The sequence below is a fragment of the uncultured Abiotrophia sp. genome (assembly GCF_938010525.1).
Classification (GTDB): domain Bacteria; phylum Bacillota; class Bacilli; order Lactobacillales; family Aerococcaceae; genus Abiotrophia.
Genome location: NZ_CALLVK010000004.1, coordinates 1 through 57,671 on the forward strand (window position 1 = coordinate 1; position 57,671 = coordinate 57,671).

At 48.1% G+C, this 57,671-nt stretch carries 56 protein-coding genes and 1 tRNA gene (1 of these 57 running past the window's edge); 47 read left to right on the forward strand and 10 right to left on the reverse strand.

Features of this window, described 5'->3' with window-relative positions; all coding sequences use genetic code 11:
* From Q0339_RS00345 to Q0339_RS00400, 12 genes are all read left to right on the forward strand, one after another.
* The coding region (locus tag Q0339_RS00345; RefSeq protein ID WP_298076788.1) for a DUF1542 domain-containing protein at window positions 1-1,274 on the forward strand (1,274 nt) is incomplete at its 5' end.
* A 196-nt stretch (window positions 1,275-1,470) separates the two neighbouring features.
* A complete protein-coding gene (locus tag Q0339_RS00350; RefSeq protein ID WP_298076789.1) occupies window positions 1,471-2,106 on the forward strand; it encodes a hypothetical protein in 636 nt (211 codons plus the stop codon).
* Window positions 2,107-2,182: 76 nt separating this feature from the next.
* Complete coding sequence (locus Q0339_RS00355; RefSeq protein WP_298076790.1) at window positions 2,183-2,848, forward strand: CpXC domain-containing protein; 666 nt, start codon at window positions 2,183-2,185, stop codon at window positions 2,846-2,848.
* A 74-nt stretch (window positions 2,849-2,922) separates the two neighbouring features.
* Window positions 2,923-3,558: a PepSY domain-containing protein gene (locus tag Q0339_RS00360; protein WP_298076791.1), complete on the forward strand. Its 636-nt coding sequence runs from the start codon at window positions 2,923-2,925 to the stop codon at window positions 3,556-3,558.
* A gap of 106 nt (window positions 3,559-3,664) precedes the next feature.
* Window positions 3,665-3,817: a hypothetical protein gene (locus Q0339_RS00365; protein WP_298076792.1), complete on the forward strand. Its 153-nt coding sequence runs from the start codon at window positions 3,665-3,667 to the stop codon at window positions 3,815-3,817.
* A gap of 169 nt (window positions 3,818-3,986) precedes the next feature.
* On the forward strand, window positions 3,987-5,723 hold the full coding sequence (locus Q0339_RS00370; protein ID WP_298076793.1) for a glycoside hydrolase family 13 protein: 1,737 nt from the start codon (window positions 3,987-3,989) through the stop codon (window positions 5,721-5,723).
* Complete coding sequence (locus Q0339_RS00375; protein WP_298076794.1) at window positions 5,723-7,018, forward strand: alpha-amylase family glycosyl hydrolase; 1,296 nt, start codon at window positions 5,723-5,725, stop codon at window positions 7,016-7,018. Before Q0339_RS00370 ends, Q0339_RS00375 begins: the two co-directional genes overlap by 1 nt.
* 234 nt (window positions 7,019-7,252) lie before the next feature.
* Window positions 7,253-8,503, forward strand: coding sequence for an extracellular solute-binding protein (locus Q0339_RS00380; protein ID WP_298076796.1), 1,251 nt, complete (start codon window positions 7,253-7,255; stop codon window positions 8,501-8,503).
* Between the two features lie 104 nt (window positions 8,504-8,607).
* Window positions 8,608-9,915: a sugar ABC transporter permease gene (locus Q0339_RS00385; RefSeq protein ID WP_298076797.1), complete on the forward strand. Its 1,308-nt coding sequence runs from the start codon at window positions 8,608-8,610 to the stop codon at window positions 9,913-9,915.
* A gap of 2 nt (window positions 9,916-9,917) precedes the next feature.
* On the forward strand, window positions 9,918-10,769 hold the full coding sequence (locus Q0339_RS00390) for a sugar ABC transporter permease (protein ID WP_298076798.1): 852 nt from the start codon (window positions 9,918-9,920) through the stop codon (window positions 10,767-10,769).
* A 147-nt stretch (window positions 10,770-10,916) separates the two neighbouring features.
* Window positions 10,917-11,780 carry a hypothetical protein gene (locus Q0339_RS00395; RefSeq protein ID WP_298076799.1) on the forward strand — a complete coding sequence of 288 codons (864 nt, stop codon included), beginning with the start codon at window positions 10,917-10,919 and terminating at the stop codon, window positions 11,778-11,780.
* On the forward strand, window positions 11,781-12,254 hold the full coding sequence (locus tag Q0339_RS00400; RefSeq protein WP_298076800.1) for a YaiI/YqxD family protein: 474 nt from the start codon (window positions 11,781-11,783) through the stop codon (window positions 12,252-12,254).
* Window positions 12,255-12,323: 69 nt separating this feature from the next.
* Here Q0339_RS00400 and Q0339_RS00405 read toward each other — a convergent pair whose 3' ends face one another.
* Window positions 12,324-13,109, reverse strand: coding sequence for a DeoR/GlpR family DNA-binding transcription regulator (locus tag Q0339_RS00405; RefSeq protein ID WP_298076801.1), 786 nt, complete (start codon window positions 13,107-13,109; stop codon window positions 12,324-12,326).
* A 184-nt stretch (window positions 13,110-13,293) separates the two neighbouring features.
* Between Q0339_RS00405 and ulaG the strand changes: the two genes are divergently transcribed.
* From ulaG to Q0339_RS00510, 21 genes are all read left to right on the forward strand, one after another.
* Window positions 13,294-14,364 (forward strand): L-ascorbate 6-phosphate lactonase, encoded by a 1,071-nt coding sequence (gene ulaG / locus Q0339_RS00410; protein ID WP_070756120.1) that lies wholly within the window; start codon window positions 13,294-13,296, stop codon window positions 14,362-14,364.
* Between the two features lie 24 nt (window positions 14,365-14,388).
* Entirely contained in the window at window positions 14,389-14,838 is a 450-nt protein-coding gene (locus Q0339_RS00415) for a PTS sugar transporter subunit IIA (RefSeq protein WP_298076802.1), read from the forward strand.
* A 1-nt stretch (window position 14,839) separates the two neighbouring features.
* Window positions 14,840-16,324, forward strand: a complete 1,485-nt coding sequence (locus Q0339_RS00420; RefSeq protein WP_298076803.1) for a PTS ascorbate transporter subunit IIC — start codon at window positions 14,840-14,842, stop codon at window positions 16,322-16,324.
* A gap of 92 nt (window positions 16,325-16,416) precedes the next feature.
* Window positions 16,417-16,704 (forward strand): PTS sugar transporter subunit IIB, encoded by a 288-nt coding sequence (locus Q0339_RS00425; RefSeq protein ID WP_023391861.1) that lies wholly within the window; start codon window positions 16,417-16,419, stop codon window positions 16,702-16,704.
* A gap of 11 nt (window positions 16,705-16,715) precedes the next feature.
* On the forward strand, window positions 16,716-17,354 hold the full coding sequence (locus tag Q0339_RS00430) for a 3-keto-L-gulonate-6-phosphate decarboxylase UlaD (protein WP_298076804.1): 639 nt from the start codon (window positions 16,716-16,718) through the stop codon (window positions 17,352-17,354).
* A 3-nt stretch (window positions 17,355-17,357) separates the two neighbouring features.
* A complete protein-coding gene (locus Q0339_RS00435; protein WP_298076805.1) occupies window positions 17,358-18,209 on the forward strand; it encodes an L-ribulose-5-phosphate 3-epimerase in 852 nt (283 codons plus the stop codon).
* Entirely contained in the window at window positions 18,209-18,922 is a 714-nt protein-coding gene (locus tag Q0339_RS00440; RefSeq protein ID WP_298076807.1) for an L-ribulose-5-phosphate 4-epimerase, read from the forward strand. Before Q0339_RS00435 ends, Q0339_RS00440 begins: the two co-directional genes overlap by 1 nt.
* Before the next feature lie 110 nt (window positions 18,923-19,032).
* Window positions 19,033-19,692 (forward strand): hypothetical protein, encoded by a 660-nt coding sequence (locus Q0339_RS00445; RefSeq protein ID WP_298076809.1) that lies wholly within the window; start codon window positions 19,033-19,035, stop codon window positions 19,690-19,692.
* 126 nt (window positions 19,693-19,818) lie between these two features.
* On the forward strand, window positions 19,819-20,481 hold the full coding sequence (locus Q0339_RS00450) for a hypothetical protein (RefSeq protein ID WP_298076810.1): 663 nt from the start codon (window positions 19,819-19,821) through the stop codon (window positions 20,479-20,481).
* A gap of 109 nt (window positions 20,482-20,590) precedes the next feature.
* Window positions 20,591-20,662 (forward strand) — tRNA-Arg (locus tag Q0339_RS00455).
* Window positions 20,663-20,804: 142 nt separating this feature from the next.
* Window positions 20,805-21,248, forward strand: a complete 444-nt coding sequence (locus Q0339_RS00460) for an HIT family protein (RefSeq protein ID WP_023391867.1) — start codon at window positions 20,805-20,807, stop codon at window positions 21,246-21,248.
* Window positions 21,248-21,598 carry a hypothetical protein gene (locus tag Q0339_RS00465; RefSeq protein ID WP_298076811.1) on the forward strand — a complete coding sequence of 117 codons (351 nt, stop codon included), beginning with the start codon at window positions 21,248-21,250 and terminating at the stop codon, window positions 21,596-21,598. The genes Q0339_RS00460 and Q0339_RS00465 overlap by 1 nt, the downstream gene beginning before the upstream one ends.
* Before the next feature lie 100 nt (window positions 21,599-21,698).
* Window positions 21,699-22,673, forward strand: coding sequence for a peptidylprolyl isomerase (locus tag Q0339_RS00470; protein ID WP_298076812.1), 975 nt, complete (start codon window positions 21,699-21,701; stop codon window positions 22,671-22,673).
* Window positions 22,674-22,756: 83 nt separating this feature from the next.
* Entirely contained in the window at window positions 22,757-23,302 is a 546-nt protein-coding gene (locus tag Q0339_RS00475; RefSeq protein WP_298076813.1) for a Gx transporter family protein, read from the forward strand.
* 218 nt (window positions 23,303-23,520) lie between these two features.
* Window positions 23,521-24,579: a competence type IV pilus ATPase ComGA gene (comGA, locus tag Q0339_RS00480; RefSeq protein WP_298076814.1), complete on the forward strand. Its 1,059-nt coding sequence runs from the start codon at window positions 23,521-23,523 to the stop codon at window positions 24,577-24,579.
* A complete protein-coding gene (gene comGB, locus Q0339_RS00485; protein WP_298076815.1) occupies window positions 24,533-25,612 on the forward strand; it encodes a competence type IV pilus assembly protein ComGB in 1,080 nt (359 codons plus the stop codon). Before comGA ends, comGB begins: the two co-directional genes overlap by 47 nt.
* Before the next feature lie 30 nt (window positions 25,613-25,642).
* Window positions 25,643-25,981, forward strand: a complete 339-nt coding sequence (gene comGC / locus Q0339_RS00490) for a competence type IV pilus major pilin ComGC (protein ID WP_268445766.1) — start codon at window positions 25,643-25,645, stop codon at window positions 25,979-25,981.
* Complete coding sequence (gene comGD, locus Q0339_RS00495) at window positions 25,978-26,424, forward strand: competence type IV pilus minor pilin ComGD (protein ID WP_298076816.1); 447 nt, start codon at window positions 25,978-25,980, stop codon at window positions 26,422-26,424. Before comGC ends, comGD begins: the two co-directional genes overlap by 4 nt.
* On the forward strand, window positions 26,411-26,743 hold the full coding sequence (locus tag Q0339_RS00500; RefSeq protein WP_298076817.1) for a hypothetical protein: 333 nt from the start codon (window positions 26,411-26,413) through the stop codon (window positions 26,741-26,743). The genes comGD and Q0339_RS00500 overlap by 14 nt, the downstream gene beginning before the upstream one ends.
* Window positions 26,724-27,170 carry a competence type IV pilus minor pilin ComGF gene (comGF, locus tag Q0339_RS00505; RefSeq protein WP_298076818.1) on the forward strand — a complete coding sequence of 149 codons (447 nt, stop codon included), beginning with the start codon at window positions 26,724-26,726 and terminating at the stop codon, window positions 27,168-27,170. The genes Q0339_RS00500 and comGF overlap by 20 nt, the downstream gene beginning before the upstream one ends.
* Window positions 27,109-27,891 carry a hypothetical protein gene (locus Q0339_RS00510; RefSeq protein WP_298076819.1) on the forward strand — a complete coding sequence of 261 codons (783 nt, stop codon included), beginning with the start codon at window positions 27,109-27,111 and terminating at the stop codon, window positions 27,889-27,891. Before comGF ends, Q0339_RS00510 begins: the two co-directional genes overlap by 62 nt.
* A gap of 269 nt (window positions 27,892-28,160) precedes the next feature.
* Here Q0339_RS00510 and Q0339_RS00515 read toward each other — a convergent pair whose 3' ends face one another.
* Both Q0339_RS00515 and Q0339_RS00520 read right to left on the reverse strand, forming a co-directional pair.
* Window positions 28,161-28,541 (reverse strand): VOC family protein, encoded by a 381-nt coding sequence (locus Q0339_RS00515; protein ID WP_070756148.1) that lies wholly within the window; start codon window positions 28,539-28,541, stop codon window positions 28,161-28,163.
* A 31-nt stretch (window positions 28,542-28,572) separates the two neighbouring features.
* On the reverse strand, window positions 28,573-28,980 hold the full coding sequence (locus Q0339_RS00520; RefSeq protein ID WP_298076820.1) for a cytidine deaminase: 408 nt from the start codon (window positions 28,978-28,980) through the stop codon (window positions 28,573-28,575).
* 282 nt (window positions 28,981-29,262) lie between these two features.
* Here Q0339_RS00520 and Q0339_RS00525 point away from each other — a divergent pair, with 282 nt between their 5' ends.
* The 13 genes from Q0339_RS00525 to trpB all read left to right on the forward strand — a co-directional run bounded on the left by Q0339_RS00525 (window position 29,263) and on the right by trpB (window position 51,629).
* Window positions 29,263-30,849: a PTS sugar transporter subunit IIA gene (locus Q0339_RS00525; protein ID WP_298076821.1), complete on the forward strand. Its 1,587-nt coding sequence runs from the start codon at window positions 29,263-29,265 to the stop codon at window positions 30,847-30,849.
* Window positions 30,833-31,270 (forward strand): PTS sugar transporter subunit IIA, encoded by a 438-nt coding sequence (locus Q0339_RS00530; protein WP_291431850.1) that lies wholly within the window; start codon window positions 30,833-30,835, stop codon window positions 31,268-31,270. The genes Q0339_RS00525 and Q0339_RS00530 overlap by 17 nt, the downstream gene beginning before the upstream one ends.
* Window positions 31,267-31,548 (forward strand): PTS sugar transporter subunit IIB, encoded by a 282-nt coding sequence (locus tag Q0339_RS00535; RefSeq protein WP_298076823.1) that lies wholly within the window; start codon window positions 31,267-31,269, stop codon window positions 31,546-31,548. Before Q0339_RS00530 ends, Q0339_RS00535 begins: the two co-directional genes overlap by 4 nt.
* A gap of 2 nt (window positions 31,549-31,550) precedes the next feature.
* A complete protein-coding gene (locus tag Q0339_RS00540) occupies window positions 31,551-32,801 on the forward strand; it encodes a PTS ascorbate transporter subunit IIC (RefSeq protein WP_298076824.1) in 1,251 nt (416 codons plus the stop codon).
* A gap of 3 nt (window positions 32,802-32,804) precedes the next feature.
* Window positions 32,805-33,542, forward strand: coding sequence for an SIS domain-containing protein (locus tag Q0339_RS00545; protein WP_298076825.1), 738 nt, complete (start codon window positions 32,805-32,807; stop codon window positions 33,540-33,542).
* 298 nt (window positions 33,543-33,840) lie between these two features.
* Window positions 33,841-35,130: an ectonucleotide pyrophosphatase/phosphodiesterase gene (locus tag Q0339_RS00550; protein ID WP_298076826.1), complete on the forward strand. Its 1,290-nt coding sequence runs from the start codon at window positions 33,841-33,843 to the stop codon at window positions 35,128-35,130.
* Window positions 35,131-35,220: 90 nt separating this feature from the next.
* Complete coding sequence (glgB, locus tag Q0339_RS00555; RefSeq protein WP_298076827.1) at window positions 35,221-37,122, forward strand: 1,4-alpha-glucan branching protein GlgB; 1,902 nt, start codon at window positions 35,221-35,223, stop codon at window positions 37,120-37,122.
* Between the two features lie 73 nt (window positions 37,123-37,195).
* Window positions 37,196-38,347, forward strand: coding sequence for a glucose-1-phosphate adenylyltransferase (locus Q0339_RS00560; RefSeq protein ID WP_298076828.1), 1,152 nt, complete (start codon window positions 37,196-37,198; stop codon window positions 38,345-38,347).
* The gene (gene glgD, locus Q0339_RS00565; RefSeq protein ID WP_298076829.1) at window positions 38,331-39,482 is read left to right on the forward strand and encodes a glucose-1-phosphate adenylyltransferase subunit GlgD; all 1,152 of its coding nucleotides are present in this window, start codon (window positions 38,331-38,333) and stop codon (window positions 39,480-39,482) included. Before Q0339_RS00560 ends, glgD begins: the two co-directional genes overlap by 17 nt.
* Before the next feature lie 10 nt (window positions 39,483-39,492).
* Window positions 39,493-40,926, forward strand: a complete 1,434-nt coding sequence (glgA, locus tag Q0339_RS00570; protein ID WP_298076830.1) for a glycogen synthase GlgA — start codon at window positions 39,493-39,495, stop codon at window positions 40,924-40,926.
* Window positions 40,927-41,005: 79 nt separating this feature from the next.
* Window positions 41,006-43,429, forward strand: coding sequence for a glycogen/starch/alpha-glucan phosphorylase (locus Q0339_RS00575; protein WP_298076831.1), 2,424 nt, complete (start codon window positions 41,006-41,008; stop codon window positions 43,427-43,429).
* A 373-nt stretch (window positions 43,430-43,802) separates the two neighbouring features.
* Window positions 43,803-50,054 carry a CshA/CshB family fibrillar adhesin-related protein gene (locus Q0339_RS00580; RefSeq protein WP_298076832.1) on the forward strand — a complete coding sequence of 2,084 codons (6,252 nt, stop codon included), beginning with the start codon at window positions 43,803-43,805 and terminating at the stop codon, window positions 50,052-50,054.
* A 363-nt stretch (window positions 50,055-50,417) separates the two neighbouring features.
* Window positions 50,418-51,629 (forward strand): tryptophan synthase subunit beta, encoded by a 1,212-nt coding sequence (trpB, locus tag Q0339_RS00585; RefSeq protein WP_298076833.1) that lies wholly within the window; start codon window positions 50,418-50,420, stop codon window positions 51,627-51,629.
* A gap of 50 nt (window positions 51,630-51,679) precedes the next feature.
* Here the strand turns inward: trpB and Q0339_RS00590 are convergent, their stop codons facing one another.
* The 5 genes from Q0339_RS00590 to Q0339_RS00610 all read right to left on the reverse strand — a co-directional run bounded on the left by Q0339_RS00590 (window position 51,680) and on the right by Q0339_RS00610 (window position 56,480).
* Window positions 51,680-51,868 carry a hypothetical protein gene (locus Q0339_RS00590; protein ID WP_298076834.1) on the reverse strand — a complete coding sequence of 63 codons (189 nt, stop codon included), beginning with the start codon at window positions 51,866-51,868 and terminating at the stop codon, window positions 51,680-51,682.
* A gap of 12 nt (window positions 51,869-51,880) precedes the next feature.
* Window positions 51,881-53,926: an FtsX-like permease family protein gene (locus tag Q0339_RS00595; protein WP_298076835.1), complete on the reverse strand. Its 2,046-nt coding sequence runs from the start codon at window positions 53,924-53,926 to the stop codon at window positions 51,881-51,883.
* 1 nt (window position 53,927) lies between these two features.
* A complete protein-coding gene (locus Q0339_RS00600) occupies window positions 53,928-54,686 on the reverse strand; it encodes an ABC transporter ATP-binding protein (RefSeq protein WP_023391891.1) in 759 nt (252 codons plus the stop codon).
* 125 nt (window positions 54,687-54,811) lie between these two features.
* A complete protein-coding gene (locus Q0339_RS00605) occupies window positions 54,812-55,804 on the reverse strand; it encodes a sensor histidine kinase (RefSeq protein ID WP_298076836.1) in 993 nt (330 codons plus the stop codon).
* Window positions 55,794-56,480 (reverse strand): response regulator transcription factor, encoded by a 687-nt coding sequence (locus Q0339_RS00610; protein ID WP_298076837.1) that lies wholly within the window; start codon window positions 56,478-56,480, stop codon window positions 55,794-55,796. Before Q0339_RS00610 ends, Q0339_RS00605 begins: the two co-directional genes overlap by 11 nt.
* Window positions 56,481-56,729: 249 nt before the next feature.
* Between Q0339_RS00610 and Q0339_RS00615 the strand changes: the two genes are divergently transcribed.
* Window positions 56,730-56,930: a cold-shock protein gene (locus tag Q0339_RS00615; RefSeq protein WP_298076838.1), complete on the forward strand. Its 201-nt coding sequence runs from the start codon at window positions 56,730-56,732 to the stop codon at window positions 56,928-56,930.
* A gap of 51 nt (window positions 56,931-56,981) precedes the next feature.
* Here Q0339_RS00615 and crcB read toward each other — a convergent pair whose 3' ends face one another.
* Both crcB and Q0339_RS00625 read right to left on the reverse strand, forming a co-directional pair.
* Entirely contained in the window at window positions 56,982-57,344 is a 363-nt protein-coding gene (crcB, locus tag Q0339_RS00620; protein WP_298076839.1) for a fluoride efflux transporter CrcB, read from the reverse strand.
* Between the two features lie 92 nt (window positions 57,345-57,436).
* Window positions 57,437-57,671 carry the 3' end of a hypothetical protein gene (locus Q0339_RS00625; protein ID WP_298076840.1) on the reverse strand. 695 nt of this gene lie beyond the right edge of the window, so only the last 235 of its 930 coding nucleotides appear in the window; its start codon lies beyond the right edge, outside the window; it ends in the stop codon at window positions 57,437-57,439.

Sequence of the window (57,671 nt, forward strand, 5' to 3'; positions counted from 1 at the left end):
ACTTAACGCAAGAAGAGAAGGACGCAGCCAAGGCTAAGTTAGCTGATGCAGCTAACAAGGCAAAGGCAGCGATCGATGCGGCAACCACTAATGCTGAAGTAGATGCAGCGGTAGCAGCAGGTACTAAGTCTATAGCGGCCCAAAGCCCAACAGCGGATGCTAAGACAGCAGCCAAGGCAGCCATCGACCAAGCAGTGGCAGACAAGGCCAAGGAAATCGATGCGCGTACTGACTTAACGCAAGAAGAGAAGGACGCAGCTAAGGCTAAGTTAGCTGATACAGCTAACAAGGCTAAATCAGCGATCGATGCAGCAACCACCAATGCAGAAGTAGACGCAGCGGTAGCAGCGGGCACTAAGTCTATTGCCGACCAAAGTCCAACAGCCGATGCTAAGAATGCAGCTAAGGCAGCCATCGATCAAGCAGTTGCAGACAAGGCTAAGGAAATTGACGCTCGTACCGACTTAACGCAAGAAGAGAAGGACGCAGCCAAGGCTAAGTTAGCTGATGCAGCTAAGCAAGCTAAGGCAGCGATCGATGCAGCAACCACTAATGCAGAAGTAGACGCAGCGGTAGCAGCGGGCACTAAGTCCATTGCGGACCAAAGCCCAAGCGCGGATGCTAAGACGGCAGCCAAGGCAGCCATCGACCAAGCAGTCGCAGACAAGGCTAAGGAAATCGACGCTCGTACCGACTTGACGCAAGAAGAGAAGGACGCAGCTAAGGCTAAGTTGGCTGATACAGCTAAGCAAGCTAAGGCAGCGATCGATGCGGCGACAACCAAAGCTGATGTGGATGCAATTGTTAAGCAGGCCCAAGCTAACCTCAAAGATTTCAGCCCAAGTTCTGACAGTAAGTCGGATAGTAAGCTAGCAATCGATCAGGCAAGCCAGGCTAAGATTGACGCCCTCAAGGCTCGTAAGGATCTGAATGACGCGGACAAGGCTAAGGCTATTGCTCAAGTCCAAGACCTAGCTCAAAAAGCTAAGGACGCGATTGACCAAGCAAGCAGTCAAGACCAAGTCAAAGCCATCCTAGACCAAGCACTAACAGACCTTGCTGCGCTTAACCCAGCGCCAAGTCAAGTGCCATGTCCGGATTGCGAAACGCAAGCGCCATGTCCAGATTGCGATGCTAAGAAACAAGGTCTCTTACCAGCGACCGGGGAAACCAGCAACCAGACCTTCTTCTCTGCAGCAGCACTTGCTGTATTAGCAGGTCTAGGTCTAGTCGCAACCGGTAAACGCAAGGATGAAGAAGAGCAAGTGAGCTAAACTCATCAAGGCTAAGAACCCTAAAAAAACTGTCCTAGTGACAGCATGACAAGAGCTTGGGATTTAATCCCAAGCTCTTGTTTTTGTCATTCATTAAAAATTCATAGTTTATTCTTGCTAAACTCCTTCCGTTTGGCGGATTTTATGATAGAATAAGAGAGTAAAGTAGTAGCATTGTCGAAAAGGGGGAAGTACGATGCGGAAGAAGCAATCATTAGCGCGTCGTGGCTGGACTATGTTAGGCCTGCTAGCTCTATTCCTATTGGGAATGGGGCAGCCAGTCTATGCCAAACCAGACTGGTCCGAGAGTGCTCCCTATATCCATTTCGTCAATTACCACTATGTGGGCAATGGGGTAGAGGGTGGCGCCCGGGATGTCATTATGGAATATTCGCCGGATGCCAACGGGATTTTCCAAATCTCTGTCCTGGAAGGGACCAGCTCTAACTGTTATATCTACCAAATTAGACAGGACGGTCTCTACGAGCTTGCGCACTTTGACACCTATAGTGATGTGGAAGACAAGCGGACCACAGATGCCGCCAAAGACGACAAGCAGGCTTTGATTTTGCCAGCGGATTTGACGGTGGGCAAGGTCTACTATACCGGCTATGATAAGTCGGTTAAGAACACAGTGGTGGCTAATCCCATGACCTATGTCATCAATGGCAAACGCTACGAGAACACCGTTAAGGTATCGCGTGAATTGCCAAATGGTACTATCTATCTCTACTATGCACCAAAAGCAGGCCTCATTGCAGTCGAAGATCAGGCAGGCAACCCTGAGTTTGTTCTGACTGAAACCTACGGCAATGTCGCCAACACCCGTTAAGTCAACTTCAAGATTCAGTTGCTCGCAACTGAATCTTTTGGTATATATAGGAAGTAAAAATTAAAGGAGTGACCTTATGACCCGACACCATACCTATCCCATGATTTGTCCTAATTGTAACCATACACAAGATTTTCTCGCCTATGACAGCATCAATGTTAGTGCCAACCCTGAACTCAAGCCTCTGGTCATGTCGACTGATCTCTTGAGTTTCCACTGCGAGAACTGTGGCTATGACACCTTCGTCAACTATGGCTATCTCTACCATGACCCTAAGCATGTCTTCATGGTCTACTATGAACCTCAGCCTGAAAAGCATGTCCAGATTGCCCATGACTTGCGGACCATTTATTTCCGCGAGGAAGGCTATGTCCAACGCAAGGCAGGCTATCGCTTCCGCATTGTGCCGGAATTGCGTGATTTGTGGGAGAAGATTTTTATTTTCGAGGCAGGCCTGGATGACCGGGTAATCGAGCTCTTGAAATACTACCTTCAGGCCACCTTCCTGGAGCAGTATCCGACTGCCCAAGTGGAGCGAGTGCAGTTTTATGTGGATGGGGAGACAGGCCAGAAGCAATTCATTCTTATGCATGAGGATGACATTGTAGCCTTTATTGCCTTTGATCGGGATCATTACGATTTGATCTTAGAGCGCTGGGGTGACCGCATGACCCAGCATGAGTCCAACCTACAACTCATGGTCAATGCCGAATGGGTTGAGAAGTTAGTTTCAGAAGAATAATAGGTTTATAGGTTGACGTTCTACAATTGTCGTGTTATTATAAAGACAAGATAAAAGTATAGGAGGTCTTTACTATGACATTGAAGAAAAAATTAGCAAGTGCTTTCGTAGTCCTCTCCCTAACTGCTAGCTTAGCACCGACTGTATTGGCTCAATCCTCAAGCTCTAGCTCAGATTCTAGCTCAACAGCAGCCAATGCTAGCAGCAATGAGACCACTAAGCAAAATGCAACGACTTATGAGCAAGTCACTAAGACCGCAGAAGAATTCATCAAATCCTACCGTGAGGCACATCCTAAGCAAGATTTAACCACTGTTGAATTGAAGTATGATGATGACTTGAAGTTCTATGTGGTAGAATTCGAAGCAGTCGATGACGAAAATGAATACGAACTCAAGATTAATGCTGGCACAGGCGCAGAAGTTGCCAAGTCTGAACAAAGCTTGATTAAGGCTAAACAAGGGGGCGTAGAACGTCGCGAGGAAGGTCTGAACTTAGAGAAGAAGAAGGACTTCAAGGACATTAAGGCAGCTGCCGAAGCAGCAGTTGATATCAAGGGCTTCAATTTTGATCATTGGGAATTAGACCGCGAAGGGGCTGCGACTGTATGGAGTCTGACTTACAAGAAAGGTGACATCGATGTTGAAGTCAAAGTAGATGCTCAATCTGGTCAAGTGGTAGGTATCGATGACGATCGCTTGGATGATTAGACGCTGTCATCCAGAAGCTGCAGGGACTTAGTCCCTGCTTTTTTCTTTTAGAGGACTTGTTTGGGGCAGGCATTTATGGTAGATTTTCCATAAAGGAGTGAAGGCCATGAAGCAACAAGATGATTTACATAAGGAGAGCCTTCCTATCCAAGCTGCCTTGGATGAGGCTGACCGAATGGCCGCCCAAACGGACATTCGATTAGACCATGAGCAAGTCTTTGCTGAGATTCTTGCGAGAATTGACGCCGACAAGGCTTAAGCCATGTTAAACGCCCTAGAAAGGGCGTTTTTATATTGGGCAAAAGAGTTATGCTAGCAGTCGAAAATCCTCCCTTAGAACCAGCTCGACTTGATACCGGTAACCGCTTTCCTTGTTCTTGTAATCGAACCTCAATTCTGCTAGCATGAGAGTGACAAGGAGTGACTTTATGGAATTAAGCAGTATTTATCATCGTCCTGAGTCGGAGTTTGCCTATCTCTACGACCAGGAAAACATTCACCTGCGTTTGCGCAGTAAAAGAGGCGACCTAAGTAAGGTGAGAGTGGTCTTTCAAGATCCCTTCATGACCGATCAGGAAGAGGCCCAAATGACTCGCGTGGCTCAGACTTCGATCTTTGATTTCTGGCAGGTCCAAGTGACGGTGCCATATCGCCGTATCATGTATTACTTTGTCTTGGAGGACAGTCAGGGTCAGACCATGGTTTACGGCGATGATGGTTTCCATGAATCGGAGTCTGATCAGGATATCAACTTTGATTCTTTCTTCCGCTTGGCTTACCTGCATGAGAGCGAGCGGGCCAAGGTGCCGGAATGGGTCAAGTCTACTGTCTGGTATCAGATTTTCCCGGAACGCTTCAAGAATGGCCGGCCTGAACTCAGTCCAGAGCAGACCCAGCCTTGGGATGCCAAGATTAGGCCGACCTCCACGGATTTCTTCGGCGGTGACTTAGAGGGGATTATTCAGGAGCTGGATTATCTGGCAGACTTGGGCATCACGGGCCTCTATCTCTGTCCTATTTTCGAGGCGCCGACCAACCACAAGTATGACACCATCGACTATCTCAGCGTGGACCCGCATTTTGGCGATAAGGAAACCTTCAAACGTTTAGTGGAAGGCTGCCATGCTCGTGGCATTCGGGTCATGTTAGACGCCGTCTTCAACCATATCGGGGCCCATTCCAAGCAATGGCAGGATGTCAGAGAGCGGGGGGCGGATTCTCCTTACACAGACTGGTTCCACATCCACAAGTATCCAGTTGTGGACCCATTGACGCCAGGGGAGGTCCACCGGGAACAGGGTTTGAGCTATGAGATGTTCGCCTTTGAAGGCCGCATGCCTAAGCTCAACACCCAGAACCCAGAAGTTCAGCGTTACCTCTTAGACATTGCCAGCTACTGGATTCGCGAGTTTGACATTGACGGTTGGCGTCTAGACGTGGCCAATGAAATTGACCATGACTTCTGGCGGGCCTTTGCCCAGCAAGTTCGAAGCATCAAGCCGGACCTCTATATTCTGGGCGAAATCTGGCACAACTCCCAACCTTGGTTGGCGGGCGACCAATTTGATGCGGTCATGAACTACTTGGGCACCACCCAGACCACCCGTTATTTCTTAGAACATCGCGGTTCTGCCCAGAAATTAGTAGATGCCGTTTTGAGCCAGCAAATGCTCTACCGTCGTCAACACAATGAAGTCATGTTCAATCTCTTGGATTCCCACGATACCTGGCGGATTCTCAGTCTAGCCAAGGGTAACAAGGACCAGGTCAAGGCGGCCCTGGCCTTCAACTTTTTGCAGTTGGGCAGTCCCTGCCTCTACTACGGCACCGAATATGGCTTGGATGGCGACCACGATCCTGGCTGTCGCAAGGTCATGCCATGGGATCCGGCTCAGCAGGACCAAGACATGCATGCTTTTGTTAAGGCTCTGATTGCCTTACGTCACCGCTACAATGACTGGATTATTCAAGGACAAATTGACTATGAGGCCCTGGACAATGGGGTCAAGATTAGCCTGACCCACCAGGGCTCACGCTTGGTGGCCTACTTCAACCATGAAGGAAGTGTAAAATTCGACCAGCCGACTAAGCTCTGTCTGGCTAATGGTTACCAAGACAAGTGTTTGGGACCGGATGGTCTCATCATCTATGAGGAGGAAGTATAATGGCACATGATACAGCTTATGATTTACGTCGCAGCGTCATTTACTGCGTCTATGTTCGCAACTTCAGCCAGGAAGGGACTTTTGCGGGGGTCATTCCCCAACTGGACCGGCTTAAGGCCCTGGGCGTGGACTATATTTGGCTAATGCCCATTCATCCGCTAGGGGTGGATAAACGCAAGGGCCGTCTGGGTTCGCCTTATGCCATTCAAGACTATCGGGCGGTCAACCCCGAGTACGGGACTCTGACTGACTTCGCGGCCCTCTGCCATGCCATCCATGAGCGGGGCATGAAGGTTATGATTGACGTGGTCTATAACCATACGTCACCTGACTCTGTCTTGGTCAAGACTCATCCCGAATGGTTCTACTATAAGCCTGATGGCAAACGTGGTAACCGGGTAGGGGAGTGGACGGACATTGTGGACTTAGACTACCAAAACCGTGGACTCTGGGACTACCAAATTGAAAGTCTCCAATACTGGGCCCATTACGTGGACGGCTACCGTTGTGATGTAGCTTCCATGGTGCCTGTTGACTTTTGGCGGGAAGCCCGTAAGGCCGTGGCCCAGGTCAAGGACGATTTCCTTTGGTTGGCAGAGTCCGTTCATGCGGAATTCGTTAAGTCTCTGCGCCAGGAAGGGGTAGAGGCGGCTAGCGACAGCCAACTCTATGAGGCCTTTGACCTGACCTATGATTATGACATTTGGACAGCCTATGAACGCTATGTCCGCGGGGAAATCCCTCTGGACTGGTATCTGGAGCGTCTGTCCCTACAGGATATGATTTATCCTGACAACTATGTCAAGCTGAGTAATCTGGAGAACCATGACCAGCCACGCTTTGCTAGCGTCATGCCACAAGGTGCTTCCTTGCGTCACTGGTTGACCTTTAGCTTGATGCAGCGGGGGACCAGTCTGATCCATAATGGTCAGGAAATTGGCGCCAGCCATCTGCCTAATCTCTTCGACCGGGATCCTATTGACTGGCAAGGAGGGCAGGAAGACTTAAGCGACTGTCTAAGCCGTCTGATTGAGATTAAGAAGTCGGCCCTGCCAGTCCAAGGGGCTTATGACTTGGTGGGGGACAGGGACTTAGACCTGGTGAAAATCTCCTACAAGCAGGCGGGCTCCCAAGACCTAGCCTTGTTGGCGCTGGTCTCCCTCAAGGGCAAGTCAGGCGACCTAGCGGTTGATCTGCCAGACGGGGACTATGTCAATGCCTTGACTGCAAAATCTGTGACCGTCAAGGATGGCAAGTTGACCGTGGCCGAGGACCCGATTGTGATTATCTTATAATAGAAAAGAGTCAAGTGAGAATGGCCTCGCTTGGCTCTTTATTTAGTAGGATTAAGGCATCAAATTAGCCATAAACTAGGAGCCTTTACAAGCTAAGACTGGTCATATTTTCATGATATAAGATGTTATCGGTAACACGGAAATTTAACTTGAAAGCCGTTTCGTTTTATTGCATAATAAACTTGTAACGTTTGACGAAAGCGTCAACATACTATCTTTAAGGAGGATTTCGTAATGAAATTTAACTGGAAAAAAATTGCAATCGGGACTATGTCTGCAGCTATGGCTTTAGCAGCATTCCCATTCGGCGCAGTAAAAGTTGCAACTGCCCAAGAAGCTAAATTGGTGATCTCTGGTGGGGGCTTAACTGACTACCTCAAAGCAAACATCAAAGACTTCGAAGAGAAAAACAACGTGAAGGTTGAAATCTCTGACAACACTGACATGTTCGGTATGTTAGATGCTTTAGCTTTAGACGGCCCTGCTGGGAACGGTGCAGACGTTTATATCGCACCTAACGACCGTGTAGGTGCTTTAGCAAAAGCTGGTCACTTATCAGAAGTGAAATTATTAGACGACGCTAAGTACGATGACAAAGACAAACAAGGTGTATCAATCGACGGTAAAGTATACGGTGCGCCATCTGTTATCGAAACCATCATCATGTACTACAACAAAGACTTATTGAAAGAAGCGCCAAAATCTTTCGATGAATTAATGTCTTTATCTAAAGACGACAAGTACAAGTTCGCAGGTGAAGAAGGTAAGAACGTTGCCTTCCTCGCTCAATTGACTAACTTCTACTTCAGCTACGGTATCTTAGCTGGTTACGGCGGTTATGTATTCGGCCAAAACGGTACAGATCCTAAAGACATCGGTTTGAACAACGACAAGTCTGTTGAAGCCATCAACTACATCAGCGACTGGTACAAGAATGTATGGCCAAAAGGCATGTTAGACGTTAAGTCTTCTTACGACTTCATGAAACAATCCTTCATCGATGGTAAGACTGCTGCTATCATCACTGGTCCTTGGGAAGCTAAAGCCTTCAAAGATGCTAAAGTTAACTTAGGTGCTGCTAAATTACCTTCATTACCTGGCGGTAACGAGTACAAACCATTTGCCGGCGGTAAAGCATGGGTTATCTCTGAATACTCAGAAAACAAAGAATTGGCACAAAAATTCTTAGACTGGGCATCTTCTGAAGAACAACAAAACAAATTGTACAAAGGCTTCGGCGAAGTTCCTGCTAACCACGTAGCACGTGAAGCAGCAGCTAAAGACGATAACGAAATCACTAAAGCGGTAATCGATACCTTCGCTAACGCAGTTCCAATGCCAAACATCCCACAAATGGCTGAAGTATGGGCAGGTGCTGAAAACTTAATCTTCGACGCAGCTTCAGGTAACAAGTCTGCTAAAGAAGCAGCTGACGCAGCGGTAGAATTGATCAAACAAGCGATCGAACAAAAACACGGCGAATAAGCTGATAACTAACCACTCAAGCTGAATGATCTGGTAGCCTTCGGCTACCAGGTCTTTTTGCAAGAGAAGCGCAACTATTAGTATATTGAAATGGAGGTATTATTATGGCAGACACGGTTGCACCGCGTCAAGATGAGCGTAAAGCCATGAGCCTGTCTCTGATTCCAGGTCTGGGACAATTCTATAATGGCCAAACCCTCAAAGGGATTATCTTCCTGGCTTTGACTGCACTCTTTATCTTTGAAATGTTTACCTTCGGTTATGGCGCCCTCGTGGGCTTTGTGACCTTGGGTTCCGTTCCTAAGCAAGACCACTCCCTCTTCCTCTTAATTCGTGGGAGCTTGCAAATCATCATTACCATTATCTTCTTGGCCTTCTATGGGGCTAACATCTTAGACGTACGTTCCATCGCTCGCAAGATCAACAAGGGCGAGAAAATCTCTAAGACCTTGAAGGAAATGCTCCACAACATCTATGCGGATGGTTTCCCTTATCTCTTAATTATTCCATCTTATATCTTTATGGCCTTTGCCATTGTCTTCCCAGTATTGGTGACGGTATGTACAGCCTTCATTAACTATGACTTCAAACACACGCCACCTGCTAAACTCTTAGACTGGGTAGGGATTGAGAACTTCTGGAACATCTTCAACCTCTCAACCTTCCGTGATGCCTTCATGGCGGTCTTCACTTGGACCTTGGTATGGACCATCTGTGCGACCACCTTACAAATCGTGATTGGGGTCTTCACTGCCATTGTGGCTCACCAACCATTTATCAAGGGTAAACGTATCTTCGGGGTTATCTTCCTCTTGCCTTGGGCGGTACCAGCCTTCATTACCATCATGACCTTCTCTAACATGTTCAATGACTCTATCGGGGCCATTAACACGCAGGTTATTCCATTCTTGAACCACTTGATTCCATTTGTGGATCTACCAACCGTGGCTTGGAAGACCGACCCAAACTGGACCAAGGTAGCCATTATCATGATTCAAGCTTGGTTAGGTTTCCCATATGTCTATGTCATGACCACTTCGATCCTGCAGTCCATTCCTGAAACCCTCTATGAGGCAGCGAAAATTGATGGGGCAGGGGCTGTCAAACGCTTCACCGCCATTACCTTACCGGTTATCTTGTCGGTGGCAGCACCAATCTTCATGACCCAATACACCTTCAACTTCAACAACTTCTCCATGATCTACCTCTTCAACGATGGGGGTCCGGGTTCTGTTGGGGGCGGTGCCGGGTCAACCGACATCTTGATTTCTTGGATCTATAAGATTACCACTGGTCAATCACCACAGTTCTCCATTGCGGCGGCCTTGACCTTGATTATCTCCTTGATTATCATCTCGGTATCCTTATTCGTATTCAAGAAGACCAACGCCTTTAACATTGAGGAGGCCTAATCATGAAAAATTTGACTAAATCAGCGAAATTTTCCCGTTATGTAGGCCAATTCCTGACCTATTTCTACATGGTTGTCCTCTCCATCGTCATCATTTACCCGCTCTTAATCACCGTAAGTTCGGCCTTTAAGGCAGGGAACGTGACAGCCTTCTCCCTAGACTTAGGGATGCAATGGTCCTTGGACAACTTCACCCGTCTCTTCAACGAGACCAAGTACCTATCTTGGTACCGTAACACCTTGTTCGTCGCGACGACTACCATGGTGGTGCAAGTCTTCGTTGTCACTTTGGCAGGTTATGCTTACAGCCGTTACAACTTCATGGGCCGTAAGAAATCCTTGCTCTTCTTCTTAATCGTGCAAATGGTGCCAACCATGGCTGCCTTGACTGCCTTCTACGTTATGGCTGTCTTGCTCAACGCCCTCAACCAATTCTGGTTCCTCTCTCTGATCTACATCGGCGGTGGGATTCCAATGAACACCTGGTTGATGAAGGGTTACTTCGATACCGTGCCTTACGACTTGGATGAATCTGCTAACCTTGACGGGGCAGGCCACTTCCGAATCTTCTGGCAAATCGTCTTGCCATTGGTGCGCCCAATGATCGCCGTGCAAGCCCTCTGGGCCTTCATGGGACCATTCGGGGACTACCTCTTGGCTAAGTTCTTGCTGCGTAAGGAAGAGTCTTATACTGTCGCAGCCGGTCTGCAAACTCTGATTGCTGACCAACGTAACCAACGGGTTGCGCTCTTCGCGGCCGGTGCTATCTTAATCGCCGTGCCAATCTCAGCCCTCTTCTTCATGTTACAGAAGAACTTCGTGACCGGTTTGGTTAACGGGGGGACCAAGGGCTAATATTAGCACTTTATGGGGCAGGAAGCTTTTCCTGTCCTTTTTTGTTTAGAGGGGGAATTCTTCCCTCATGACCTCTCGGCCTGGTTTTCCAGCGGGTGCCTTTATGGTATACTAGAGAGGTAGAATTCAATGAAAGTAGGAACCCGGATGTCCACAAAAGCATTTCCCCTTAATTACTTTGCCGCCATGGCAGGGCCAGTGTCAGCCTTCAAGGAGCGGCAACCCCTCAAAGTCAGACAGACCCTAGCTGTGATTCTCTTGATTATTAGCGTCATGATTCTGCCCATTGCGGTTAAGATTGGCCAGCTCAAGATTGTCAGCCTAGATCAATTTGCTTCCCAGTCTATGGCCCTGCTAGACGACCAAGTAGCGGAGCAAGTGTCTCATTATGCGACAGGTCCCCAAGGTCAGCTGGTCATGCCTAGCCAAGACATCAGTCTGCGTGACGATGACCAAGGCCGTGTCATGCTCCTGGCTCAAGATGATAGCCAGCTGCTAGAAGCTAGCCTGTCAGGCAAGGCGGGGGTAGCCTTCACACCTGAACGTTTCGTGGTGACGGCTGCAGGCAATCGCTTCCTGTCCCAGCCTTATGACCCAGAAGCTGACTTTAGACTGGCTACTAGCGCCGACAGTCTCAACCGGCTCCTATCTGGCCAGTGGTTCCAAAATAATCGCCTAGCCATTATTCTGACCATTCTCATTAATTCCTGGCTCTTGCTAGCGGTCAGCTTCCTAATCATGCTCTTTGGTGTGGCGGGCTTCCTGTCCTTTATGAAGTTCACGGATATCTTCTCCATTAAGTCTTATGGCCAGGCCTTCCGGGTCTGCCTCAACTGCTTCGGTTGGCCAACCTTGGTGGCCGTCCTGGTAGGCTTTGTGACGGGTAACCCAGCCCATGTCCTAACTGGGTTGGGCATTGCCTTTATGGCCATGATTATGTGGGTTTACTGGGCGACGCATTTCCAAGATGCCTATGTAGAAGCCAAGTTGGCGGCCCAGGAGGACAAGTAGATGCGGATTCTGCTGGATGGGGATGCCTGTCCTGTTAAGGCCGAGGCCATTAGCCTAGCCGCCAAATGGGACTTGCCTGTCATTATCGTGGCCTCCTATAACCATGTCAGCAAGACCGACTATCCGTCCCATGTCCAGACGGTTTATGTGGAGCGGGGCGCTTACCAGGCCGACTATAAAATTGTGGCCTTGGTCAAGGCGGGCGATATCGTGGTCACCCAGGACTATGGTCTTGCGACCATTCTCCTTAACAAGGCCATTGTCTTGCATCACATGGGCTGGCGCTATCGGCCAGAAGCCATGGACCAGCTCCTAACCCAACGTTATATGGGCCAGGTCAGCCGGCGCAAGACGGGACGCTACGGAGGCAAGGGGCCCAAGCCCTTTAGTCGCCAGGACCGGGAGCGTTTCTGGGCCTCACTAGAAGCCATCATTAGACAAGAAAAGCATCAAGAAAAGGGAGCCGGCCAGTGAGCTTGCTCCCTTTTGCTATATAAAAAATCAAGCCCCACTTGCTTAAGACTAGCAAGTGGGGCTTGTGCTTTAGTTGGCTTCATCAATTTGGATGACGGTCACGCCAGCCTCTTCGATTTCCTTGAGGCGGGCAGGGTCGCCATAGGTGTCGGTGATCAGGATGTCAATCTTTTGAATGCCGGCCACCTGGAAGTTGGAGGTGACCCCAATCTTGCGGTAATCAGCCACCACGATGACTAGGCCGTGGGAGTTCTGGACCATGAGTTGGTTGACCTTGGACTCGCGGAAGTCGCCAGTGGTAATGCCGACTTGGGCGTTAATACCGGAGCAGCCCATAATGCAGATATTGGCATTGATATGGCGCAGGGAATCAGCCGCCAGTTCACCGACCAAGGCCGCCTTAGGAAAATGAATCTCGCCCCCTGACAGGATAATGGTCGAACTTGGGTGCATTTCCTGTTCGCTCATGCGCAGGTTGTTGGTGACGACCGTGACTGGGGTCTCCTTGAGATAGTCCATGACGTGCATGGCGGTGGTGGAGGTGTTCATATAAATGGTCATCTTTTCTTCTATATAAGTAGCGGCTTTTTCAGCGATGGCCTGTTTGATTTGTTCGATATGGGGGTTTTGGGTATCGCCCTCGAAAAAGGGCACCTCATTGAGGATGGCATAACCATGGTGGCGTTCGATGATACCCATCTTAGCCAGCAGGTTCAAGTCGCGCCGCACCGTCATGGTAGACACCTTGGCCAGTTGGGCTAGGCTTTCGACGGTTAGACTCTTGCTAGGAGATTGGTTGAGGGCCTGAATCATCAAATCACGCCGTTGACGAACATCTTGGACAGAACGTTTCATGGTGGACACTTCTTTCTAGTAATCTATAAGGACATTTTACCACAAAACAAGCATAAAACAAACATCGAACACAATAAAAGCACATTAAATGTTAAATCGAACATAAAATTAGCTTGTAAGCGGTGCCTAATTGCGTTATCATAGACATGTAAACATCACTCGACACAAGTTAATGGAGGTAATAATGATGAGAACAATCCAAGATGTAACAAAGGATACTTGGTTGCGCGAGACCTTCCCAGAATGGGGGACTTGGCTCAACGAAGAAATTCGTGACAAACAAGTAGAGCCAAATTCTTTCGCTATGTGGTGGTTAGGCTGTACCGGGATTTGGATCAAATCCGATCAAGGCACCAACATCCTTTGCGATCTCTGGACCGGTACAGGTAAACGCAGTCACGGGGCCGGCAACATGAAGAAAGGTCACCAAATGATGCGTATGTCTGGGGTAGAAAAACTCCAACCAAACTTACGTAACCAACCATTCGTCCTGGATCCATTCGAAATCGAAGGCGTGGACGCTTTAGTGGTAACGCACATCCACTCTGACCACTTAGACATTAATACGGCAGCGGCAGTGGCTAAGAACTGCCCAGAGGCTAAATTCGTAGGTCCTAAAGCCGTGGTTGATACTTGGCTCAAATGGGGTGTCCCAGCAGAACGTACCGTGGTAGTGCGTCCTAACGAATCCGTTAAGATCAAAGACATCGAAGTGGTCGCTTTAGAAGCCTTCGACCGGACCGCCTTAGTGACTTGGGATGGTGACCCTGAATATGAACTCAAGGGTAAAATGCCACAAGACATGGACCAAATTGCCGTCAACTACCTCTTCAAAACTTCAGGTGGTAACATCTACCATGCCGGCGACTCTCACTTCTCTAACATGTTCGCTAAACACGGTAACGAACACAAGATTGATGTCTGCTTAGGGGCCTTCGGTGAAAACCCTCGTGGGATTACTGACAAGATGACCTCTGTTGATATCTTGCGTATGGCTGAGTGCTTGAATGCCCGCGTAGTCATCCCAGTTCACCACGATATCTGGACTAACTTCATGGCGGACACCGATGAAATCTTAGCCCTCTGGAACATGAAGAAAGATCGCTTGCAATATGACTTCCAACCATTTATCTGGCAAGTAGGGGGGCAATACAACTACCCACAAGACTTGAACAAGTTAGAATTTAACTTCTACCGTGGCTTCGACGATGCCTTCAGCAAGGAAAACGACGTGCCATTCCCATCCTTCTTATAAGACTGAGCTAGAGGAGACTGACTAATGTTAAGAGAAATTATTGACGGCAATCGTTTCAGCTTCCAAGCTGGATACGATTCTTGGGAAGATGCCATTCGCGCTGCCTGTGAGCCCATAGTGGCTCAGGGCGTGATTGAGCCAGAATATCCAGGTTACATCATTGCTAATGTCCACGAATTTGGACCTTACATCGTGATTGCGCCGGACATCTGCATTCCCCATGCTCAAGAGGGAAGAGGGGTGAATGAAACCGCCGTTGCCTTTATGAACACAGACAAGCCAGTTGACTTCGGTCCTGGCGCTGATTTCCAACCTCGCCTTTTCTTCGTCTTGGCATCTACAGACAATGAGAAGCACTTGGAAAACCTCTCTGAACTCGTGACCTTGCTCGATTCAGAAGAAGTGGTGGAGGCCTTTGTTAAGGCCCGCAGCAAGGAAGACTTACAATCTATTTTAGGGGGATTAGGTGAATAATATGGAATTTTTATTCGGTTTCTGGCAGTTTTTCTATGCCAACATCTTTACCAAGCCTGAATACTTTGTCGGGCTGATTGTCTTAGTTGGTTATTTACTCTTGGGCCGCAAATGGTATGATGCCCTTGCTGGTTTCATCAAAGCCGTGGTCGGTTATATGATCTTGAACGTGGCAGCCGGCGGTTTGGTGTCTAACTTCCGTCCAATCTTGGTCGCTTTGGCTGACCGTTTCCAATTACAAGCAGCGGTTATCGACCCATACTTCGGGCAAGCTGCAGCTGAAGCAGCTTTGAAAGAAGCAGGTCACGCCACTGGTTTGACCGTGCAAGTGCTCTTAGTGGCCTTCTTGGCTAACTTAGCCTTAGTTATTTTCCGTCGTTTTACCAAGGTGCGTACCGTCTTCATTACCGGTCACATCATGGTCCAACAATCTGCAACAGCTACCTGGCTCTTGGCCTTGGCTTTGGGCAATGACGTCAACCAATTACAATTCGTGCTTGTCTTAGGGATTGTGCTTGGGGTTTACTGGGCAGTGGCTTCTAACCTTACCGTGGAACCTACTCAAGAACTCACTGAAGGTGGCGGCTTCGCTATCGGTCACCAACAAATGTTTGGTATTTGGTTAACTGACAAGTTAGCACCAAAACTTTCTGGTAAGAATGACCGTAAGATTGAAGATTTGGAATTGCCTGGTTTCTTGTCTATCTTCAAGGAATCCATCGTGGCAACTTCTATCTTGATGATTGTCTTCTTCGGTGCTATCCTCTTAATCTTAGGTAAAGACTACTTAGTCAGCGTCAATGGTCAAGAAATTCTAAAGCTCAAGATGACGACTCTCAAGGAAACAGACGACTTCTTCTTCTACATCATGAAGGTTGCCTTGACCTTCACCGTTTACATCCAAGTATTGCAACTTGGGGTGCGGATGTTCGTTGCGGAATTGTCTGAAGCCTTCCAAGGGATCTCTAATAAACTCTTGCCAGGTTCTATGCCAGCGGTTGACTGTGCGGCTGTCTACGGTTTTGGTTCACCAAACGCTGTGACTGTCGGCTTCCTCTTCGGGGTGTTGGGTCAATTAGTGGCTATCATCGGTTTAATTGTCTTCAAGAGCCCTGTCTTCATCATCACTGGGTTCGTGCCTGTCTTCTTCGACAACGCGACCTTCGCTGTCTATGCTAACCACAAGGGTGGCTTGCGTGCCGCTTCTATCTTAACCTTCGCGTCAGGGGTCATCCAAGTATTAGGTGGTGCCTTGGCAGCAGGTGCCTTCGGCTTAGCTAAATACGGCGGTTGGCACGGTAACTTCGACTGGGACACTGTCTGGGTTGGGTTCGGTTTCTTGATGCAAAACTTACACTATGTAGGTTTGGCTGTCGTATTAGTGATCCTCTTGGCAATTCCTCAATTGCAATACCTCAAGAACAAGGAACACTACTTCACAATTGCAGAAGATTACGAAGCCTATTTAGAAGCAAAAGAAGCTTAATCGTAGTATAATAAAAAACGTGGATGGCTTGACTGCGCTTACACCGGTCAAGCCATACCAATTTAAGTAAGAATGAAAAAGGAGCGAGTAAAATGAAAGTATTAGCAGCATGTGGTTCAGGGATGGGTTCAAGCCAAATTATTAAAATGAAGATTACCAATGTCTTCCGCAAAATCGGAGTGCCTTTGGAAATCCACCACTGTGCAATCGCCGAAGCAAAATCCTTGGCTAAAGGCTATGATGTGGTGATCTGCTCCAAAGCCTTAATCGATGTCTTCGATGGCTTAGATTTACCAAACACTAAAGTCATTGGCTTACAAAACCTCTTATCTGAAAAAGAAATCACTGAGAAATTAGCTGAAAACGGCATTGGCGCCTAAGGAGGTTAAGCATGGGAATTCCTAATTTACAAGTTGCCTTAGACCATTCTAATCGTCCTGATGCCGTAGCGGCTGCCGTATCAGTTGGCCATGAAGTCGACATTATCGAAGCAGGGACCGTGCTTTTACTGGAAGTAGGGGGCGAAGTGGTACAAACCCTGCGTAAGATCTTCCCAGACAAAATCATCGTAGCGGACACCAAGTGTGCCGATGCGGGTGGGACTGTGGCTAAGAACGTGGCTAAGTACGGGGCTGACTGGATGACCTGTATCTGTAGCGCCACTATTCCAACCATGAAGGCCGCAGCCAAAGAAGTTAAGGAAATCCAAGTCGAACTTTACGGTGACTGGACTTATGAACATGCTCAACAATGGTTAGACGCTGGTATCAGCCAAGCCATCTACCACCAAAGTCGTGACGCCCTCCTAGCAGGTGAAACCTGGGGTGAGCGCGACCTGAACAAGGTTAAGAAATTAATCGAAATGGGCTTCCGTGTCTCTGTAACAGGTGGGCTCAACGTGGACACCTTGGAACTCTTCCGTGGTGTCGATGTCTACACCTTCATTGCCGGTCGTGGCATTACGGAAGCAGCAGACCCTGCTGCCGCAGCCCGCGAGTTCAAGGACAAGATCCGCGAGATCTGGGGTTAGGCTATGACAACATTTGGTATTTATGAGAAGGCCCTACCTAAGGGCATTTCCTGGCAGGAGCGGCTAGAGTTAGCGGCCTCCTTGGGCTTCGACTTCGTTGAAATGTCCATTGACGAGACCGACGAGCGTCTGGCCCGCCTGCAATGGACCGATCAAGAGATTGAAGCCGTCAACCAAGCCCAACGCTCAACAGGTATCCGCATCTATTCCATCTGCTTATCCGGTCATCGCCGCTATCCATTTGGGTCGGCTGATCCCGCTAAGCGCCAAAAGGCCTTGGAAATGATGCAGGAATGTGTCGACTTAGCGGTTAAGTTAGGCGTCCGCAACATCCAATTGGCCGGCTATGATGTCTACTATGAAGACAAGACCGTGCTGTCGCGTGAGCTCTTTATTCAGAACCTGGACAAGGCGGTGAAGATGGCAGCTGCCAAACAAGTCATGCTGTCCATCGAGATTATGGATGATCCCTTCATCAACTCCCTGTCTAAATTCATGGAAATCAAGCAACAAATCAAGTCACCATGGTTACAAGCCTATCCTGACTTGGGTAACTTGTCAGCTTGGCCAGAAAACAATCCGGGTTACGAACTAGAGAAGGGGATTGACCACATTGTGGCCGTCCATGTCAAGGACACCAAGAATGTGACCCCAGACTTCCCAGGCCAATTCAAGTGTGTGCCATGGGGTGAGGGTGATGTCGACTTCTTAGGCTGCCTTAAGACCCTTAAACGCTTAGGATATGAAGGCACCTTCCTCTTCGAAATGTGGAGTGAGACCGACGACCAGCCTGCTGAACGTATCAAGGAAGCACAAGCCTTCCTAAAACCAATCTTTGAGGAGGCAGGATACTAATGAATCGTGAAGAAATCATTGCCAAAATGAAAGAACGCGTCTTCAATGCCAACTTGCAATTGCCTGAATGGGGTTTGGTTCAATTAACTTGGGGTAATGCCTCGGAAGTTAATCGCGACTTAGGCGTTATTGTCATCAAACCAAGTGGTGTTGACTACAAGCAGATGACACCTGACCAAATGGTGGTGACCGACTTAGACGGCAAGCCACTGGAGGACGATAGCTATCGTCCATCGTCTGACCTGCCAACCCATGTGGTGCTTTATAAGGCCTTTCCTGGCGTTAATGCCGTGGTGCACACTCACAGTAAGTATGCGGTTTGTTGGGCACAAGCTGGGCGTGATTTGCCTTGCTACGGGACGACACATGCGGATACCTTCTATGGGCCAGTGCCATTAACTCGGCATTTGACTGAGACAGAAGTGGCGGAAGCCTACGAAGTCAATACTGGGGTGGTCATCGCGGACACCTTCAAGGAACGCAACTTGGATCCATTGGCAGTACCAGGCGTCTTGGTTCAAGGACATGGACCTTTCACTTGGGGGCCAAGTATTCAAAAGGCCATCGAGAACAGCTTGGTATTGGATGAGGTCTGCCATATGGCCCTGGAAACAGAAGCCATTAACCCAGATATTCAACCTCTACCACAATATGTGCTGGATAAACACTATTTCCGTAAACACGGGGCCAACGCCTACTACGGACAAAAATAAGCTAAACAAGGCTAGGACAAGGGTCCTAGCCTTTTTGTATGGATCCAATCTTGTATTATGATTCTCAATAAGATATAATTAAATTATCAACATGTAAAGGTGGTCATTGAATGAAAAAACTACTCCTATCTGCAGCTTTTGCCTTAAGTTTAGTTGGCGCCCTAGCTCCAACCGTCTTGGTAGCAGCAGAAAGTTCATCAAGTTCCTCCAGCGCTTCTAGCGAAGCCGCTTCTTCTAGTTCAGCAGAATCTTCAAGCAAGAAAAAATCTCATTCAGAAGCAGACAAGGCTAACTGGGGTAAACGCAGCACACCGGTACCTTTAGGCCAAGAGAAGGAAGTTAAATATAACGACTATATTGGAGGTAAAAAGGTTGATGTAACGGCTAAGCTTACCGTCTTAGAAGTTCTCAAGGGCAAAGAAGCTGAAGCTAAACTAATAGAGTTTGAAAGCTTTAACAAAGAAGCTATCAAAAAGTTGGATAGTAATTATGAGTTAAACTTGATTAAACTCAAATTTGTTTATGAAAAGGGCGACGAAGATGAGCCTTTAAAAACGCCTTACCGACCAAAAGTATTTGATGCCAAAGGTAAAGAAGTTAAGGTGGATTTCTATGCGGATGTGCCAAACGAGAAGAGGTTCTCCGATATTGAACTCTATCCAGGTAGTGACCATGAAGGGTATGTGGTAGTAGCTGTTCCTAAAGGTGGCGACTATTCAATTTCCTATGACTTTGGCAAGCCTGTTTTCTTCAGCACAACTAAGGAATAGAAGCATGCAAGTCCGGCTAGGGCCAGGAGCCTGAGCCGGGCTTTATGATTGACAGTCAAGGCTTTATTGTCAGGCAATTGGCAATAAACTATAATCTATTTATTAAGATGTAAAGGCGGTTATGGAATGAAAAAAAGACTCCTATCAGCAGTTTTAGTCCTAAGCCTAGTAGGTGCTGTGGCCCCAACCTTCTCGGCGGTAGCAGAAAGCTCTTCAAGTTCTTCTAGCACTTCTAGCGAGGCTGCTTCCTCTAGCTCAACAGAATCTTCCAGTAAGAAGAAAGCTCATTCAGAAGCCGATAAAGACAAGTGCGGCAAGCCTGATAGTCCCGTTCCTTTGGGACAAGAAAAGGAAATTACCTATAAGGAATATTTTGGCGATCAAAAGGTGATGACCACCATTAAGCTTTCAGTTCTAGAAGTTCTTAAGGGCAAGGAAGCTCAAGATAAATTACTAGAATTTAGTGATTCAAATCAAGGTGACATTGACAAGTTGGATAGTAAGTATGAATATCATCTAATTAAGGTCAAGTTAGCCTATGAAAAAGGCGACGAAGATTATCCTTTAGACACTATTGAAATATTTCCAAGAGTTTTGGATCTTAAGGGTAAGCAAATTGAGCAAGAGGTCTTTCCAAGCATTCCAAAAGAGCGCATGTTTTTAGATTATAGTCTCTTCCCTGGTGCTGAACATGAAGGCTATATCGCGATTATGGTTCCCAAAGACGGTGATTATAGGGTCTCCTTCAATCTTAACGACCCTGTTTTCTTCAGCACAACTAAGGAATAAGATGATTCAGTCCGGATGGGGCCAAGCCTCGTCCGGGCTCTTCTTATGCCAAAATTCCAGGGAAAGACCTTGCCAAAAACCACCTTCTGTGGTAAGATAATCAAGTACTGTCGCCGTAGTGTAAAGGATATCACACAAGATTCCGGTTCTTGTAATGGGGGTTCGATTCCCTCCGGCGATGTATGGAAAGCCCCTCTCTAGGAGGGGCTTTTTTGATGCTGATTGAAGCCTCAGGAGGGCCAGGTTGCTCCCAATCCTTTTCCATACACTTTCACCTATATTTGTGGTAGACTAGCATCATAGAATGTGAGGAGGCGACTGCCATGACAGATTGTATTTTTTGCAAGATAATTGAAGGCCAGATTCCCAGTGCCAAGGTCTATGAAGATGAGGATGTCTACGCCTTTTTAGATATTACTCAGGTGACACCGGGCCATACCCTGGTCATTCCTAAGACCCATGTGGCTAATATTTTTGAATATGATGAGGACTTGGCGACTAAGGTCATGACCAAGTTGCCTAAGATTAGCCGGGCAGTCCGCCGTGCCTTTCCTGATATGTTGGGGCTTAATATCCTCAATAACAATGGTCAGGCAGCCGGCCAGACGGTTTTCCACTCCCATATTCACTTAATTCCCCGCTATCAAGGGGACAGCGATGGCTTTGGTTGGTCCTTCGCCGACAACAGCAAGTCTTACACATCAGAAGAATTTAGCGCTCGGGCGGCTGCTATTGCCAGCGCCTTAGCACAAGAGGAGGAAGCATAATGGGTAAATTTACACGCGGGTTCGTCTTAGGCGCTTTGGCGGCTGGAGCTTGGACACTACTTAATGTCAAACAAGATGGGGCGACTACTCGCCGCCAGCTTAAGTCTTATGTCAATGATTTCTGTCAGGATAGCCAACAACTGGGGCAAGATACTTGCCGTATTCGCCGGGCCTTACACGAGGTAACTGACAAGGGCTTGCCGCTCTTACAGTCAACGGTAGGGGAAGTACAGACGCTCTTACGTCGTTTTCAGGAATCCAATGGCCCCCGCATCCGTCGCACCCAGGAAAAAGTTGAAAAACTCAACTCAGATTTAGAAGAAGCCCAGGAAAATGTGAATAAATCGTAATCTTTTCGTGGATTTTCGACTTCTTCATACTCATTTCACAGCAAATGTGTTATAGTAGTACAGTAATCAAAAAATTAATGTTATATAAGGGATTGATTGAATGAAAAGAACAACACTTAACCGTATGATGGCTTTTGCCTCTGTCTTAGTTTTATCAGGCGCTCTTGCCAATACTGCAAGCGTGGCTTACGCGCAAGACAACGTTGCCACTGTGGGTGACCAAACCATCACCAAGGAAGACCTCTACAACCAAATGAAAAAAGACGCTGGTTTAGTAACCTTGCGTTCTATGATCTTGCAAAAGGTATTGGAAATGAACGCGTCCAACGCTGCAGACATCAAGAAGCAAGCTGAAGAAGAAGTCGCTAAGCAAATCGAAAAAGTAGGTGGCGAAGAGAAGTTCCAAGAACTCTTAACCTACCAAAAATTAGGTTCAGTTGAAGACTTCAAGAACCAAATCTACATCCGTAACCTCTTCAACGAAGTAGTTTCTAAGCAAATCGACCAATCCGATGCAGCCATCGAAGACTACTACAACAACACTTACCAACCTAAGATGGAAGCTCAACACATCTTGGTTGACACTGAAGAAGAAGCAAAAGACATCATCTCTAAATTAGATGCTGGCGAAAGCTTCGACGAATTAGCTAAGACCTACTCTAAAGACGGGTCTGCCCAACAAGGGGGGCTCTTATCACCTTTTACTTCAGGTCAAATGGTCAAGGAATTTGAAGATGGGGTTAAGGGTCAAGCGAATGGCGAGTACACCAAGACACCTGTTAAAAGTAAGTTCGGTTACCACATCATCAAGACCATCAACAATGGTGAGAAGAAGCCATTGGCAGATATCAAAGACGATGTCAAAAAAGAATACTTAGACAGCAAGATTAAAGACCAAAAATTCTCTTACAAAATTATTGGTAAATTAATCGAAGCGGCTAAGGTTCAAATTGACGATGCTGACTTGAAGGATGCAGTCAAAGAGTTAGTAGACTTAGCTAACAAACCAGATGATGTATCATCAAGCAGTTCAGAAGCTTCAAGCGAATCTTCCAGCGAGTCTTCAAGCAACTAATTGGCTTTAATTGACTTTTGCGCCTTAGGCTGACTAGGGCGCAATTTTTCTATTTTAATCTTGGCTCAGAAAGGAGGGTGCCCATGCAGCGCCACGGCCATCGAATGTTGGTTTATCTCTCGCTTCTGGTCGCCCAAGGGGTGGTCATTAGCATATTTGAACGTATGTTGCCGTCGCCTTTTGTCTTTGCGCCGGGGGCCAAACTAGGTTTGGCCAATATTGTCACGCTCCTGGCTCTTTTCACCTTGACGCCACGCCAGAGTTTTCAGGTGGTTAGCCTGCGTTTACTGGTCACCCTCCTAGTAGGGGGAACCTTCTCCATGTTCTTCTATTCCTTGGCGGGGTCCTACCTATCCTTCGGGGCCATGCTCTTGGTCAAGCAGCTGGGGCCTAAGCGGGTTTCGGTCATTGGACTCTCCATACTGGGAGGCATGCTCTTCAATGTGGGCCAGTTGTCAGTAGCCGCCTGGTTCGCCCGCTCTTGGACCCTCTTCAACTATCTGCCCTGGCTCAGTCTAGGGGGCTGTCTGGCCGGGCTAGCTGTCGGGGTCTTGGGCTACTATCTCTTGGAAAACAACCACACCTTACAATACTACCAGCAGGTCAGCCAGAAGGAGACCTGGTTTTAGCAGGATGGGACTTAGGTCCCGTCCTTTTTTATTGCTTATATAATATTTGTATATTAGTTAAATAAGAAAAATTAAATATTCTTTGGTTTTAGATTCAAGGAATTCCGCTAAAAAACAGCTTTCCCATCCTCATATTGCCAAACAATATCCCGAATTCCCTGGATTTTTTCGGATAAAAGTGTCCCTTTTTGGGTATTTATAAGTGAGGGGGAAATTCTATGTCCTTAGCAATTGAAGAACAAGCCCATGATCTCATTGTTAAAGCCGTCTCCCAAGGTGTATCCGACATCCACCTGATGCCCAAGCCTGACCACTATGTCCTTTACTTTCGTCTCAATGGCCTCTTACATGAAGAGGGCCGTCAGGACCTGGACTGGGGCAATCGGCTCATCAATTACTTCAAGTATCGGGCGGATATGGATGTGGGGGAGAAGCGTAAGCCCCAGTCGGGCGCAAGCCATCTAGAACTAGACGGACAGGCTGTGGAATTGCGTTTTTCGACCATTGGGGATGTCCACATGCGAGAGTCTTTGGTCATTCGGGTTATACAGTCGCAAGCGCGTCAAGGCGGGCCTTTGCTGACTTATTTTCCCAAGGACCTGGACATTCTGCGGCGCTTAATCCGACGCAAGTCGGGCCTCATCCTCTTCTCGGGTCCAGTCGGTTCGGGCAAGACCACCACCATCTATCACCTGCTTAGAGAACGACTGCAGCAGGAGTCCATTCAGGTGATTACCATGGAAGATCCGGTGGAAATCTTCGAGCCCCGTTTCCTACAGACCCAGATAAATGAAGCGGCTGGTATCTCTTATGATGTCATGATTAAGGCCAGTCTCCGCCATCATCCGGATGTCTTAATGATTGGCGAAATCCGGGACGAAGAGACGGCTCGCATGGTCATCCGGGGTGCCTTGACCGGGCACTTGATGATTGCCACGGTCCATGCCAAGGATAGCTTGGGCGTCATGGCGCGTTTGGCTGAGCTTAGTATTAGTCAGGCTCAGCTGACCCAGACCTTGATTGGTATTGTCGGTCAACGGCTGATTCCGCGCTATTGTAGTCTCTGCCAAGCTAGTTGCCAGCTAGCCTGTCAACATCACCCGGTTGGGGCTAAGCGCTTGGCCTTGCTAGAGATTCTGTCAGGACAGGCCTTGCGCCAACATCTGACCCAGGAGCTGGCAGAGCCTGCCTATCAGACCCTGAACGACAAGCTGAGAAAGGCGTGGTCCTATGGCTTCATCGATGCGAAGGCCTACCTACAATTTGAAGTGGTTTGAGCGGCTCAACCAACCCAAGAAGCTGCCCCTAGTCCAACAAGCCTATGTCTTGTCGGTCCTAGCGGATTTGTTGGGTCAGGGCTTTGCCTTAAGTAGGGCCCTGAATTTTTTGGCCCTCTTAATGCCTAAGTATCAGGCCTTGCTTCTGAAAGTGGAGGCGGCCTTAGTAGAAGGGCAGAGCCTAGAAAAATCCCTGGCCCAATTAGGCTTTGGGACCAAGATCGTGGCTCAACTCTTCTATGCCAGTCGCCAGAATCGCCTGCAGGAAGCCTTAGTTCAAGCAGCTCAGCGCCTGGATCAGGCCCGGCTCTTCCGTAAGGAAATGGCCAAGCAATTAGCCTATCCGGGCATGATGGGACTCTGTCTAGTCGGCATGCTATTCGGCATGAGAACCTTTATCTTGCCCCAGGTCACCAGCTTTATTAGCCAGGAGGTTTATGAGCGGGAATGGCTAGTCCGCTTCTTAATTGGCTTTTTCACCTATTTGCCCCAACTGTCCTTGGTCTTACTGGCAGTGGGCTTGCTAGGTCTGGGAGTAGGGGGACTACTCCTGCAAAAAGCCTCTTACCTCAAGCGCTATGCCTGGCTGAGGCCGCTGCCGCTTCTAGGAAAGTGGCTGTCCTGGCAGCTAACCCAGCAGGTAGCCTATGAGTTAGGCTACTTTCTGGCAGGTGGTCTATCCCTCCAACAAATGTTGCAGGTCTGGATGGACTATCCAGTCGATCCTTTTCTGGCTGAACTAGCCCATTATCTGATGGCCGGCTGTCTGGAGGGGAAGCCCCTAACCCAGCAGATAAGCCAGCTAGGTCTCTTCACCCGCCAATTCCCTCTCATTATTGAGCAGGGTGAATTGACCAGCCAGCTATCAGCCAAATGCCTAGTCTATGCGGCCAAGTTAGGTCGAGATTTGCAGGAAGACATGACCAAGAAAATCCACTTTATCCAGCCTATTCTCTTTATCTTTATCGGCTTGCTGGTGGTGGCCATGTACTTGGTGATGATGCTGCCTATGTTGACCATTCAGGGCTTGTAGTTTTGTGCAAGGACAAAAGGAGGTCATAACATGAAAGCAAGGGTGCTGAAGGATCGGCGGAAGAATGCCTTCACGTTGATCGAAATGTTGATCGTCCTTATTATCGTAGCCCTTCTCATGGCCATTATTATTCCAAACGTGGCCGGTCAGAAGGAAAGAATTGAAAAGCAAGCGCGTCAGAATATGGCGCAAATCATCGAAACCCAGGTCAATACCTATAAATTGGCAGAAAATGATAGCGAGGTAACAGTCAAAGAACTTAAGACTGCTGGCTACTTGACTGATAAGCAGGTAGAGGAAGCCAAGAAGCTCTTGCAGTTAGATGAGAATACGACCATTACCCTGCCAATTAATATTCCTCAACCATGATACCGAGTCGACCAGCTCGCCAGGCTGGCTTTAGCCTCTGGGAGTCGCTCTTGGTCATGGTCATTCTTAGCCTCGTCTTGTGGTGCTTTTCCAGTCTGCCCATGGGCAATTTTCTGGCAGAATGGCGCTGCCGTCTATTCTGCGACCAATTAGCCCAGGCCTTACTGGTCAGCCAGACCCAGGCCATTAGTCGCCACCAGACCTATCGGGTGGTCTTTGAGACGGGTGGCAATCAAGTGCTGATTGAGCCCTTGGGCCAGGCCCAGGCACGACAAGTCTATGCCTTGCCCCCAGATTGGCAGCTGGTTACTTTCTTGCAATTTCATTATTTTGGTGATGGACGCACCGAGAAATTCAAGACCGTGACCTTGGTCAATCGGGTGACAGGCCAAAGGCACCATATTCGTTTTCAGTTGGGGAGTGGACGCTTTGAAATGGATTAGTGGTCAACGCAATTCTAAGGGGACTAGGGGACAAGTTGCCCTGGAAGCTTTGGTGGGCTTCCTCCTCTTGGGGGCCATGATGGCCCTCTACCTTCCAGCCCTGCATCAGGCTTACCAGCGACTTGAGGAGAGTCAAGTGGCTAGTCAGGAGTGGCGGCTCTTTGCCTTGATGGTGGAAGGGTGGATGCGACAAGACCAAGACTGGCTAATCCAGGCCAGACAAGCCCATCCCCAAATGGTTGATTTTGCTTGTCAGGACCAAGACTGTTGGATTGAGTTTGAGCGGGGGAGTCATTACCATGTTCAAGCGACGGACTAGGCAAGGCTTTACCTTAGTGGAATGTCTCTTTAGCCTCTTAATTTTGGCCCTGCTCTTTGAGGCGGCCGTCCTAACCCTGCAGTCTTACCAGCGTTGGATTAAGGCTGCCGAGACCGACCATGGCCTAGAGTGGCAAAACTTCGTCATGGTCTTCGAGGCCGAGCTCAATCACTTTCAAGTCCAGCAAGTAGGTCTGGACTATCTGGACCTGGTGGACAGGCAAGATGACAAGAAGACTTATCGCATTGTTTTGAACAAGCAACGCCTCTATAAGCAAGCTGGCTACCAGCCCTATCTCTATCAAGTGGCGGAGTGGCGGCTGGCACAATCTGGAGAGAGTTTGCGAGTGGAGGTGAGCTTCACCAATGGACAAGTCTACCAAACTTACTTTTGGCTCAGGCCAAGGCAAGATGAAAGTGGGCCCTAGGGGCTTTACCTTTCCCTTGGTGCTAGCCTTCATGCTGATTAGTCAGCTGACCCTAATGGGCGTCCTGTGGCTTTTGGCTGGCCACGCTGCCCATTTACATGAAGTCAGTCGTTACTATCAGGCCAATATTCAATGGTCTATGGTCAAATCCCAACTTAGACGTGACAGAGAAGAGCAAGCCAACGGCTTGCTGGTGCAAATTCAAGACCAAGTACCCTTCCTCCTGGGTCAGGTCTTGGGTCTAAGTGAGCCGGGTGCTATGCGTCAAATTGATGGGGCGCATTACCTGGTTGATTTGACGCAAGGCCCCCACAAAGGGGAAAGAATTTTGGTCCGGGTACGACTGGATCTATCACCCCAGTTAGCGGCCGGCTTAGATAAAAAAGCCTGGCAAGCCTTGGCGGTCTATGAGCCAGGTCCGATGGAGAGGGACTGGCAAAGTGACCTAGCAGCCTTAAAAGAAGTGGCGGCTCAGGCAGACCCCAGCTTAAGTCAGGACAATTTTATCAAGGCAGACCACCAAAGGAGGCAGGGCCACTGGGCGCCGCAGGAGATGGGCGGCCAAGCGTGGCAGTTTGCGGATGGTCAAATTGAGCTTGGGCCAGACGGCAAGACCTACCTCAATCGTGTGGGTGATGATTATGTACGGCAGGAGACCTTTGACTCCTGTCAAGGAGACTATGTGTTGCTGTATGAGTTCCTTCACTATGAGTTAAAATAAAAAAAGACCGCAGTTTAGGCTAGGCCTAGGCTGCGGTCTTTTGGGTGTCAGAACTAGCTTAGCTAGCCAAGGTCACTGTTCACAGCAGGGACCTTCCTATCCACCATCCGGGTGCGGCCTCTTAAGGAGACCTATGATAGGCTGACGATGGCAACCTACCAGGTTGCACATCGGCTCATCGAGCTCTAAGTATAACATAGGGGAGAGGCTAGCGCAAGGCCTAGTCCCAAAGAAAAAGGCCAGGACAAGTCCTAGCCTCACTTACTCTATTAGTTGTTACGCATAACTTCCAAACGGTAGCCATCTGGGTCTGTCACGAAGAAGTAGCGTGGTGGTTTGCCAGGCAAGCCCTTCATTTCAGTAGTAGCATAGCCTGAAGCCAAGCAACGTTCATGAACAGCTTCCAAGTCATCAACGCCCAAGGCCAAGTGGCTGAAGCCATCGCCGACTGTATATGGACCGTGGTCGTAGTTATAGGTCAATTCCAATTCGAAGTCACTACCTGGAACCGTTAAGTAAACCAAGTCGAAGCCATGATCAGGATAGCGACTCTCACGGCTAACGGTGAAGTCGAAGAGTTGAGTATAGAATTTAAGGGTTGCTTCCAAGTCTTGGACGCGGATGCAGGCATGGAGTAAAGTTTGTGCCATGGGATACCTCCTAAGTATTGGTAGTTATAGTTTACATTTTTAAGGACTCAAAAGCGAGCGGAACGATTTGGCTGACCGTGGTCTCGTAAATTTGGCCGTCGCGACGGGTCAGATAGACGGGTACATCAGGCCGGCAGAATTCCACTAGGACCTGGCGGCAAATGCAGCAAGGCGGTAAGAAATCATCTGTATCTCCGGCAACGGCAATGGCCTGGATGGATTTAGGACCATAACCTTGGGTGACAGCCGTGAAGATAGCAGTCCGCTCCGCGCAGTTGGTAGCGCCGAAGGAAACATTCTCGACATTGACCCCTTCAATAATTTGACCATCATCCATTAAAAGGACCGCCCCAACCGGAAAATGAGAATAGGGCACATAAGCCTTGGACAGGAGTTGGCGAGCCCGTTCAATCAAGCTTTCTTTGCTATATGTTGTCATGTAAAGTCACCTACTTTTCTTGTGTCTTTCTATTTTACACTAAAAGGGCAGAAAAGGAAACGTTTTTAGACAAGATAATAGGAGTTTTTCAAAGCCTATGGCTAGCTTGGGTTTGGTCTCTTACTATGTTATATTATATTTAGAGGTGTTCAGCTTTTTACTTACAAATCACTTCGCTTTTTTGGTATACCTAGTCGATAGAATTTCTGATACGCTATAAGTGTGAGGGTGAGATAAATGAACATGATAGCTAATGATAATAGGTTGCGGCGCCAGGAGATTATGTTACGTTTACTAGATTATGAGACCTTAAGTTACCAAAAACTTTCGGATCAATATTTTGTCTCGCGTAGCAGCTTGTCCAATGACTTCAACCTCATTAAACATTTTTTCCAAAAGGATGGCGCAAGTTTGTCCTTTAATAATTCAGGTACCTTCTTTAGTGGTAGCGAGATTCAGGCCCAGCAGATTTTGAAGCGTCTCATGATTAGTCAGCATCAGCCATTTTATTTAGAAGGTTTTGACAGCGCTTTATATAATCAGATTATCTTGTTACTACAGGAATACAGCGACTCTTTACAGCAGCCCATTCCGGGCGACAATATGGCCCAAATCAGCACGACCATTTGTCTCCTAATCGGTCGGGCCAAGGCAGGCCATCACATTCAATTGTTAGATACTAATTACTTGGAGCCTACACGTTATTACCCTCGTTTGTGGGATCTGATTAGCCGGCTAGAAGCAGTCTGCAACCTGGTTTTTAGTGCTAGCGAGTTAGTTTACCTAGTGACCATTTTGTTAGGGAGTGGCTTTTCTCAGGAAGCGGGTCAGATTCAAGAAGATCTAAAAAATCAAATTCGTGCGCTTATTCAAGATGTGTCGCTCATTATTAATTTGGATTTGCTGGATGACCATAAGTTGCTGGAAGACATCGGGATTCATATGAATCAGCTCTTTACTCGTCTTCAAGCTAAGATTAGCCTGGTCAATCCGCTTCTAGCTGATATTAAAAGTAACTATTATGCCCTCTTTCAAGATGTCAAGTACCTCCTAACCAATGAGGGCAGTCGCTATGGCTTGCCAGCTACATGTCCACTTATAGCTGATGACGAGATTGGCTTTCTAGTCTTGCATATCCAGGCGGCCATTGAGCGCAAATTTATCCAGAAAAAGGTGGTGATTGTCTCTCCTAATGGAATTGGTGTAAGCACCTATATTAATGCCAAGATTCAAAGGCTCTTGCCAAACTTGCACGACATACAGATTGTGTCCTTGAAGCAACTGGAGAAATTAGAGGTAGAAGATATTTCCTTCATTATCTCGACGGTTCCTATTGAAGGCCTTAAACGCCCAGTGATTACCATTAGCCCCTTATGTACGGAAGACGACATGCGGCAAATAATGACGGCCTATGCCGAAGTAGTGGCCCGGCAGTCCACGCTCAACCAGTACCAAATGATGAATCATGGTAGGGGACTGATTAATGGCATCTATAAGGGGAATTTCAAGACGCAAGAAGAGGCGCTCAGCTTCTTGTTAGATCAGCAGAAGGACTTGAAGGAGGCTAAGAAGACGCAAGTGCTGGCCTCCATACTAGAAAGAGAAGCTCAACAATCCACCTATCTGGATAAGGGGATCGCGATCCCTCACGCTAATCCCCAATTAGTCGAGACTAGCAATATTTCGGTCTTACTCTTAGACAAGCCTATTGCCTGGGGTTACGACAAGGTGGATGTAGTGGTCTTGCTTTTGGTAGCAAAAGAAGAAACCTCAAAGGTAGGGGATGTCATGTACTTTATTGTGGAAGGTGTCCGCAATAAACCTTGGTTACTAAAACAATTGGAGAACGACTATGGAATGTGTGAATGAACTACTAGAGAATGCCCAAGTGGTAGAGCGGGTAGAGGATTGGCAGTCAGCCCTTAGGTTGGCGGCACAGCCACTCCTGCTAAAGGGCAATATTAGCGAGGACTATGTGACCGCCATGATGGATTCAGTCATTCAAAACGGTCCTTATATGGTCATCGGAGACGAATTTGCCTTAATGCATGCAAGACCAGGGGAAGGGGTGAAGCAAATCGGAGTGTCCTTATTAATCGTTAAGCAAGCGGTCGACGTCTGTGGCAAGCCAGCTAAGGTCTTCTTAGTTCTAGCGGCCGTCGATAACACCAGTCATCTGGCTCTCTTGCAGGAACTCATGACCGTGTTCATGGATGAGGACAAATTCCAATTAATTAAGTCAGGGCAATTAGCACAAATCAAAGACAGATTAAAGGAGGAAGTCAAATGAAAATTCTAGCAGTATGTGGATTTGGTGTCGGGAGCTCCTTGGTCTTAAGAATGACCGTCGAAAAAGTAGTCAAAGAACTGGGAATTGATGCGGAGGTCGAAAATACTGACTTATCAACAGCAAAAGCGACGCTAGCGGATGTTTACTTCACCAGTTTTGAATTACAACAAGAATTAGAAAAAACCATTAAAGCTCCTATCTATCCAATTAAGAAATACATGGATGTCAATGAAGTAAGGGAACAATTTAAACGCTACCTAGCATCTAAAGGAGAATAACCATGGATATTATTACGGATAACATATTACGAAATCCCCCTGTATTACTTGGCTTAATCGCCATGTTCGGGCTTTTGGTTCAACACAAGCCTATCTCTGATGTTATCAAGGGGAGTTTGACAGCTGCCTTCGGGATGGTTATCTTGTCGACAGGGGTCAACATGTTGTTGGGTTCTATTGCGCCAATCAATACGGCTGTTCAAACTAGCCTAGGGGTCAGTGTGTCAGAAGGCTTGTCTGATGCTACTTTTACAGCTGAATATGGTGGGACAGTGGGTGTCACTATGTTCGTAGCGCTGGCGCTGCACCTTGCTATTGCCAGATTCACACCGATTAAGACCATTTTCTTAACAGGTAACATGCTCTGGTGGTTCCCATTCGTTATTGTGGCCGGTCTGGTGGAAGCCAAGGTGTCAGGTACTATGTTAATCATTGTGGGGGCCGTCTTATCCGCACTTTACTGGTCATTGGGCCCATGGATTATACGTCGCTTTGTCTGGGATGCCACAGGGGATGATTCCTTCTTAATCGGGCACCCAACGGGTATCCTCTGTATCATTGCAGGGAGTGTAGCCCGTGTGGTAGGGGACAAAAAGAAATCAACGGAAGATCTTGATCTCCCTGCTGGTCTCTCCTTCTTCCGCGAAATTTCCATCACCGGTGGCTTGGTCATGTTAGTCATGAACCTGATCGTGGGTTGCTTTATCCCAAGCCTAGTGCCAGCTAAGAACAACCTGATTAGCTACTCCATTCAATCTTCCTTAGAGTTTGCCGGTGGGCTTTTGGTCTTACTCTATGGGGTTCGCTTATTGATTAACCAAATTATGCCAGCCTTCCAAGGGATTGCAGAAAAAGTGGTGCCTGGTGCCAAAATGGCTTTTGACGTACCAATCTTATTCAACTACCGGCCAAATGCTGTCTTAATCGGTTTTATTATCGCTATGATTAGTTCTACTGCTATGATTCTGATTGTGAACGCGACTAATGTCTTCGGGGTCTTGTTAGTACCGCTAGTCATCACCAGTTTCTTTGAATGTGGTGGGGCGGCCGTCATTGCTGAAGGGCAGGGTGGTCTGCGCGGGGCCATCATTGGGACTGCTGTCGCTGCCGCGGTCATGGTTATCTTGGTGGCCATTTCTGGTACCATGATGTCTACCACCATTCAAAACTGGTTGTTCGTCTTTGGTGGGAACGACCTATCCGTTATGTCTATTATTGGTAAGTTACTGGGGATGCTCTTTGGAGGTGCTTAGAAAGTGTTTGCCTATTTCCAAAGAATTAGGGAGATTCTAAGCCAGGTCGAGGAGCAGGAGGCTACGAGTCTGGCCCAGGCGGTAGAGATTTTGTCAGAGGCAATTAAGAAGAAACAAGCGATTTTCGTCTTTGGTGCTAGCCATGCCGGGATCTTGGCTGAAGAATTGTTCTACCGAGCAGGTGGCTTAGTATCGATCAACCCCATCTTTGGGAGGGAGCTAATGCTCGATACACGACCGATTAGTGCGACTAGCCGAATGGAGCGCCTAGTGGGCTATGGCCAGCTATTGGCCAAGAAAACACCCTTTAAGGCGGGTGATCTTCTAATCGTCCATTCGGTCTCGGGACGAAATCCGGTTGCTGTGGACTTAGCCCTAGCCGCCAAAGAAAAGGGCGTCTATGTCATGGCTTTGACCAACCTCACCTATTCCCTAGCAACAAAGAGCCGTCATCCCAGTGGCCAACGCTTGTGTGATGTGGCAGACTTAGTCCTAGATAATCACGGCCATATTGGCGATGGGGCTTGTCAGCTTCCGGGTATCGAGCAGCCGGTAGGACCTAGTTCAACGGTGATTGGCGCCTGCATTCTTAACCATCTAGTAGTAGAAGTGAGTCGGAACTTAGCCCAATCAGGATTGAGTCCTGTCCCTATCTTTTACTCAGCTAATTTGGATGGCGGGGATGACAAGAACCGTCAGATTTATGAGACCTACAGAGAGGCCATTCACTATGACTTGTAGGTCCAGATTTTAAGCAAAATACCCTGACTTCTCTTAAGTGAAGTCAGGGTATTTTGCTTGCTAAAGTGGCCTAAAGTTTCTTGCTTAAAATCAGATGCTCTAGAGTATTTTTTCTTGTTTGGGTGTATAATAAGAATGAGTGCAGCTTAGCTTTTTCATAAAAAAGACGAATGATTACGCAAAAATGATGGTGGAACTTATGACTTTTTGTGGAAAAAGCTAGGAAAGTCTGATAAAATTGAGTAAAATTTAGACTAGGCACAGGATAATCGAAAGACTAGGAACTGGAGCTGGTTATATGGCAAAACGAAAAGTATATTTAATCTCTTTTGACGCATTTGGCTATGAGGATGTTGCCTTTGCGAGTAAATTACCTAACTTTAAACGTCTCTTAGATAAGGGGACTTGGGTTAAGAAGGTCCAATCGACCTATCCTTCACTGACCTATGTGGCCCACACCAGTATTATGACAGGCTTGTTGCCTCTGCATCACCAAATTGTCAACAATACTAAGATTCAGCCAGAGCGCCATAGTCCTGACTGGCACTGGTATGCCAAGGAAGTCCAAGGGGAAACCCTCTATGATGTCTTCAAGCGGGCTGGCTATAAGACGGCTTCCTTACTCTGGCCGGTCATGGGGCGCAACAAGTCCATCGACTATAATTTAGCAGAAATTATTCCCAACCGCCCTTGGCAGAATCAGGCAATGGTGTCACTAGCTGCTTCCAGCATTCCTTTCTTGCTCAAAATGGAGGCCCGCCATGGTCACAAACGGGACGGCATTCAACAACCGGCTCTGGATTATTTCCTAGAAGGAGTCTTGCTAGATACCATTCGTGATTACAATCCCGATTTCGTGACGGCGCACTTCTTGCAGCTGGATAGCATGCGCCACTACTACGGAGTTAATTCGGAACAAGCTAAGCAGGCTATTATCGACTTCGATGGTCGCTTGGGGCGTATTATTCAAGTCTTAGAAGATATGGGCCAGTGGGAAGACTGCCTCTTCGTCTTGGTGGGGGACCACTACCAACTTAACACCCATACCGTGGTGCGACCTAACCACCTACTCAGTCGCCAATCGGGTTGGCAAACGCTGGGGCGTGACGGCACCATCAAGTCTTGGCAAGTTTATTGCAAGGGCGCGGATGGTTGTGCCTATATCTATCGCAAGCCGGGCGCTAAGATTACGGTCAAAGAAATTTTAGACACTTTACGGCCCATGATGCCCATGATTGAGACAGTTTACACAGCTCAAGAAGCCGCTGACTTCGGGGCGGACCCTAACTGCCTCTTCATGATTGAAGCCAAAAAAGGCTACTATTTCTTAGATGATTTGGCAGGTGATTTCCAAGAATCAGTGGATAATCCAACTTCCGATGCCAAGCTCCTACATGCCACCCACGGCTATCATCCAGCGCGTAATCACTATGCGACAACGGCCTTTTACCACGGGCCAGATGTTAAGGTCGGACATGCAGTAGAGTCGGGCAGATTGATTGATCATGCGCCAACCATTTTATCGGCACTCAAACTTAATTTCCATCAATATGTCGACGGTAATATTTTGTACGATATTTTCAGGTAAATAAAATATCAAATTGTCTAGTCGTATGCGTTTACATGAAACGCTTTCAGTGCTATAATAAATGTATGAAATAACAAAGGGAGGGATAGCATGACTGTCGCAGCATTACAAGAGCAACTTTCGGAACACATCTATCATTTCAACCATGGTAACCATGAAGCAGCCTACCAATTTTTAGGCTGTCACAAGGTGGACCAAGATGGAGTGACGGGTTATCGCTTCGCCATTTGGGCTCCTCATGCAGCCAATGTCTACATTCTAGGTGATTTCAATCACTGGCAGAATGAGCCACTAAGCCATATTGAAGCTGGCGTTTGGGCAGGCATTATTGAAGGAGCCGAACGGAGTCAGTGTTACAAGGTTGGGATTGACCATGGTAATGGTTATATCGAATATAAGATTGATCCCTTTGGTTTTAATTTTGAGATTGCGCCTAAGGACGCTACGGTTGTCTGGGGCTTGGAAGACTTCGAATGGTCCGATCAGGTCTGGATGAACCAGCAATGGCGTAAGAATAGCGTTCATTCGCCTCTCAACATTTATGAAGTGCACGCGAGTTCTTGGCGTCGCCATCCTGACGGCCGCACCTACACCTTTGCAGAATTGGCAGAAAGCCTGATTCCTTATGTTAAGGAAATGGGCTACACCCACATTGAAATGATGCCCCTTATGGATCATCCACTGGATGCTTCTTGGGGCTACCAGATTACGGGTTACTATGCTGTCTGTGGCCGCTACGGGACCTTGGAAGAGTTCAAGGACTTCGTTAACCAGGCCCACCAAGCCGGGATTGGGGTCATCATGGACTGGGTACCAGGTCACTTCTGCCGTAATGCCAATGCCTTGGCTTATTATGATGGGACGCCAACCTTCGAATATCAAGATGTCAACCGTGCCAACAACGTGGGTTGGGGGACGCTCAACTTCGACTTAGGTAAGAACCAAGTCCAAAGCTTCCTCATTTCCAACGCCATGTTCTGGCTCAAAGAATGTCACCTAGATGGTTTGCGGGTGGATGCCGTGTCCAACATGCTTTACTTGGACTTTGACCAAGGGCCTTGGACGCCTAACGAAGATGGCAGCAACCACAACCGCCAAGGGGTGGCCTTCCTCCAAAAACTTAATACCACGATCAAAGATCATCTGCCGCATGTCCTTATGATTGCGGAAGAAAGTACCGACTGGAAGGGCATCACCCATGCTGTTTCAGAAGGGGGCTTGGGCTTTGACTACAAATGGAATATGGGCTGGATGAACGATACCTTACGTTTCTTCGAGACCGATCCTTACTACCGACCACAGAATTTCCGTTTAATTACCTTCGTCTTTATGTACCAATACAATGAACGTTATGTCCTGCCATTTTCTCATGACGAAGTGGTTCATGGTAAGAAGTCGCTCTTAGATAAGATTCCTGGCAGCCGCGAAACCCAGTTTGAGACCTTGCGTCTCTTGCATGGTTACATGATGGCCCAGCCTGGTAAGAAGTTGCACTTTATGGGTAACGAGCTAGGCCAATACCTGGAATGGCGCTACTACTCCGAGTTGGAATGGAAGGACTTGAGCTTCGAGTTCAACCGCGAGTACCAACACTATATGAAGACCCTCAATCACATCGGTAAGGACTACAAGGCCCTGCATTATTACGATACTGAGCCAGCAGGTCTGACCGTCCTAGATGCTGACAATGTGGAACAGGCTGTCCTAACCATGATGCGGCAGGGTAAGGCCAAGCGTGATTTCTTAATCATCGCCTTGAACTTTATCCCAGTTGAACGTCAGGAATACCGAATTGGGGTGCCTTATAAAGGAGAGTACGAAGTCTTGCTCAACTCGCAAATGCAAGAGTTTGGCGGACGGTGGACCGAGAATCTGCCGGTCATGAAGACTGAAGAAGTGCCTCATGATGGACAACCATACTCCATTGTCACAACGGTTCCTAGTCTGGGTGTGCTCTATATCAAACCCAAACGTGTTTACGGCGCTAAATAAAAGCTAAGAAAGGAGATGAAATTAACTGACTGTCTTTACGCCGAGATAGTCAGCTAGTTTCACATGTGTGTATATGAAACAAGATATGATCGCGATGATTTTAGCCGGTGGTCAAGGGACCCGTCTGGGTGTCTTAACCAAACAAACGGCTAAGCCAGCCGTTCCCTTTGGAGGGAAATACCGCATTATTGACTTTGCTTTAAGTAACTGTGCCAACTCCGGGATTAAGAATATTGGGGTAGTAACCCAGTATCAACCTTTAGAGCTTAACGAACACATTGGAAAAGGGGCAGCCTGGGGCTTAACTAGCCGTTCAGGTGGGGCTACCATCCTCCAACCTTACTCTAGCTCAGATGGCGAAAAATGGTTCAAGGGGACAGCCAATGCCATCTACCAAAACATCAGCTATATTGATTCCTTAGATCCTAAGTATGTCCTCATTCTATCAGGTGACCATATCTACAAGATGGACTATGCAGCCATGTTAGAAGACCACATCAAGAACAAGGCTAGCTTGACCGTTGGGGTTATCCCAGTGCCGATGAAGGAAGCTTCAAGGTTCGGGATTATGAACACGGACCAAAATGGTCGTATCATCGAGTTCGAAGAAAAACCAGCTCAACCTAAGAGCAACCTAGCATCCATGGGGATCTATATCTTCAATTGGGAAACCTTGCGTCGCTACTTAGTGGAAGACCAAGCTAAGAACCGCGAGATGGAAGACTTCGGTAAGAACGTTATTCCAGCCTACCTAAGCAATGCTGAAAACTGCTTTGCTTACTCATTTGAAGGCTACTGGAAAGACGTGGGTACCATCGAATCTCTCTGGGAAGCTAACATGGAATTCTTGGACCCAGAACATCCACTCAACATTAGTGAGGATACTTGGCGGATTTATACCTCCAACCCTGTGACCCCGCCACAATTCTTAACAGAAGACGCGCAAGTTAAGCACTCGCTAGTTGTGGATGGCTGTTACATTGCCGGTCAAGTGGATAACTCCCTCTTGTCCCGTGATGTTAAGGTAGGGCCAGATAGCCAGGTTGACCATTCAGTGGTCATGTCCAGTGCCACAATCGGTAAAGGCTGTCGCGTTGAATATGCCATTATCGGTGAACAAGCTGTGATTGCGGACGGGGCAAGTGTCATCGGGACCCCAGACCAAATTGCCACTGTAGGATATGCTGAAGTAGTAGGAGGACCAAAAAATGATGGTGAAGAATAAGTTATGTGCGATTCTCAATTTGACCGAAGATGATCGATTATTAAAACCATTGACCCAAAACCGGCCCATTGCCGCCTTACCATTTGCTGACCGTTATCGGGTGATTGACTTCGCCTTATCCAGCATTTGCCATGCGGAAATTGATTCGGTAGCCCTCTTCATCGCTGAATCAGGTCGTTCAATCTATGACCACATCCGTTCTGGGGCAGCTTGGGACTTGGATTCTCAAGTGTCAGGTGGGATTTTCACCTTCTCTCAACAGAACTGGAAGCTCCGCCACCACCACGAAAACCTCTATGAAGATTACTACTACAACCATCGGGTCTTCATGTCTCGGGCTAAGGCTGAGTATGTCTTTGTAGCCGGATCTAAGATTATTGCTAACGTGGATATCCGCGGCGTCTTCCGTCACCATGTGGCTGAAGGTAAGGATATTACCCTTATCTACAAACAATTAGACAAAGAAAAATTAGGCGATCAAAATCCTAAATCTCGTGCCCTCAAATTCGATGCCAACAGCCAAGTCAAGGGATTGGTTGAGTACGGTGAGTTAGGGGAAGAAGAGAAGGTAGATGCTTCCCTCAGCATGTACTTCCTCAGCGTTAAGACCCTCAATGATATCATTGACCGGGCGGTGGACGAAGAAGTCTACATGGAAGTGGATGAATTGATTCAACACTATCTCTTAGACTACACCGTCAACCCATACAAGTATACAGGCTATATGGCCAACATTGACTCCATTCAACGTTACTACAAGGCTAATATGGACATGTTAGACCGTCAAAACTTCACTTCCTTGTTCTACTCAAGCCAACCAGTCTTGACTAAGACCAAGAATGGGGTACCGTCCTACTATGCGCCAAGTTCTGATGTGCGTTCATCCGTGGTGGCCTCTGGTTCTTACCTAGCAGGTAAGGTGGAACGCTCACTCATTTCCCGTAAGGTACATGTATCGGAAGGGGCTCATGTCAAGGATTCCATCATCCTACAAGGAACTAAGATTGGCGATGGGGCACGTGTTGAATACGCCATCCTGGACAAGGGCTGTGTCGTTGAACCAGGCGCTCACGTCATTGGGACACCTGACAATGTGGTCGTGATTAGCAAGAATACCTTCATCCCAGCAGAATAAAGGAGTCGCCATGAAAGTTTTATTTGCTTCCGCAGAAGCGGCACCTTTTTTCAAGACGGGTGGGCTAGGCGACGTTGCCTATGCCTTGCCTAAGGAATTAGCTAAGCAGGGCGTAGATATTCGGGTGGTCTTACCTTACTACACCCAAACGCCTCAGCAATACAAGGACCAAATCCAAGAAATTGCCCATTTCCGCTTCCAATTAGGCGGTCGGAATGTCTACTGTGGCATTAAGTATTTGGAGATGGACGGGGTTAAGTATTATTTCATCGACAACTTGGCTTACTTTGACCGGCCAGCCCTCTATGGCCAATGGGATGATGGCGAACGCTTCGGCTACTTCTCAACGGCTATTATTGAGATGCTGGAAGTCATTGACTGGATTCCAGACATTATTCACTGTAATGACTGGCATACCGCTATGGTGCCTGTGCTCTTGGTGGACCGTTACCACTGGAAAGACCGCTTGCGTCACATCCGTAAGGTCTTGACCATTCACAACCTACGTTTCCAAGGGATCTATGATCCAGTCATCCTGGGCCAAGTCTTCGGGACCGGCTATAATGTCTATACCGAAGATGGGGTTAAGTACTATGACCGGGTCAACTATCTCAAGGGTGGCATTAACTTCTCTGATCGTATTACCACGGTTAGTCCAACCTATGCCCATGAGATTACCACCCAAGCCTTTGGTGAGAACCTGGAAGGGGTCCTCAAGTACAACGAATGGAAATTAAGTGGGATTATTAACGGTATTGATTATGACCTCAATAATCCTGAGACAGATCCACTCATTCCACATCACTTTAATGTCTCGGACTTAAGTGGTAAGGCAGCTAACAAGGCGGCCTTGCAAGAACGCTTAGGCTTGCCAGTCAATCCAGATGTGGCCATGATTGGTATGGTCTCTCGCTTGACCGACCAGAAGGGCTTCCAGCTAGTGGAAGAACGCATGGAAGAATTACTGCAGGCAGAGGTTCAGGTGGTCCTCTTAGGGACTGGGGAGCCGCAATTCGAGCACTCCTTCCGTTACTTCGAGTCACGTTATCCTGACAAGATGAAGAGTCTCATTACCTTTGACTTGGGGCTAGCCCAACAAATCTATGCCAGCTGTGACTTCTTCTTGATGCCAAGTGCCTTCGAGCCTTGCGGTCTGTCACAACTTATGGCCATGCGCTATGGGACCTTGCCAATTGTCCATGAGACAGGGGGCTTGCGTGACACCGTTCAACCTTATAACCAATATACTGGGGAGGGGACAGGTTATTCCTTCAATCGTTTCGACGGTTGGACTATGCTCCAAACCATCTACTATGCGCTAGATGTCTACTATAACCGGCCTGGCGCTCACAAGCAATTGGTAGAACAGGCCATGACCCGAGACTTCTCTTGGACCGGGCCAACCCAAGAATACCTAGCCCTCTACCGTTCGCTAGTTCAATAATAGTTAGCTCAGAAGAGACCAAGCCTTATGCTTGTGTCTCTTTCTTGGGCTTATGCCCTACTGATTAAGGAGGAAATTAATGAAGGTCGATGCATTCAAAGACGCCTATAAGAAGAAGTTTGAAGACATGTTCGCCGTGCCTTATACCTCTGGTAGCACCACCGAACAATTCCAAGCCTTAGGCCAATTATTACGCTCTATCTATACTGACAAATGGGTCCACTACAACCAAGGAAAACTGGACAGTAAGCAGAAGCAAGTCTTCTACTTCTCCATGGAGTTCTTGCCAGGTCGCCAGCTCAAACGCTATCTACTTAATTTAGACTTGTTAGACACGGCTCGGACGGCCCTAGAAGAATTGGGCCTAGACTTTGAAGCCGTAGCGGCTGCTGAAGTCGATCCAGCCTTGGGGAACGGAGGCTTGGGCCGTTTGGCTTCTTGCTTCATGGATTCCATGGCAGCCACTGGCGTGCCAGGCAATGGTTGCGGTATTCGCTACCGTTACGGGCTCTTCAAGCAAAAATTCATCGATGGTTACCAAATTGAATTGCCAGAAAACTGGTTGCGTAACCCTAACTCCTGGGAAGTCCGCAAGGAGTCCAAGTCCGTTATTGTTCGCTTTGGCGGCAATGTCTGGTTGGAACCTAATAAATTTGGGGACTTGAAGCCAGTCTATGAGAATACCTTTGATGTTTTGGCGGTGCCTTACGATACACCACAAATCGGCTATCGTAACGATGTGGTCAATAACCTACGGCTCTTCTCAGCCGAAATTCCGCCAGGCCACGAGTCTTATTTCACGACCCCTGAGCAACGCAAGGAAATCCAAGAAATCACGGAAGTGCTCTATCCGGATGACTCTAACTATGAAGGCCGTCTCTTGCGTCTTAAGCAAGAATACTTCATGTGCTCAGCCGGGATTCAAAGTATTGTCCGCTACTTCAAGACCCTAGGCTTGCCTTGGAGCGTTTTCCCAGATAAGGTGGCCATCCACATTAACGATACCCACCCAACCCTCTGTATTCCAGAATTGATGCGGATTCTGGTCGATGAAGAGAGCCTGACTTGGGGTCAAGCTTGGAACATCGTTAAGAAATCAACTTCTTACACTAACCACACCATCTTGGCGGAAGCCATGGAACGTTGGCCAATCTACATGATTGAAGGTCTCTTGCCACGGATTATGCAGATTATCTATGAAATCAACCGCCGTCACTTGGTTAACAAGACAGCCCTCTACGGGGCGGAACTAGCCCACCGTACAGCCCCAATCGACGGGGATCAAGTGCTCATGGCTAACCTGGCCATTATTGCCAGCCACAGTGTTAACGGGGTAGCCAAGCTCCATACCGAGATTTTGGAACACTACACCTTGCGGGATTTCAAGACGATCTACCCATTCCGTTTCAACAACAAGACCAATGGAGTGACTCACCGCCGTTGGGTCCAGCTAGCCAATGAAGGCCTCAGCAAGGTCTTAGACCAATATATTGGCGACCGTTGGCGCTTCAAGCCACGGGAAATGAATATTCTCCAAGCCTTCCGCGACAGTGATGAGGTCCTAGAGCAACTGCAAGAAGTCAAGTTGGCCAACAAGGAACGCTTTGCTCGTTTCGTTAAGGAAGAGATGAAGCTAGACATTGACCCGACTGCCTTATTCGACGTGCAAATCAAGCGACTCCATGCCTACAAGCGCCAACTCCTGCAAGTCATGCATATAGTGGATCGCTACTTGACTCTCAAGGAGAATCCTAAGGCTGACTTTGCTAAGCGGGTCTTCATTTTCGGGGCCAAGGCGGCACCAAGCTACCACTATGCCAAGTCTGTCATCAAGATTATTAATGAATTGGCTAATTTGGTTAACAATGACCCAGCCATTGGGGACAAGATTAAGATTGTCTTCGTCGAAAACTATGGGGTTTCCCTAGCCGAATTGATTATTCCTGCTGCTAACCTATCGGAACAAATTTCCTTGGCGGGTAAGGAAGCGTCCGGGACTTCTAACATGAAGTTAATGGCTAACGGGGCCTTAACCATGGCGACCTTGGACGGTGCTAACGTTGAAATCTATGACCTAGTCGGTGACGATAACATCTTCCTCTTTGGCATGACGGCCGACGAGGTCCAACAATTGCGTGAGGCTAATAACTACTACTCACGGGGTATCTATGAGGAAAATCCACAGATTAAGCGTGTGCTCAATGCCTTCATTGACGGGACTATCCCTAATATCGAAGCAGAAGGGCGAGAAATATTCGATTCCTTGGTCCTCTACAATGATGAGTACTTCCTCTTGCAAGACTACCTAAGCTTCTATGAAGCGCAAATGGCTGCTGACAAGCTCTATCAAGAGCCTAAGGAATGGGCTAAACGTGCCCTGACCAACATTGCCTACTCGGGCAAATTCTCGTCAGACTACACCATCTTGCGTTACGCCGAAAGCATCTGGAATGTGTCGCCAGAGACCAACTTGCTTGGCGAAGGCTTCAGCAATCTAGACTAATCACCACACAAGATCGAGACCCTGTCTCGGTCTTTTTTTGTACGGTTTGAAAGTACTAGGCCTTATGTGGTCCTAAACACTAAATATAGTTAGTGAAATTCGCCTATCGTTCGCTATTAAGTAATGTGATGATTGCTTGTTTAGTCAAGGAGCACTTGCATGTGCAATAGTAAAATTTTGTTGCTGAAATACTGAAAAATACCGTGCATTTTACTAGAAGATGTATTATAATTAGCTACGGAATTAAATAGGTGGCTATTCACAATGGAGCTTTATCCTGACGAAGTGCTGGTGTTTTCTTTTTCATGGGGGAGGATGAGCATCAAGGTGATCATCTATTTGCTAGAATTAAGGTTAAGGGGGACAAGAGTCAATGTTCAGTAAGAATAATAAACTGATGAATGACCAAGGCAAGGGCGAGAAGATTACTCGCTACAGTATTAAAAAGTATAGCTTCGGCGCTGTCTCAGTTGCGGTGGCTTTCGGTATTTATTTTGCCAATGGGCCGGTGGTGTCGGCTCAAGAGCTAAGCAATAGCAGTGACTTGGTAAGCGCTAGTCAAGTACCAGTAGCGCCGGAGAGCCAATCAGCTGATCAGGAGCAGTCGCAAGTAGCTAGCCAAGCTGCAGAGTCAAGCGCTAAGGAGCTGGAGGCTTCAAGTCAAGCATCAGAATCATCTAGCCAAGCAGACCAACAAAGTCAGGCGAGTGAGACGAGTCAAGAAGCGGCACAGGAGCTTTCAGACTCAGCGCAGCCTGAAGCCAAAGCAGAAGTTGCACCTCAAGCGGACAAGCCAGTGGTGAAAACACCAGGCTACCCAGTTAAGCCAGTAGCCAAACCTACTAGCGCAGCTATGCCACGGCCAAGTAGCCAAGGCCAAACCATCCCTAAGGGGACAGGTTTCCGCGATAGTGGGGCGACTGGGATTCCTATCGGGACAGGTCCTGCCGGAGCAGACGATGCAACTGCTACGCCTCGGGTTGATAAACCAAGCTGGGATGAATCAGTTAAGAAAGACAGTGTTCAGTTAGCTAAGCAAATTAGTTGGCTTGATTTTTCAGATAGCGCAAGTTGGAAAAACTTGGATTCACGTGGCGGCCTTAAGGTAGGGACTACCTTCACCAAGGAAATTTCACCTGGCTATGTAGTGACCTTAACGGTCAAAGAGCTCAAGCCTTTTAACTCAACTGAAATCTATAGAAAACGGGTCGCAGGTACTGCAACAGAGGGGACCTATAACCCCAACGCTGAGAATGGTTTCTTACAATCTGCGCGAGATTATGGTAAAACACCACCTCCTTCAGTTACAGGGGCAGCCCAGAACCAATGGACGACCATACGTGACCAAGGCTTCAATACTCAGAATCGAAAGACTCAATTGGTTTATCCAAAAAACTCTACCAACTGGGGGGTAAAATTCGATATTGAGGCTACCTATCTTGGTAAGCGGGTGGCCCCTACGGTGGTTATGGCCGATGGTGAAGATGCCAACCCAGGTGAATTCGCAATCTTTACTACTAATGGTTCGGGTTGGGAATACATGGGTGAATGGAAGAAGAGCAGTCCGGCCAAAGAAGCTTATACGGTTATCACCAAAAAAATGTTGGATGATGAGGACGTTAGGTTAAGGGGTCTTTTAATCTTAAAAGATAAGAGCGTAGACTGGTATAAATATCTCAGTCCAGATACTGTGACAGGAGGTCTGGGTACTCAGGTCTTCGGACCAAACCGTTCTAACGAACGGACGGTTCCTGTCGTGATGACGCGTGGAGCCTCTGAAGTAGGATTCTATGTAGCTTCATCTGGGCAACAAGCCATGATGATGGGCTTCCTCGTGGTAGATGGGAGTGATGCGCCTGAGAGTTATGGCGAAGCCTTCCATACCATTTCAAGACGTGACTCAGTGACCGACGCCCCTATTAATCAACCTTATTTAGGGACAACACCAGCTGATATTGATGTTGAGTCAGCTAATGACTGGCTTCTGGATGATAAAAAGGAACACAATGACGAAGGCGCGAGTCAATTACTTGCGGATGATCAATTAAGCAAGTCTAACGATCTCTTAGACTTGGATAAGGCCAAAAATGGGACCTATACAATTAAAATTAAGGCTAATCCAAATGGTAATGCTAAATCCTATGTCAAGGCATGGATTGACTTCAATAAAAATGGAGTTTTCGATGAGGATGAAGCAAGTAACTTACAAGAGGTTACGACTGCTGGAGACTATACCTTGACCTTTAAGGCCAATCCAGCCATTAATGGAGGTCAAGTTGATGAATTGGGCATGCGCTTCCGTATTGCCACTAATGCAGGTGATATTGAGAAGCCAACAGGTATTGCCTTTAGTGGTGAAGTAGAAGATATGCTCTTACACCGCATCTTCCCACCAAAAGGCGAGAAGCAAACAACGGATGGCTTCACGGGTGAAACTCAGAATGCAACCCTACACTTCACTACAAGTGGGGGGAGCAGAGATGATAATAATGCCACGACTACCATGACTAGCCAAGCGCCTCAAGTCTTAGACAATCAGGGCAATGTTTTGCAGTCAGCGGATGGCACGACTTATATTCGTCCAGAAGGGACCTATGTGGTGACTAGCAATGGCAATGACGTGCAAGTAGCCTTCACGCCAAATGCGGCCTTTTCTGGAACTGCTGAGGGAATCAACATTCGTTGGACTGACAGCAACGGCACCTCGACTGGTTGGAATTCTACTGATGCGTCTGACCCTAATAAGAATGATCAATTATCCACTATGGACGGTCGTTATGTGCCAACTGTTCGGAAGATTCCTAACTATGAAACGACTGGTATTCAAGGGCTAGATCAAAACAAAATGCTAGTCTTTAACGATGATGATAGCAGTGCGACTCCTGTCACACCAGACGCGTCTCGTCCTGCTAGCTTTGTGAATGCCAGTGGTCAGCCAGTAGTTGGTAACACAGTGCCTGCCATGGCCAATGGCCAGCAAGTCGGGACCTATGAATTGGATCCAAACACAGGCCAAGTGACTTTCAAGCCTAACAAAAACTTTTATGGCACGCCAGACCCAGTGGTGGTTCAGGTCAATGATACCGATGGTAAACCACACCGGGCGCGTTACCAACCTAAGGTAACCCAGGTGACGCCAACCAGCACCAATGCGGAGTCAACCGGCCTGCAAGGTCAGCCACAAAGTGGTAAGCCAAGCTTCAACCCTGGTGACCCACAAATCCCTATCGATATGAACAAAGCCATGACCTTTGAAAATGGGAAAGACACCTTGGAAGTGGCGAATGAAGGGACTTATACCATTAACGCAGATGGCTCCATTACCTTTAAGCCACTTAAGCAATTCACTGGCAAGGCGACTCCAGTGACGGTTAAACGTGTAGATGCTAATGGGACCGAAGTGACCGCTACTTATACACCTAACGTGACCAAGGTCACCCCAAGTAGCACACCAGCCACTTCATCAGGTCCTCAAGGTGTTCCACAAACAGGGACGCCAGTCTTCAAGGAAGGGGATCCTGCGGTTCCAATCGACTACAGCAAGCAAATGACCTTTGACGATGGTCAACCTAAGAAGACGGTTGCCGGAGTTGGGGAATATACCATCAATTCAGATGGTTCCATTACCTTCACACCAGATAAGAAATATGTGGGGACACCAGCGCCAGTAACGGTCAAACGAGTTGACGAGAATGGTACCGAAGTAACCGCGACTTATACGCCAACTGTGACGGAAGTGACACCAAGAAGCACCAATGCTGTTTCAAGTGGCTTGCAAGGTCAACCACAAAGTGGCAAGCCGACCTTCACCCCGGGTGATCAGGCTGTGCCAATTGATATGACTAAATCCATGACTTTTGACGATGGTCAAACAACTAAGAAAGTGGATAAAGTCGGGACTTATGTCATTGAGTCAGACGGCACGATTACTTTCACGCCAGACAAGCAATATGTCGGGACACCAACTCCAGTCACAGTTAAACGTGTAGACACAAATGGGACAGAAGTGACGGCCACTTACACCCCAACAGTTACGCGCGTGACACCAAGCAGCACCAATGCGGAGTCAACTGGCTTGCAAGGTCAACCACAAAGCGGTAAGCCGACTTTCACCCCAGGTGATCAGGCTGTGCCAATTGATATGGCCCAACCAATGACCTTTGAAAATGGGACGGATACTTTAGTTGTAGCCAATGAAGGAACTTATACCATCAATTCAGATGGATCCATTACCTTCCAACCACTTAAGCAATTTACTGGCAAGGCGACTCCAGTGACGGTTAAACGTGTCGATACCAATGGCACGGAAGTGACTGCTACTTATACACCTAACGTGACTAAGGTCACCCCAAGCAGCACACCAGCCACTTCAAGCGGTCCTCAAGGTGTGCCACAAACAGGAACGCCAGTCTTCAAGGAAGGGGATCCTGCGGTTCCAATCGACCAGGATTCGCCAATGACCTTTGAAGATGGTCAGCCTAAGAAGACAGTTCAAGGTGTAGGGGAATATTCCATCAACCCAGATGGGACCATTACCTTTACCCCAGACAAGCAGTATGTGGGAACACCAGCCCCAGTTACTGTGAAGCGTGTGGATAAGAACGGGACGGAAGTGACTGCCACTTACACTCCAACAGTGAACCGAGTAACGCCAACTAGCACCAACGCTGAATCAAATGGTGTTCAAGGTCAACCACAAAAGGGCACACCAACCTTTACCGAAGGGGACCCATTAGTACCACTTGATGATACGAAACCAATGACCTTCGAAGATGGCTCAAGCACTAAGACTGTGCCAAACGTTGGTGTCTATACTATCAACCCAGATGGTTCCATTACCTTCACCCCAGACAAACAATTTGTTGGGACTCCAGATCCAGTAACGGTTAAACGTGTGGACAAGAACGGTACACCAGTCACCGCAACCTACACCCCAACAGTAGCTAGAGTCACCCCAACAAGTAGTCCAGCCACTTCAACAGGTGTTCAAGGTGTGCCACAAACAGGGACGCCAGTCTTCACCCCAGGTGATCCATTGGTTCCAATTGATGCGGATAGCCCAATGACCTTCGAAGATGGCTCAAGCACTAAGACTGTGCCAAACGTCGGTGTCTACACCATCAACCCAGATGGTTCTATTACCTTTACGCCAGACAAGCAATACGTAGGGACACCAGACTCAGTCACTGTTAAACGTGTCGACAAGAACGGTACACCAGTCACCGCAACCTATACCCCAACAGTAGCTAGAGTCACCCCAACAAGTAGTCCAGCCACTTCAACTGGAGTGCAGGGCAAGAAACAAACGGCTCGTCCAGTCTTCACGCCAGGTGCTTCTGTTGTGCCAATGGATGATACCGTACCAATGACCTTCGAAGACGGCACCACCACTAAGACCGTCATCGGCGAAGGGGTCTACACTATCCAAGCAGATGGTTCCATCGAGTTTGTGCCAGAGAAGACCTTCACGGGCCAAGGTTCACAATTGACGGTCAAACGTGTCGACAAGAACGGCACTCCAGTGACGGCTACTTACCAAGCAACGGTTGTCCCAGTTAAACCAGGTGCCAACGACGACTACTCTTCAGGCGTGGTTAACCAAGCCCAAACAGGTCAAGTTAAGTTTACGCCAGGTTCTGCCAAAATTGACGGCACTGAACAAAGCGTTGACTTAGTCCCAGGCAGCCTCAAATTTGTGGTCAATGGCCAAGCTGTGGCTGACACCACTATTCCAGCCCTAGACCAAGATGGCAAGCAAGTCGGGACTTACAGCTTAGCCCAAGACGGCACTGTGACCTTCACACCAAATCCAGGTTATGTCGGCCAACCAGTTCCAGCTCGTGTTCAAGCTACTGACGTCAACGGGACGACTGCGGAGGCAACTTATTCACCAGTGGTCAACGCTAGCGTAACTAGCGAGGGCATGAAGGGTCAAAGCCAAAGCAAGTTACCAGACTTCAAGGGCCAAGTGGATACCAAAGTGCCAGCTTATCTTGAAGGTGGGGTCACTAGCGTGACCGTTCCAGGTCAAGGGACTTACACCGTCAACCCTGAGACAGGGGAAGTGACCTTCACGCCAGAACCAGACTTTATTGGTCAAGCAAGTCCAATTACCGTTATCCGTCGTGATGTCAACGGGAAAGAACTGAAGATTCAGTACATCCCAACGGTTTACGGACAAGCCAAGACACAAGATACTACTTCAACCGGCTACCCAGGTGAAAAACAAACCGGGACGCCAGTCTTTGAAGGCGATGTGGATCTAACTATCCCAGCTACCTTCGAAAATGGTCAAACTGAATTAACCGTACCAGGGGAAGGGACTTATGTTCTTAACCCAGATGGTTCTGTGACCTTCACGCCAGAAGCAGGCTTCTTAGGCCAAGCAAGTGGTGTGACCGTGGTTCGAGTTGACCGCAACGGGCGCAAGGTGACGGCACAATATGTGCCAAGCGTTGTGCCTGTACCAGTCGCTCCAAGTGAGCCAGAAGTGCAAACACAAGGGCTCTTACCAGCAACCGGTGAAGCCCCAGACTATAGCTTCTTCTCAGGTGTGGCCTTGACTATCTTAGCAAGTGTCGGCCTAGTTGCGACGCGCAAACGCCAAGCGACAGATGAAGACTAAAGCCTAGTTAGATAAGACAAGCCCCAGCTTTCGATTTGAGAGCTGGGGCTTCTTATTTTGAAATTTAGGCTTGCATTCTGAGAAAAAAGGTGTATAATGAGAATCAAATGAGAGAGAAGGAGGGCATTCGCCATGACATTTACAACAACTCAAAGTTGGCAAAGCTGGCATAGATAAGTTGTGTGTATGTTCTGGAACATAGATGCAACTTTTAGCGTGGTCTAAGATGCATCTATGTTGGCGAATTTGTTCCCGATCAGGAGATTAAGAGCCGCATAGTCGCTACTATGTGGCTCTTTTTGTATCTTAGCTAGCTTTGACTTTTGATCAGACAGATAAGCAAAATTAGAGGAGGAACCCCTTATGACACAAGAATTAACACAAACACCAACAGGCTTTTTCGGAGAATTTGGCGGCAGTTATGTGCCACCAGTTGTACAAGAGGCCCTGGACCAATTAGCGGCGGCCTATGACCGCTACAAGGATGACCCAGAATTTCTGGCTGAATACCACCACTACCTCAAGGACTACTCAGGTCGCGAGACCCCTCTCTACTATGCCGAGAGTTTGACCCAGCATTTGGGCGGGGCTAAGATTTATCTCAAGCGTGAAGACCTCAACCACTTGGGAGCCCACAAACTCAACAACGTCATCGGGCAAATCCTATTGGCTAAGCGTATGGGCAAGAAGAAGGTCATAGCTGAGACTGGCGCTGGCCAACATGGGGTGGCGACTGCGGCGGCTGCTGCCAAGTTTGGCATGGAATGCGATGTCTACATGGGCGCCTTGGATGTGGAGCGCCAACGCCTCAATGTCTTCCGCATGGAAATGCTAGGGGCTACCGTTCACGCCGTACAAGAAGGGGAGCGAACCCTCAAGGAAGCCGTGGATGCTGCCTTTGGCGCATGGATCCAAGGCATTGAGGACACCTTCTATGTCCTAGGTTCGGCTGTAGGCCCTCATCCTTATCCTTCCATGGTCAAGGACTTCCAGAAGGTCATTAGTCAAGAGGCACGACGTCAGATTCTGGAAAAAGAAGGGCGCCTACCTGACATGGTCATTGCCTGTGTAGGTGGTGGCTCCAATGCCATTGGGGCCTTTGCCGAGTTCTTACCTGATAGCCAGGTAGCCCTAGTGGGGGTTGAAGCAGCTGGCCATGGTCTCCAGACCGACCGTCATGCGGCGACCTTGACCCTGGGGACTGTCGGGGTCGTGGATGGCATGAAGACCTACGCGCTCTTCAATCAAGATGGCTCAGTGATGCCAGTCTATTCCATTTCGCCAGGGCTAGACTATCCTGGGGTAGGACCAGAACATGCCTATCTCAAGGATGCTGGCCGGGCTCAGTATGTGCCAGCAACAGATACCGAAGCTGTTCAGGCCCTCTTGCTCCTGACCCGTCTGGAAGGCATTATTCCAGCTATTGAGAGCTCTCACGCCCTAGCGGAAGTCATTAAGCGGGCCCCTCAAATGTCGCCCGACCAAATCATTATTGTCAATGTCTCCGGTCGTGGGGACAAGGACGTGGCGGCCATTGCCGACTACCTGCAAGCTCATCCAGAACTCAAACTATAAGCTAAAAGAGACAGACCTTCTAAGGGGTCTGTCTCTTTTGCTGTGGGCTATTAAGTCAAGAGGAGATGGGCTAGGCCTAGAGCTAGGAGTCCAGCCGTCATCAGGGCCAATTTGCCGCCCAAATGGGCCAACCAGATGTGGAGGCTGAGCTTGACAAAGACTAGCAATCCCAAGGATAGTGAGAGGAGGCAGAGGGCTAGGAGTTTGATAGCGCGCGGAATTTGGAGCAAGCGGCTCATAGCTAGGACCTCCTAACTCTTGCTGGAGACAATCTTCTCGTAGCTGCGTGAGGTAATCAAGAAGACCAGGAAGTAGAAGAGGGTGATGGCCAGGGCTGTGCCAATAGTTGGAATCAAGATATCTTCTAGGCGCATAGCGGAAATCAAACGCAGAATTAGACTCATCATGTGATAGGCGCCCGCCAGGTGGCAGAGGGCCAAGATAATTGGGGCGAAGAAGACCACAGTGATTTGCTTGCGGATGGTCTTGTGGATGGCTTGCTTGGTCAGCCCGACCTTTTGAAGGATTTCAAAGCGATCCGCGTCTTCCAGGCCTTCAGAAATTTGCTTGTAGTAGATGGTCAAGGCTAGGCCCAGTAGGAAGATAGCTGCTAGGAAGATACCGATGAAGAAGATAGAACCAATCATCTGCATGTAGGAGTCGCGGATTTCCGCCTTAACCAGGAAGGAAGCATTAACGGGAATGCCTTCATCAACATGCACGACCTTCAAAACATCTACTAAATGCTCGGCAGAAGCCAGTTGTTGGTCGTGGCTGGCCTGGCTATTGGCATAGACCGTGTAACGACTAATGAAGTTGGTGCCTGCTAGCTTGTCTTGGATGACGGACAGGTCGGAGACAACTAAGAGGGTCCGGTGATCAACGAAGTTCATCGTGAAGTCTGGTGCCTTAGTTTCCAAGAGGTTAGAGGTCAGGTGTTCTTGAATCTGGAAGCTTTGGCCAGACACTTGGATCTCTTGATTCTTGCGATCGGCCGCGCTCGCTTGATTGTCGAACCAGAGGACTTGGTTGCCTGCCAATTGATAGTTCTGACCGCTTAAGTGATTATAGTCTGCTAGGCTGATAATATTGAGGGTGGCACTTTCCTTGTCCGGATTATCATGTTTGACCATGCCAGTTTCGCTGTCGACATGAACTTCTTGGCCGGTAAAATCATGGCCATGGAATTTACCCATGACCTGGATGTAGTGGGTATGATCCATATCTACTAGGTCTAGTTGATATTTCTGACCAAATTGACTTAATTGCTCTTCTAGCGTCTTGCTAGCATCCACACTAGGCACTTGATAGGAGTAGTTGAGGCTGAGACTATAGTCAGTAGGGTAGAAACGGTTAATGGCTGATTCAGTCCCTAGGAAGAGGGAAATCCCCGCTGATAAGGTCACCAGCGCCATGGTGGAGAGTAGGCAGATGGTGGCCAGTCCGACCCCATTTTTACGCATACGGAAGATCAGGTTAGAGGTGGAAATAAAGTTCTCTGGCTTATAGTAGTAGGACTTGCGGCCTTTGAGGAACTTGAGCAGGGTAATGGAGCCTGCCTGGAAGAGCAAGTAGGTCCCGGCTGTTACTAAGAGGACCGCCAGGAAGAAGACCATGATGGCAGCCAGGGCATTTTCAATGCTTAAGGCCAAGTAGTAGCCGTAGCCCATGAGGCCTAGGCCAACTAAGGCGCTGAGCCAGGTAAAGCGGCCCTTCTTCTCCCCGCGTCGACTTTCGCGGACCAGTTGCAGGGGCTTGAGACGGAAAATCCGCCAGCTATTAATGACAATCAGGCTTAAGTATAGTAGGAGGATTAAAGTCAGGCAGGTCCACAAGTATTGGGGCTGGAACTTGGTATCCAATTCCAGGCTCAAATCCATAATCCGTTGATAGAGGGCCAGAATCAGGCGGTTGACGAGGGCACCACTGGCAATCCCAACTAGGGCTGACAGGCCGCTGAAGACGGTGATTTCAATCCACATTAGGGAGAGCAGGTGGCGACGCTCAAGGCCTAGGATGCCATAGAGCCCGTATTCCTTGGTTCTTTGCTTGAAGACGAAGCCGTTAGCATACCAGATAATAGCGGCCCCGGTAATGGCCAGGATAATCATGCCCAGAGCCAGAACGGTCACGATGGAAGGACCTCCCCGCAGGCTAGACAGGCTAGGATTAAAGGCCAGGGTGATGAAGTTATAGAGGAGGGCCACCGAGGTCACGAAGGCCAGGGCGAAGGGCCCATAGAGACGGTAATTCTTGCGCAGGTTGGCCAGCGCTAAGGGAAAGAGTACTTTGCTCATCTTACTCACCTCGACTTGCCATGGCGGTCAGGGTGTCACTGATTTGTTGGAAGAAGGCGGTGTCGGTCTTGTCCCCGCGGAAGAGTTGGTGATAGAGAATGCCGTCGCGAATGAAGAGGACCCGCTTAGCCTTGCTGGCAGCAGTTGTTGAGTGGGTGACCATGAGGATGGTTTGGCCCTGGCGGTTAATGGCTTCGAACTGGTCCAGAATCATGGCCGAGGACTTGGAGTCTAAGGCCCCTGTTGGTTCGTCGGCTAATAAGAGGGAAGGTTGGGTAATAATTGCCCGGCCAATGGCTACCCGCTGTTGTTGCCCGCCTGATAATTCATAGGGGAACTTATCTAAGAGGTCGCCAATACCTAGTAGGTTAGCGACCGGCTTAACCCGGCTATCCATTTGCTTGGCAGGTTGGTTGGAGAGGACTAGGGGCAGGATCATGTTGTCCTTAACGGATAGGGTGTCTAAGAGGTTGAAGTCTTGGAAGACGAAGCCCAGCTCATTACGGCGGAAGGCCGCCACATCGGCTTGCTTAATGGTAGTGGTGTCTTGGCCGTTGAGATAGACCAGCCCCTTAGTTGGCTGATCTAAGAGGGCTAAGATATTGAGTAGGGTGGTCTTACCAGAACCTGATTCCCCCATAATGGCCACATATTCACCTGCTTCGATTGAAAAGTGAATATCCTTGAGGGCTTGGACGGCTTGGCCGCCAAATCGTGTATGATAAGTTTTTTGTACGTGTTGAACATCTAGTAAAGTCATGTCAGTCACTCCTTCTTGAGTTATTTGATAGTTTCATTATATAAAACCGGAAATTGCCTTACCTTAGCTTTGGCTTGCAATTTCCGGTTTAATCTTACATTATTGTCACTTTGGCAGTGACTGACTTAATCTTGGGCTAATTTGGCTTGATTCAAGTCCAATTGAACTTGAGTGCCTTGGCCCACTTGGGACTTGAGGGTCAGGCCAATGCCTAGATTGGCAGCGATGGCCTTGCAGAGGTAGAGGCCCAAGCCAGAGGATTGTTGAGAAACACGGCCGTTAAAGCCCGTAAAACCACGTTCAAAGACTCGAGGAATGTCCTGGGCTTGGATACCAATGCCTGTGTCGGCAATAGTCAAGATACCCTCTTGGATACTAATCTTAATGGTCCCTTGCGGGGTGTATTTGATAGCATTAGACAGGAGTTGCTCCAGAATGAGCTCCAGCCACTTGCGGTCGGTCACATAGACATAGTCCAGACCTTCCAATTTCAGGGTCAGAGGTTTATGGATAAAGAAACTCGCGTATTTTTTGACCACTTGATTGACTAGATCCTGAATCTTGACAGATTCTAAGAACAAATCTTGGTGGAAGGTATCCATACGCAGATAGTGTAAGACCAGGTCGACATATTGGCTAATCTTGAAGAGTTCCTGTTGCAGAAGGGGCCGGAGGGGACCCGTTGGATCCAGCTGCTCGACTAGGAGTTGGGCGGCCGATAGGGGTGTTTTAACCTGGTGGGCCCAGAGGGTATAGTAATCTAACTGTTCATGGTAATTGGCTTGATAGGCTTGCTGGGCTTGGATCAGTTGGTGGTGAGCCTCTTGCAGGCCCTGCCAGATGGTCTGCTCAGCCAAAGTGGAATTGGAGTCCTTAAGATGGTGCTGGTGATTGGTCAGCTGCAATTCAACCCGTTGGCTGTGGCGCCATTCCTTCCAGGCATCTAGGCCTGCCAGGGTCACTTGTAAGACTAGGCTTAGGATCAAGATATAGAGGGCAAGGTCCTTGTATAGCGGAAAGGCAAAGGCCGAAAGCAGCAGTAGGCCGTCTTGCAAGAGGCTGCTGACTAGTAGCCAGCGGCGGTTGCGTAGCCAGGATAAGAAAAAGTTAGGCTTCATTAGCAGTCACCAGGCCGTAGCCAATTCCTTTCTTAGTGTGGATGAAGTCCTCCAGGCCCACGCCTTCTAATTTCTTACGGAGACGGGCCATGTTAACACTGAGGGTGTTGTCGTCGATGAAGACTTCACTGGACCAGAGTTCTTGCATGAGTTGGTCGCGGCTGACATAGTGACCAGCTGAGGCGAAGAGGACCCGCAGAATCTGGAATTCGTTCTTAGTTAAATCGACCAAGTTGCCCTGATAGTGGAGTTGGGTGGTCTTGAGATTGAGCATGGCCCCGTGATACTCGGAAAACTCTGTCTCGGCGGTCAACTCATAGGCCCGGCGCATGAGGCCTTGGATTTTGGCCACCAAGACCATACTGTCAAAGGGCTTGGTAATATAATCGTCTGCCCCCATATTAATGGACATGACGATTTCTGTGGCTTGGTCATGAGAGGACAGGAAGAGAATGGGGACATTGGAGACTTTGCGGATTTCCTGGCACCAGTAGTAGCCGTTAAAGAGGGGTAGGGTAATGTCTAGAATGACTAACTGGGGTGAGGTTTGCAGATAGAGGTCCAAAACCTTATCAAATTCTTGGACTAGGATGACCTCATAGTGCCAGGTGGCGAGGATATTTTGGATGGATTGGGCGATAATAGGGTCGTCTTCGACCAGTAGAATCTTATACATGGGAGCCCTCCTTTGCTTCTATTATAGTGTAGCATAGGACGCCATAAGCGCCAAGTCTCAAGGGGGACCAGGAGAAATTTGCCAAAAAGTAGCTAAATTCTAAAATAAATAGGCAAAAAGACTTTACTTTTGGAACTTGTTCCATTATAGTATCAGAGTGGTAGATTAATTAAGAAAATGATTAAGATGCTTTGCTTTCTTCTTGATTATTTGAATGATGTATTACACAGAAAAATAAGGAGGAAAGTCATGTTAAACGGTACAGTGAAATTCTTTAACGTCGATAAGGGCTTTGGCTTCATCTCAGGTCAAGACGGGGTCGATGTTTTTGTACATTTCTCGAATATCCAAGCAGAAGGTTTCAAGACCTTGAATGAAGGCCAAGCGGTCTCCTATGATGTCCAAGAAACTTCTCGCGGTTTGCAGGCCATTAATGTGGTTGCTATCTAATTCATATAAAGAGAAGGCTGGAAGCTAATTCGCTTCCAGCCTTTTGGTATTTTATAGCTTGCCTTGGCCTAAGAAGTAGCCTAGGGCGACACAGGCTAAGCCTAGGACTAGGCTGCTGGCCATATAAAGCAGGGCTTGGAGATAGTGACCTGCTTGCAGGAGTTTGAGATTCTCCAAGCTGAAGGTGGAGAAGGTGGTAAAGCCACCGCAGAGACCAGTGATAAGTAGTAGCTGATCGCCCGGAAACCAGGCTTGACGCCCTAAGCGCGCGCTCAACCAGCCAATCAAGAAACTCCCCACTAAGTTGATGGCCCAAGTCTTAAGTGGAAAACTACCTTGATAAGGCAATAGCCCTAGCAAATAGCGCAAAATAGCCCCCAAGGCACCACCGACACCTACTAATAAAAATTCCATGTCATCACCTCATGGCTAACAGTATAACAGACTGTCGGACTTGAGGAAAGTGTAAAAAAAGACTGGGAGCTAGTCCCAGTCTGCTAAAGATCTTATGGATTGACAACATATTCTAACATGACATCTTCTTCACCTTGGCCGTAATTGCCGGCGAAGTTAGGTGTGACTAAGGAGATGGTGCCATTTTTGTTGTGGAAGAGGTAGTAGGTATAACCGAATTGGCGCTCATTGCCATTGACAATGGCTTGAGGAATGAGGCGAGTGTTGACCTTGACCGTCCGGATACCAGAACCATCAGCCGAGTAGACCCGAATTTCTTTGGTTGGA

Coding starts and splice junctions, on each gene's coding strand:
- Q0339_RS00535 (WP_298076823.1), top strand. CDS start 31,267: ATGAAAATTCTAGCAGTATGTGGATTTGGTGTCGGGAGCTCCTTGGTC.
- Q0339_RS00610 (WP_298076837.1), bottom strand. CDS start 56,480: ATGTATAAGATTCTACTGGTCGAAGACGACCCTATTATCGCCCAATCC.
- Q0339_RS00400 (WP_298076800.1), top strand. CDS start 11,781: ATGCGGATTCTGCTGGATGGGGATGCCTGTCCTGTTAAGGCCGAGGCC.
- glgA (WP_298076830.1), top strand. CDS start 39,493: ATGAAAGTTTTATTTGCTTCCGCAGAAGCGGCACCTTTTTTCAAGACG.
- Q0339_RS00450 (WP_298076810.1), top strand. CDS start 19,819: ATGAAAAAAAGACTCCTATCAGCAGTTTTAGTCCTAAGCCTAGTAGGT.
- Q0339_RS00550 (WP_298076826.1), top strand. CDS start 33,841: ATGGCAAAACGAAAAGTATATTTAATCTCTTTTGACGCATTTGGCTAT.
- Q0339_RS00360 (WP_298076791.1), top strand. CDS start 2,923: ATGACATTGAAGAAAAAATTAGCAAGTGCTTTCGTAGTCCTCTCCCTA.
- Q0339_RS00560 (WP_298076828.1), top strand. CDS start 37,196: ATGAAACAAGATATGATCGCGATGATTTTAGCCGGTGGTCAAGGGACC.
- ulaG (WP_070756120.1), top strand. CDS start 13,294: ATGATGAGAACAATCCAAGATGTAACAAAGGATACTTGGTTGCGCGAG.
- Q0339_RS00370 (WP_298076793.1), top strand. CDS start 3,987: ATGGAATTAAGCAGTATTTATCATCGTCCTGAGTCGGAGTTTGCCTAT.
- Q0339_RS00475 (WP_298076813.1), top strand. CDS start 22,757: ATGCAGCGCCACGGCCATCGAATGTTGGTTTATCTCTCGCTTCTGGTC.
- comGA (WP_298076814.1), top strand. CDS start 23,521: ATGTCCTTAGCAATTGAAGAACAAGCCCATGATCTCATTGTTAAAGCC.
- Q0339_RS00350 (WP_298076789.1), top strand. CDS start 1,471: ATGCGGAAGAAGCAATCATTAGCGCGTCGTGGCTGGACTATGTTAGGC.
- Q0339_RS00615 (WP_298076838.1), top strand. CDS start 56,730: ATGTTAAACGGTACAGTGAAATTCTTTAACGTCGATAAGGGCTTTGGC.
- comGB (WP_298076815.1), top strand. CDS start 24,533: ATGGCTTCATCGATGCGAAGGCCTACCTACAATTTGAAGTGGTTTGAG.
- Q0339_RS00520 (WP_298076820.1), bottom strand. CDS start 28,980: ATGACAACATATAGCAAAGAAAGCTTGATTGAACGGGCTCGCCAACTC.
- Q0339_RS00590 (WP_298076834.1), bottom strand. CDS start 51,868: ATGAGCCGCTTGCTCCAAATTCCGCGCGCTATCAAACTCCTAGCCCTC.
- Q0339_RS00435 (WP_298076805.1), top strand. CDS start 17,358: ATGACAACATTTGGTATTTATGAGAAGGCCCTACCTAAGGGCATTTCC.
- Q0339_RS00365 (WP_298076792.1), top strand. CDS start 3,665: ATGAAGCAACAAGATGATTTACATAAGGAGAGCCTTCCTATCCAAGCT.
- Q0339_RS00425 (WP_023391861.1), top strand. CDS start 16,417: ATGAAAGTATTAGCAGCATGTGGTTCAGGGATGGGTTCAAGCCAAATT.
- Q0339_RS00510 (WP_298076819.1), top strand. CDS start 27,109: ATGGACAAGTCTACCAAACTTACTTTTGGCTCAGGCCAAGGCAAGATG.
- crcB (WP_298076839.1), bottom strand. CDS start 57,344: ATGGAATTTTTATTAGTAGGTGTCGGTGGTGCCTTGGGGGCTATTTTG.
- Q0339_RS00465 (WP_298076811.1), top strand. CDS start 21,248: ATGGGTAAATTTACACGCGGGTTCGTCTTAGGCGCTTTGGCGGCTGGA.
- Q0339_RS00530 (WP_291431850.1), top strand. CDS start 30,833: ATGGAATGTGTGAATGAACTACTAGAGAATGCCCAAGTGGTAGAGCGG.
- Q0339_RS00415 (WP_298076802.1), top strand. CDS start 14,389: ATGTTAAGAGAAATTATTGACGGCAATCGTTTCAGCTTCCAAGCTGGA.
- comGF (WP_298076818.1), top strand. CDS start 26,724: ATGTTCAAGCGACGGACTAGGCAAGGCTTTACCTTAGTGGAATGTCTC.
- comGD (WP_298076816.1), top strand. CDS start 25,978: ATGATACCGAGTCGACCAGCTCGCCAGGCTGGCTTTAGCCTCTGGGAG.
- Q0339_RS00460 (WP_023391867.1), top strand. CDS start 20,805: ATGACAGATTGTATTTTTTGCAAGATAATTGAAGGCCAGATTCCCAGT.
- Q0339_RS00355 (WP_298076790.1), top strand. CDS start 2,183: ATGACCCGACACCATACCTATCCCATGATTTGTCCTAATTGTAACCAT.
- Q0339_RS00385 (WP_298076797.1), top strand. CDS start 8,608: ATGGCAGACACGGTTGCACCGCGTCAAGATGAGCGTAAAGCCATGAGC.
- Q0339_RS00580 (WP_298076832.1), top strand. CDS start 43,803: ATGTTCAGTAAGAATAATAAACTGATGAATGACCAAGGCAAGGGCGAG.
- Q0339_RS00600 (WP_023391891.1), bottom strand. CDS start 54,686: ATGACTTTACTAGATGTTCAACACGTACAAAAAACTTATCATACACGA.
- Q0339_RS00395 (WP_298076799.1), top strand. CDS start 10,917: ATGTCCACAAAAGCATTTCCCCTTAATTACTTTGCCGCCATGGCAGGG.
- Q0339_RS00470 (WP_298076812.1), top strand. CDS start 21,699: ATGAAAAGAACAACACTTAACCGTATGATGGCTTTTGCCTCTGTCTTA.
- Q0339_RS00540 (WP_298076824.1), top strand. CDS start 31,551: ATGGATATTATTACGGATAACATATTACGAAATCCCCCTGTATTACTT.
- Q0339_RS00380 (WP_298076796.1), top strand. CDS start 7,253: ATGAAATTTAACTGGAAAAAAATTGCAATCGGGACTATGTCTGCAGCT.
- Q0339_RS00390 (WP_298076798.1), top strand. CDS start 9,918: ATGAAAAATTTGACTAAATCAGCGAAATTTTCCCGTTATGTAGGCCAA.
- Q0339_RS00445 (WP_298076809.1), top strand. CDS start 19,033: ATGAAAAAACTACTCCTATCTGCAGCTTTTGCCTTAAGTTTAGTTGGC.
- Q0339_RS00575 (WP_298076831.1), top strand. CDS start 41,006: ATGAAGGTCGATGCATTCAAAGACGCCTATAAGAAGAAGTTTGAAGAC.
- Q0339_RS00595 (WP_298076835.1), bottom strand. CDS start 53,926: ATGAGCAAAGTACTCTTTCCCTTAGCGCTGGCCAACCTGCGCAAGAAT.
- comGC (WP_268445766.1), top strand. CDS start 25,643: ATGAAAGCAAGGGTGCTGAAGGATCGGCGGAAGAATGCCTTCACGTTG.
- glgD (WP_298076829.1), top strand. CDS start 38,331: ATGATGGTGAAGAATAAGTTATGTGCGATTCTCAATTTGACCGAAGAT.
- Q0339_RS00430 (WP_298076804.1), top strand. CDS start 16,716: ATGGGAATTCCTAATTTACAAGTTGCCTTAGACCATTCTAATCGTCCT.
- Q0339_RS00420 (WP_298076803.1), top strand. CDS start 14,840: ATGGAATTTTTATTCGGTTTCTGGCAGTTTTTCTATGCCAACATCTTT.
- Q0339_RS00515 (WP_070756148.1), bottom strand. CDS start 28,541: ATGGCACAAACTTTACTCCATGCCTGCATCCGCGTCCAAGACTTGGAA.
- Q0339_RS00525 (WP_298076821.1), top strand. CDS start 29,263: ATGTTACGTTTACTAGATTATGAGACCTTAAGTTACCAAAAACTTTCG.
- Q0339_RS00405 (WP_298076801.1), bottom strand. CDS start 13,109: ATGAAACGTTCTGTCCAAGATGTTCGTCAACGGCGTGATTTGATGATT.
- glgB (WP_298076827.1), top strand. CDS start 35,221: ATGACTGTCGCAGCATTACAAGAGCAACTTTCGGAACACATCTATCAT.
- Q0339_RS00605 (WP_298076836.1), bottom strand. CDS start 55,804: ATGAAGCCTAACTTTTTCTTATCCTGGCTACGCAACCGCCGCTGGCTA.
- Q0339_RS00440 (WP_298076807.1), top strand. CDS start 18,209: ATGAATCGTGAAGAAATCATTGCCAAAATGAAAGAACGCGTCTTCAAT.
- Q0339_RS00375 (WP_298076794.1), top strand. CDS start 5,723: ATGGCACATGATACAGCTTATGATTTACGTCGCAGCGTCATTTACTGC.
- trpB (WP_298076833.1), top strand. CDS start 50,418: ATGACACAAGAATTAACACAAACACCAACAGGCTTTTTCGGAGAATTT.